Source organism: Halomonas sp. QHL1 (genome assembly GCF_001882345.1).
Classification (GTDB): domain Bacteria; phylum Pseudomonadota; class Gammaproteobacteria; order Pseudomonadales; family Halomonadaceae; genus Vreelandella.
The window spans coordinates 3,521,364-3,578,542 of record NZ_MINL01000001.1; the positions used below are offsets into that span (position 1 = coordinate 3,521,364).

49 protein-coding genes and 1 tRNA gene (1 of these 50 only partly in view) are annotated in these 57,179 nt (G+C 57.0%); 29 read left to right on the forward strand and 21 right to left on the reverse strand.

The window, feature by feature from the left end; genetic code table 11:
* The 4 genes from secD to queA all read right to left on the reverse strand — a co-directional run.
* On the reverse strand, window positions 1–871 hold the 5' portion of the coding sequence (secD, locus tag QHL1GM_RS16165) for a protein translocase subunit SecD (RefSeq protein ID WP_071696025.1). The gene continues 983 nt to the left of window position 1, outside the view; only the first 871 of its 1,854 coding nucleotides appear in the window; the start codon lies at window positions 869–871; the stop codon falls past the left edge of the window.
* 132 nt (window positions 872–1,003) lie between these two features.
* Window positions 1,004–1,330: a preprotein translocase subunit YajC gene (gene yajC / locus QHL1GM_RS16170; RefSeq protein ID WP_071695382.1), complete on the reverse strand. Its 327-nt coding sequence runs from the start codon at window positions 1,328–1,330 to the stop codon at window positions 1,004–1,006.
* Window positions 1,331–1,454: 124 nt separating this feature from the next.
* A complete protein-coding gene (gene tgt, locus QHL1GM_RS16175; protein WP_071695383.1) occupies window positions 1,455–2,591 on the reverse strand; it encodes a tRNA guanosine(34) transglycosylase Tgt in 1,137 nt (378 codons plus the stop codon).
* Window positions 2,592–2,647: 56 nt separating this feature from the next.
* A complete protein-coding gene (queA, locus tag QHL1GM_RS16180) occupies window positions 2,648–3,679 on the reverse strand; it encodes a tRNA preQ1(34) S-adenosylmethionine ribosyltransferase-isomerase QueA (protein WP_071695384.1) in 1,032 nt (343 codons plus the stop codon).
* A 114-nt stretch (window positions 3,680–3,793) separates the two neighbouring features.
* Between queA and QHL1GM_RS16185 the strand changes: the two genes are divergently transcribed.
* Window positions 3,794–3,880, forward strand: a tRNA-Leu gene (locus QHL1GM_RS16185).
* A 99-nt stretch (window positions 3,881–3,979) separates the two neighbouring features.
* On the opposite strand, the gene QHL1GM_RS16190 is transcribed toward QHL1GM_RS16185, so the two are convergent.
* Entirely contained in the window at window positions 3,980–5,350 is a 1,371-nt protein-coding gene (locus QHL1GM_RS16190) for a glycosyltransferase (RefSeq protein WP_083571047.1), read from the reverse strand.
* Window positions 5,351–5,537: 187 nt separating this feature from the next.
* Here QHL1GM_RS16190 and QHL1GM_RS16195 point away from each other — a divergent pair, with 187 nt between their 5' ends.
* The 9 genes from QHL1GM_RS16195 to QHL1GM_RS16235 all read left to right on the forward strand — a co-directional run bounded on the left by QHL1GM_RS16195 (window position 5,538) and on the right by QHL1GM_RS16235 (window position 14,019).
* Window positions 5,538–6,305, forward strand: coding sequence for an AraC family transcriptional regulator (locus tag QHL1GM_RS16195; protein ID WP_071695385.1), 768 nt, complete (start codon window positions 5,538–5,540; stop codon window positions 6,303–6,305).
* 184 nt (window positions 6,306–6,489) lie between these two features.
* Window positions 6,490–6,846 (forward strand): RidA family protein, encoded by a 357-nt coding sequence (locus tag QHL1GM_RS16200; RefSeq protein WP_008959745.1) that lies wholly within the window; start codon window positions 6,490–6,492, stop codon window positions 6,844–6,846.
* 1 nt (window position 6,847) lies between these two features.
* Window positions 6,848–7,789, forward strand: coding sequence for an ornithine cyclodeaminase family protein (locus tag QHL1GM_RS16205; protein ID WP_071695386.1), 942 nt, complete (start codon window positions 6,848–6,850; stop codon window positions 7,787–7,789).
* 114 nt (window positions 7,790–7,903) lie between these two features.
* Window positions 7,904–8,977 carry a TRAP transporter substrate-binding protein DctP gene (gene dctP, locus QHL1GM_RS16210; RefSeq protein WP_071695387.1) on the forward strand — a complete coding sequence of 358 codons (1,074 nt, stop codon included), beginning with the start codon at window positions 7,904–7,906 and terminating at the stop codon, window positions 8,975–8,977.
* A gap of 116 nt (window positions 8,978–9,093) precedes the next feature.
* Window positions 9,094–9,639 (forward strand): TRAP transporter small permease, encoded by a 546-nt coding sequence (locus QHL1GM_RS16215; protein WP_071695388.1) that lies wholly within the window; start codon window positions 9,094–9,096, stop codon window positions 9,637–9,639.
* Window positions 9,636–10,910 (forward strand): TRAP transporter large permease, encoded by a 1,275-nt coding sequence (locus tag QHL1GM_RS16220; RefSeq protein ID WP_071695389.1) that lies wholly within the window; start codon window positions 9,636–9,638, stop codon window positions 10,908–10,910. Before QHL1GM_RS16215 ends, QHL1GM_RS16220 begins: the two co-directional genes overlap by 4 nt.
* A gap of 21 nt (window positions 10,911–10,931) precedes the next feature.
* Complete coding sequence (locus QHL1GM_RS16225; protein WP_071695390.1) at window positions 10,932–11,963, forward strand: histone deacetylase family protein; 1,032 nt, start codon at window positions 10,932–10,934, stop codon at window positions 11,961–11,963.
* Window positions 11,960–13,066 (forward strand): class II histone deacetylase, encoded by a 1,107-nt coding sequence (locus tag QHL1GM_RS16230; protein WP_071695391.1) that lies wholly within the window; start codon window positions 11,960–11,962, stop codon window positions 13,064–13,066. The genes QHL1GM_RS16225 and QHL1GM_RS16230 overlap by 4 nt, the downstream gene beginning before the upstream one ends.
* Window positions 13,063–14,019, forward strand: a complete 957-nt coding sequence (locus QHL1GM_RS16235) for a branched-chain amino acid transaminase (RefSeq protein ID WP_071695392.1) — start codon at window positions 13,063–13,065, stop codon at window positions 14,017–14,019. Before QHL1GM_RS16230 ends, QHL1GM_RS16235 begins: the two co-directional genes overlap by 4 nt.
* Here QHL1GM_RS16235 and QHL1GM_RS16240 read toward each other — a convergent pair.
* The 6 genes from QHL1GM_RS16240 to QHL1GM_RS16265 form a co-directional block, all read right to left on the reverse strand.
* Window positions 14,016–15,134 (reverse strand): histidinol-phosphate transaminase, encoded by a 1,119-nt coding sequence (locus tag QHL1GM_RS16240; RefSeq protein WP_071695393.1) that lies wholly within the window; start codon window positions 15,132–15,134, stop codon window positions 14,016–14,018. The two genes, QHL1GM_RS16235 and QHL1GM_RS16240, sit on opposite strands and share 4 nt — an antisense overlap.
* A gap of 31 nt (window positions 15,135–15,165) precedes the next feature.
* On the reverse strand, window positions 15,166–16,557 hold the full coding sequence (locus tag QHL1GM_RS16245) for an FAD-binding oxidoreductase (RefSeq protein ID WP_071695394.1): 1,392 nt from the start codon (window positions 16,555–16,557) through the stop codon (window positions 15,166–15,168).
* A gap of 29 nt (window positions 16,558–16,586) precedes the next feature.
* On the reverse strand, window positions 16,587–18,227 hold the full coding sequence (locus tag QHL1GM_RS16250) for an ABC transporter ATP-binding protein (RefSeq protein ID WP_071695395.1): 1,641 nt from the start codon (window positions 18,225–18,227) through the stop codon (window positions 16,587–16,589).
* A 9-nt stretch (window positions 18,228–18,236) separates the two neighbouring features.
* Window positions 18,237–19,070: an ABC transporter permease gene (locus QHL1GM_RS16255; RefSeq protein WP_071695396.1), complete on the reverse strand. Its 834-nt coding sequence runs from the start codon at window positions 19,068–19,070 to the stop codon at window positions 18,237–18,239.
* Window positions 19,067–20,047 (reverse strand): ABC transporter permease, encoded by a 981-nt coding sequence (locus tag QHL1GM_RS16260; protein WP_071695397.1) that lies wholly within the window; start codon window positions 20,045–20,047, stop codon window positions 19,067–19,069. Before QHL1GM_RS16260 ends, QHL1GM_RS16255 begins: the two co-directional genes overlap by 4 nt.
* A 76-nt stretch (window positions 20,048–20,123) precedes the next feature.
* A complete protein-coding gene (locus QHL1GM_RS16265; protein ID WP_071695398.1) occupies window positions 20,124–21,680 on the reverse strand; it encodes an ABC transporter substrate-binding protein in 1,557 nt (518 codons plus the stop codon).
* Between the two features lie 254 nt (window positions 21,681–21,934).
* Here QHL1GM_RS16265 and QHL1GM_RS16270 point away from each other — a divergent pair, with 254 nt between their 5' ends.
* The 9 genes from QHL1GM_RS16270 (at window position 21,935) to QHL1GM_RS16310 (ending at window position 33,403) form a co-directional block, all read left to right on the forward strand.
* Window positions 21,935–22,660 carry a GntR family transcriptional regulator gene (locus QHL1GM_RS16270; RefSeq protein WP_071695399.1) on the forward strand — a complete coding sequence of 242 codons (726 nt, stop codon included), beginning with the start codon at window positions 21,935–21,937 and terminating at the stop codon, window positions 22,658–22,660.
* A complete protein-coding gene (locus QHL1GM_RS16275) occupies window positions 22,638–23,660 on the forward strand; it encodes a histone deacetylase family protein (protein WP_071695400.1) in 1,023 nt (340 codons plus the stop codon). The genes QHL1GM_RS16270 and QHL1GM_RS16275 overlap by 23 nt, the downstream gene beginning before the upstream one ends.
* Window positions 23,661–23,761: 101 nt before the next feature.
* Window positions 23,762–27,427 (forward strand): ATP-binding protein, encoded by a 3,666-nt coding sequence (locus tag QHL1GM_RS16280; protein WP_071695401.1) that lies wholly within the window; start codon window positions 23,762–23,764, stop codon window positions 27,425–27,427.
* Window positions 27,424–28,059: a hypothetical protein gene (locus tag QHL1GM_RS16285; protein WP_022520046.1), complete on the forward strand. Its 636-nt coding sequence runs from the start codon at window positions 27,424–27,426 to the stop codon at window positions 28,057–28,059. The genes QHL1GM_RS16280 and QHL1GM_RS16285 overlap by 4 nt, the downstream gene beginning before the upstream one ends.
* A complete protein-coding gene (locus QHL1GM_RS16290; protein ID WP_071695402.1) occupies window positions 28,056–29,300 on the forward strand; it encodes a hypothetical protein in 1,245 nt (414 codons plus the stop codon). The genes QHL1GM_RS16285 and QHL1GM_RS16290 overlap by 4 nt, the downstream gene beginning before the upstream one ends.
* Window positions 29,297–30,166: a hypothetical protein gene (locus QHL1GM_RS16295; protein ID WP_071695403.1), complete on the forward strand. Its 870-nt coding sequence runs from the start codon at window positions 29,297–29,299 to the stop codon at window positions 30,164–30,166. Before QHL1GM_RS16290 ends, QHL1GM_RS16295 begins: the two co-directional genes overlap by 4 nt.
* 316 nt (window positions 30,167–30,482) lie before the next feature.
* On the forward strand, window positions 30,483–31,250 hold the full coding sequence (locus QHL1GM_RS16300; protein WP_139245624.1) for a hypothetical protein: 768 nt from the start codon (window positions 30,483–30,485) through the stop codon (window positions 31,248–31,250).
* Between the two features lie 93 nt (window positions 31,251–31,343).
* Window positions 31,344–32,198 carry a hypothetical protein gene (locus tag QHL1GM_RS16305; protein WP_139245625.1) on the forward strand — a complete coding sequence of 285 codons (855 nt, stop codon included), beginning with the start codon at window positions 31,344–31,346 and terminating at the stop codon, window positions 32,196–32,198.
* Between the two features lie 242 nt (window positions 32,199–32,440).
* Entirely contained in the window at window positions 32,441–33,403 is a 963-nt protein-coding gene (locus QHL1GM_RS16310) for a ribonuclease Z (protein WP_071695406.1), read from the forward strand.
* Window positions 33,404–33,444: 41 nt separating this feature from the next.
* Here QHL1GM_RS16310 and QHL1GM_RS16315 read toward each other — a convergent pair whose 3' ends face one another.
* Window positions 33,445–33,738, reverse strand: coding sequence for a hypothetical protein (locus tag QHL1GM_RS16315; RefSeq protein ID WP_254795321.1), 294 nt, complete (start codon window positions 33,736–33,738; stop codon window positions 33,445–33,447).
* A gap of 407 nt (window positions 33,739–34,145) precedes the next feature.
* Here QHL1GM_RS16315 and QHL1GM_RS16320 point away from each other — a divergent pair, with 407 nt between their 5' ends.
* Together QHL1GM_RS16320 and QHL1GM_RS16325 are read left to right on the forward strand one after the other, a co-directional pair.
* The gene (locus QHL1GM_RS16320; RefSeq protein WP_071695408.1) at window positions 34,146–34,799 is read left to right on the forward strand and encodes a DsbA family oxidoreductase; all 654 of its coding nucleotides are present in this window, start codon (window positions 34,146–34,148) and stop codon (window positions 34,797–34,799) included.
* A 610-nt stretch (window positions 34,800–35,409) separates the two neighbouring features.
* On the forward strand, window positions 35,410–36,159 hold the full coding sequence (locus QHL1GM_RS16325) for a sulfite exporter TauE/SafE family protein (protein ID WP_071695409.1): 750 nt from the start codon (window positions 35,410–35,412) through the stop codon (window positions 36,157–36,159).
* A 91-nt stretch (window positions 36,160–36,250) separates the two neighbouring features.
* On the opposite strand, the gene QHL1GM_RS16330 is transcribed toward QHL1GM_RS16325, so the two are convergent.
* Together QHL1GM_RS16330 and QHL1GM_RS16335 are read right to left on the reverse strand one after the other, a co-directional pair.
* Window positions 36,251–37,444: a homoserine O-acetyltransferase gene (locus tag QHL1GM_RS16330; RefSeq protein ID WP_071695410.1), complete on the reverse strand. Its 1,194-nt coding sequence runs from the start codon at window positions 37,442–37,444 to the stop codon at window positions 36,251–36,253.
* Window positions 37,445–37,519: 75 nt separating this feature from the next.
* A complete protein-coding gene (locus QHL1GM_RS16335; RefSeq protein ID WP_071695411.1) occupies window positions 37,520–38,692 on the reverse strand; it encodes a UbiH/UbiF/VisC/COQ6 family ubiquinone biosynthesis hydroxylase in 1,173 nt (390 codons plus the stop codon).
* Between the two features lie 106 nt (window positions 38,693–38,798).
* Here QHL1GM_RS16335 and QHL1GM_RS16340 point away from each other — a divergent pair, with 106 nt between their 5' ends.
* The 5 genes from QHL1GM_RS16340 to QHL1GM_RS16360 all read left to right on the forward strand — a co-directional run bounded on the left by QHL1GM_RS16340 (window position 38,799) and on the right by QHL1GM_RS16360 (window position 43,652).
* Window positions 38,799–39,665, forward strand: coding sequence for an NAD-dependent protein deacetylase (locus QHL1GM_RS16340; protein ID WP_071695412.1), 867 nt, complete (start codon window positions 38,799–38,801; stop codon window positions 39,663–39,665).
* Window positions 39,666–39,712: 47 nt separating this feature from the next.
* On the forward strand, window positions 39,713–41,176 hold the full coding sequence (locus QHL1GM_RS16345) for a YdiU family protein (RefSeq protein ID WP_175540392.1): 1,464 nt from the start codon (window positions 39,713–39,715) through the stop codon (window positions 41,174–41,176).
* Window positions 41,177–41,378: 202 nt separating this feature from the next.
* Window positions 41,379–42,425: a DNA polymerase IV gene (dinB, locus tag QHL1GM_RS16350; protein WP_071695414.1), complete on the forward strand. Its 1,047-nt coding sequence runs from the start codon at window positions 41,379–41,381 to the stop codon at window positions 42,423–42,425.
* Between the two features lie 141 nt (window positions 42,426–42,566).
* Window positions 42,567–43,394, forward strand: a complete 828-nt coding sequence (locus tag QHL1GM_RS16355; protein ID WP_071695415.1) for an alpha/beta fold hydrolase — start codon at window positions 42,567–42,569, stop codon at window positions 43,392–43,394.
* Window positions 43,395–43,403: 9 nt separating this feature from the next.
* Window positions 43,404–43,652, forward strand: a complete 249-nt coding sequence (locus tag QHL1GM_RS16360) for a YkoF family thiamine/hydroxymethylpyrimidine-binding protein (RefSeq protein WP_071695416.1) — start codon at window positions 43,404–43,406, stop codon at window positions 43,650–43,652.
* 122 nt (window positions 43,653–43,774) lie between these two features.
* Here the strand turns inward: QHL1GM_RS16360 and gabT are convergent, their stop codons facing one another.
* The 6 genes from gabT to csiR all read right to left on the reverse strand — a co-directional run bounded on the left by gabT (window position 43,775) and on the right by csiR (window position 50,434).
* Window positions 43,775–45,052, reverse strand: a complete 1,278-nt coding sequence (gene gabT / locus QHL1GM_RS16365) for a 4-aminobutyrate--2-oxoglutarate transaminase (protein ID WP_071695417.1) — start codon at window positions 45,050–45,052, stop codon at window positions 43,775–43,777.
* 57 nt (window positions 45,053–45,109) lie between these two features.
* On the reverse strand, window positions 45,110–46,048 hold the full coding sequence (locus QHL1GM_RS16370; RefSeq protein ID WP_071695418.1) for a sensor domain-containing diguanylate cyclase: 939 nt from the start codon (window positions 46,046–46,048) through the stop codon (window positions 45,110–45,112).
* Window positions 46,049–46,843, reverse strand: a complete 795-nt coding sequence (locus tag QHL1GM_RS16375) for an EAL domain-containing protein (protein ID WP_071695419.1) — start codon at window positions 46,841–46,843, stop codon at window positions 46,049–46,051.
* A gap of 260 nt (window positions 46,844–47,103) precedes the next feature.
* Complete coding sequence (locus QHL1GM_RS16380; protein WP_071695420.1) at window positions 47,104–48,318, reverse strand: CaiB/BaiF CoA-transferase family protein; 1,215 nt, start codon at window positions 48,316–48,318, stop codon at window positions 47,104–47,106.
* Between the two features lie 42 nt (window positions 48,319–48,360).
* Complete coding sequence (locus QHL1GM_RS16385; protein WP_071695421.1) at window positions 48,361–49,539, reverse strand: acyl-CoA dehydrogenase; 1,179 nt, start codon at window positions 49,537–49,539, stop codon at window positions 48,361–48,363.
* Window positions 49,540–49,714: 175 nt separating this feature from the next.
* The gene (gene csiR / locus QHL1GM_RS16390; protein WP_071695422.1) at window positions 49,715–50,434 is read right to left on the reverse strand and encodes a DNA-binding transcriptional regulator CsiR; all 720 of its coding nucleotides are present in this window, start codon (window positions 50,432–50,434) and stop codon (window positions 49,715–49,717) included.
* A gap of 348 nt (window positions 50,435–50,782) precedes the next feature.
* Between csiR and QHL1GM_RS16395 the strand changes: the two genes are divergently transcribed.
* From QHL1GM_RS16395 to QHL1GM_RS16405, 3 genes are read left to right on the forward strand one after another with little or no spacing between them, the layout of a single operon-like run.
* A complete protein-coding gene (locus QHL1GM_RS16395) occupies window positions 50,783–51,742 on the forward strand; it encodes a TAXI family TRAP transporter solute-binding subunit (RefSeq protein ID WP_071695423.1) in 960 nt (319 codons plus the stop codon).
* A 46-nt stretch (window positions 51,743–51,788) separates the two neighbouring features.
* Entirely contained in the window at window positions 51,789–52,301 is a 513-nt protein-coding gene (locus tag QHL1GM_RS16400) for a DUF1850 domain-containing protein (protein WP_071695424.1), read from the forward strand.
* Window positions 52,302–52,333: 32 nt separating this feature from the next.
* Window positions 52,334–54,352, forward strand: a complete 2,019-nt coding sequence (locus QHL1GM_RS16405; RefSeq protein WP_071695425.1) for a TRAP transporter permease — start codon at window positions 52,334–52,336, stop codon at window positions 54,350–54,352.
* Window positions 54,353–54,484: 132 nt separating this feature from the next.
* Here QHL1GM_RS16405 and QHL1GM_RS16410 read toward each other — a convergent pair whose 3' ends face one another.
* A complete protein-coding gene (locus tag QHL1GM_RS16410; protein ID WP_071695426.1) occupies window positions 54,485–57,013 on the reverse strand; it encodes a penicillin-binding protein 1A in 2,529 nt (842 codons plus the stop codon).
* Window positions 57,014–57,179 lie beyond the last annotated feature (166 nt).

A 57,179-nucleotide genomic window follows, 5' to 3' on the forward strand; every position in this document is an offset into this window, starting at 1 on the left:
TGTCGTTGCGCGCTTCCAGGCGAAATTCCAGGTTAGCCGTTGCGCCAACAATGCGCTTAGCTGCCACGGTGTCCTGGATGCCGGGCAGTTCCACGACGATCTGGTTGGGGCCTTGGCGCTGCACCATAGGCTCAGCCACACCCAGTTCGTTGACCCGGTTGCGTAAGGTGGTCAAGTTCTGGTTGATCGCGTAATCCTGAATTTCGCTGACCGACTGGTCGCTAAGCGTCATTACTAGCGAGGAAGCACGGCCATCACCTTCGCTACTATATTCAAACTCAGGGAAGTCGCGGCTGATCAGGCTACGTGCCGTATCGCGATCTTCGGCGCTGGCGAAATCGATCGACAGCGTGCGCTCTTCGACTTCAGTGTTGCGGTAGCGGAGACGCTCACTGCGCAGCAGTTCACGCATAGCGCTGGCGTTGACTTCCAGACGCTGGGTTAGCGCAGCGTCCATATCCACTTCGAGCAGGAAGTGAACGCCACCGCGCAGATCAAGGCCCAGCGTCATGGGCGAGGCGGAAAACGCCTGCAGCCACTCGGGCGTTGCTTCGGCGAGGTTCAGCGCTACCGTTGCCTCATCGCCTAAAAGGTCGGTGGCAATGTCGCGTGCGGGGAGTTGATCGTCGTCATGGCGTAAACGAATGAGCCACTGCCCGTTCTCTTCTTCGAGCGCTTTGACCTCAATATCGTTTTCGCTGAGAGCGGTTTCGACGCGGTCTATTTGACGCTCATCCAACGAATCGCCTTGGGCGCTGCTGATTTGGATGGCGGGGTCTTCGGGGAATAGATTGGGAAGCGAGTAGATAAGGCCAACCACCAGGACGACCAGTATCAGTAGATACTTCCACAGGGGGTAACGGTTGAGCATGCAAGCCCTGCCTTCAATTACAAACGGAATGCTGTGCAAGGACATGCCGTGCACAGCAAAGTTCACCATCATTCATACCATGTCACCCCTGCCGGGGTGGCTGGCACTGGCTCGGCAGGGGGATTACAGGGTTTAGATGGACTTGATGGTGCCTTTAGGCAGTACGGCGGCAACGGCGTTCTTCTGCACGTTAACTTCGGTGCCTTCAGAGATCTCGATGGTCAGGAATTCGTCGCTCACCTTCGTGATACGACCCACCAAACCACCGCCAATGACGATCTCATCACCTTTGTCCAGGTTGCTGACCAGTTGCTTGTGCTGCTTAGCGCGCTTGGCCTGCGGGCGCCACAACAGGAAGTAGAAAATCAGCACGAAGCCGACCAGCATGACGATTTGCGCAATACCACCGCCAGCGGCGGCTTCTTGGGCATGGGCTGGTGAGATGAAGAAATCCAGCATTACAGAGAACTCCTGAGTTAGAAAACGTCTGGGTTAGAAAAGCTTAGGTTTAATAAAGCTTAAAAAGCATGGTTTTTAAAAGCATAGCCAAGCAGTTTAAACCACGCGCCAAGGCGCGTGGCGATTAATTCGCTAGGGGAGGCACTGGCAGGCCACGCCGTGCATAGAAGCCTTCCACAAAGGTCGTCAATGTACCCGCTTCAATTGCCGCGCGCAAATCAGCCATTACACGCTGGTAATAACGTAAGTTGTGGATGGTGTTGAGCATTGAGCCGAGCATTTCATTGCAACGGTCTAAGTGGTGCAGATAGCCCCGCGAAAAGCTCTTGCAGGTATGGCAATCGCACTCTTCATCAAGCGGGCGGGTGTCAAAACGGTGCTTGGCGTTACGAATTTTGACCGTGCCTTCCGAGGTGAATAGGTGGCCGTTACGCGCGTTGCGGGTGGGCATCACGCAATCGAACATATCCACCCCCCGGCGCACGCCTTCCACCAGGTCTTCGGGTTTGCCGACGCCCATTAAATAGCGCGGCTTGTCATCGGGCATCCAGGTGGGCAAGTAGTCGAGAACCTTGATCATTTCTTCCTTAGGTTCGCCCACCGAGAGACCGCCAATCGCCAAACCATCAAAACCAATCTCTAACAGCCCTTTGAGCGAGCGTTCGCGTAGCTCAGGATGCATGCCGCCCTGGATAATACCGAACAGCGCAGAAGGGGAGTCGCCGTGGGCTTCCCGCGAGCGCTTGGCCCAGCGCAGCGACAGCTCCATAGACTTCTCGGCTTCGTCAAAGGTAGCCGGGTAGGGCGTACACTCGTCAAAAATCATCACCACATCGGAGCCTAGCGAACGCTGAACCGCCATGGACTCTTCCGGGCCCATAAAGACTTTGCTGCCATCAACCGGCGAGCGGAAGTGCACTCCCTGCTCGGTGATCTTGCGCGTCTCGCCCAGGGAAAATACCTGGAAGCCACCGGAGTCGGTCAGAATCGGTTTATCCCACTGGGCGAAGTCGTGCAGGTCGCCGTGGGCTTCAATCACTTCGGTGCCAGGGCGCAGCCACAGGTGAAAGGTATTGCCCAGGATGATTTCGGCACCGATCTCTTTGACGGAATCCGGCGTCATGCCTTTCACCGTGCCGTAGGTGCCTACTGGCATAAATGCCGGGGTCTCCACCGTGCCACGGGGGAAGTGAAGGCGGCCACGGCGGGCACGACCATCGTCGGCCAAGCGCTCAAAGCGCATAAAGCATTCGTTTCGCATATGAAGTAACTCGTAATCTCGTTCGTTTGGCGCGACAGTACAGGGGTAAACAATACCTAGCGGGTCAACAGCATGGCGTCGCCGTAGCTAAAAAAAGCATAGCGCTCGGCCACTGCCCGTTGGTAGGCATGCATGATGGTGTCATAGCCCACAAAGGAGGACACCAGCATCAGCAGAGTTGATTCAGGCAAATGGAAGTTGGTAATTAAAGCATCCACGCAGCGCCACTGGTAACCGGGGTAGATGAAAATGTCGGTATCGCCACTATAAGGTGCGATCTTCCCGTCGCTACTTTTCATGCAGGCGCTTTCCAGGCAGCGCACGCTGGTAGTGCCCACGGCGACCACCCGCTTGCCGGCTGCCAGGGTCTCGCGCACCTGCTGGCAGGTGGCTTCCGTAACCTCAATCCACTCGCTGTGCATATGGTGTTCAAGGATGTTGTCGACGCGCACCGGCTGAAAGGTGCCCGCGCCTACGTGCAGGGTGACAAAAGCGCGGTTAATGCCTTTGTCGGCAAGGGCATCCAGCAGCGGCTGATCAAAATGAAGCCCGGCGGTAGGCGCCGCCACTGCGCCGTCACGCCGGGCATAGACGGTTTGGTAGCGCTCACGGTCACTGAGTTCGTCTTCGCGGGTAATATACGGCGGCAGCGGCATATGGCCGTGCTTTTCGAGCAGTGCAATCATCGGCGTATCGCCTAAAAAGCGCAGCTCAAACAGCGCATCACGGCGACCTTCTACAATGGCGTGAACATCGCCCTCGAAAATTAGCTCGGTGCCGGGCTTTGGCGATTTACTAGAGCGGATATGTGCCAAGCCACGGTGAGCATCCAACGGGCGCTCCAGCAGCATCTCCACCTTGCCGCCGCTGGCTTTGTGACCGTGCAGGCGCGCCGGAATCACACGGGTGTCGTTAAACACCAGCAGGTCGCCCGGTTCCAAAAGCTCAAGCAAGTCAGGAAAGCGGCGGTGCTCCAACGCGCCGCTCTGCCCATCCACGCACAGCAAACGGCAGTCGCTACGCTGCTCAGAAGGGTAGCGAGCAATTAACTCGTCGGGTAGTTCGTAATGAAAATCCGCGCGCTGCATGGCGTATAACTCTTAGCGTTGTTCAAACAGGCGGCATAGGATAGCGCTTTGGCTGGATAAAGTCAGTTAATGTGATTGACCTAACTAGAAATTTACGTATACTACGCACGCATTGCCGGTATGGCGGAATTGGTAGACGCAGCGGATTCAAAATCCGCCGCCTTTACGGGTGTGCCAGTTCGAGTCTGGCTACCGGCACCAAACATTAAAAATCAGGCGCTTAGGCGCCTTTTTTGTGCCTGCGATTTGTGTTTTCCCTTCCTAAATGTGTCCACAAAGTACCAGCGGAGATTTTGAGGCTTACTTCACTGTCTTCTCAAAACCCTTGGCCGTGAGGGTTCTAAAGAAACTAACCAGTTCTGCGCTCTTAGCATCTTCGTGCCAACTGGCGGCGTAGGTTTGGGCGCGCTCGGCGAGCTGTTGGCGCAGGGTGTTATCGCTTAGCAGGCGATTGACCTTGGTGGCAAAGTCGTCATGATTATCTTCGGCGATCAGGCAGCCTTCGCCCTCTTTTAACACATCAAGTGTGCCCATCGCGGCGGTGGAAACTACCGGCGTGCCGAGTGCCATTGCCTCCAGCAGTACCAGCCCTTGGGTTTCTGTACGTGATGCAAACACAAAAACGTCGGCGGCGCGGTAGGCCGCCTGCAGCGGGCCGCTGCGATCAAGGTAACCGAGAAAGAGCACCGACTCTGCCACGCCAACTTCCTGGGCGCGACGTACAAGCGAGTCATGAGCCGGGCCTTCGCCGGTAATAATGAGCCGGGTGGTGGGGTATTCGGCTAACACCTTGGGCAGCGTATCGATCAGAAAATCGATGTTCTTCTCAAAGGCGGCGCGACCTACATAGAGCAGCAGTCGCGCTTCTTGAGGCAGGTCGTAGTGGGATCGGAAGTCGCTATCATCCTGGGCTCCTTGAGGGTGGCAGAACGACTCAAGCGACAAGCCGGTGGGAATGACCGTGGTGGGCGTGGTCACGCCGTAGCGGATAAGTGCTTTCTGCATTGCTTGAGAGGGTGCCACCAAGGCGTCGAGTTGCTGGCACTGGTGCACTGAAACTCGGCGAGCGGCAAGTTGCAGCCAGCGTCGTGGAAGCCAGCGGATATAGTGATGAACATACTCCTCAAACAAGGTGTGATAGGTGGCCACCACTGGCAGTCCGAGCCGACGTCCCAGCGCCACGCCGGCATAGTGGGCGGTAAACGGCGTATGGACATGAATGAGATCGAAGTCCTGGTCGGCAAGCTGTGGTGCCAGGGCGATCAAGTCCCGGTAGCGCATCATGCGATCCTCCGGGTCGCCGGGTACCTGGCGCGAACGGATGCGCAGTACGCCCGGCTCGTCCACCTGACCGACTGGATAATCGGGGCAGATCAGCGTAACCGAGTGGCCCAGGCGTTCAAGGGCCCCTCGAAAACTGGCGATGGAGGTGGAAACGCCATTAACGCGTGGGAAGTAGACATCCGAAATCATCAGTATCTTCATACCGCTCAGCGGCGTCTTGGCCGTAGACGCCGTTGAGTGGAACAGCGTCAAAGCTGACGCCAGCCGCGCTTTGCGGTCAGCTTCACGTTGCTGGTGTAGGGCATTGCCGTTGGCTAAGTGAGTTAAGGCCGCGACTTCCTGGTCGCTGAGAGGAGAGCTAAGAGAGGGGCGTCGGCGCTGTGGCATTTTGTTTGGACTCTTTTGGCAGCTTATTGCCACGCTAACCCGAGTCCATGACTGACGGATGACAGCCAGCACCCAGCTTGCGCCCATCGAGCTGAGCGTTTGCGAACAGTTGGCGGTTCCCTCGCTTTTTATTGTCTAGCCGTTTTATAGTGCTTCAATAGCACTCGACGAAAGACGGTAATCCACCATGGCCCTTTTTGAGCTGCATAGCCGCAACTTAGCCCAAGAACAGGTGGCCCATACCCACGACTTCCATCAGCTTATTCTGGCCACTTGTGGTGTTACGGAGCTTTCGATGGAGGGGCAAGGGGAAAGGGTGACCGCACGCCGTGGCTGTCTGATTCCTTCCTCGCGCCATCACGAATACCAGGGCGATGGCAACAACCGTACCCTAGTGTTGGATATTCCCGTTGCCCAGTTGGCGTCGCTTGAGAAAGGCAGCGAGATTGAGCGCCTGTTCGATAAGCCGCGCTTTTTCAGCGTGCCTCCCGCGTTAAACCAGCTCACCCATGCCCTGGCGAATCAGCTTGAACAATGTCCCGCGCTGCAGAATGAAATCGCGATTCTACTGCTGCGCGCGCTGACCATGTATCTGCATGACGCCACTCCCACAGCGGTCGGGCAGTTGGGCCAGCACTGTATTAGCGAACGCCTCGACCTTGCTCGTTTGGATGTCTGGCTGGATCAGCACCTAGCTGATGAGATCCGCGTTGATCAGTTAGCTTCCCTATGTGCCTTGAGCCCAGGACACTTCCACAGCTGTTTTCGTGAGCTGACTGGCGTAACGCCGTTGGCCTATGTCCAGCGCAGGCGTTTAGAGCACGCGCGCACGCTAGTTCGCCATAGCACGCTTAGCCTGGGATATATCGCTATGCTGGTCGGCTTTTGCGATCAAGGGAGTTTTTCCCGCGCCTATAGGCGCTATTTTGAAGTCTCTCCTTCGTCCGATAGATAGACCCTCTCTTAGATAGCCACACCTCTCTAGATAGCCGCTTTCTGTAAATGGCTCCTTCCTGAAAACTGCCTGCATGACTTCCGGGCAAATCTACCGCAGTGTCGGGCAAGTAATTTGTCGGCGAGCGCACTAGTCTCTGATGATCCCTTTTAAATCAACACAACCTCTTTCAAGGAAAAACACCATGGGCGTTACCTATCAAGACAGCAATGCACGTATGAGCCAAGTGGCGATTCACAACGGCACCGTTTACCTCGCAGGCCAGGTTCCCCCTGATGCCACGGCGGATATGCGTGGCCAAACCGAGCAGGTGCTGGCGCGCATTGATCAACTGCTGGCCCAGGCGGGTACCTCGAAAGAGCACCTGATCTCGGCGCAAATTTGGGTCACCAGCATGGCGGAGTTCGACCAAATGAACGCTGCTTGGGATGCCTGGGTCGTGCCCGGTCGCCCGCCAGTGCGTGCGGCGCTGGAAGCCCAGCTCGCCAAGCCCGAGTGGAAAGTTGAGATTATGGTGGTAGCCGCGCTGCCAGAGGCCTGATATGCGGGTTGTTTCTGCCGAAGAGGTTTCTCGCCACCTGACGTGGGGTGGCTTGATCAAGCGGCTACACACGACGTTCGTGAACGGCGTGGAGTCGCCTCCCCGCCACCACCATGCGATGCACCGGCCAGATGGTGAAGCCACCATGCTGCTAATGCCCGCTTGGGAAGCGGCGGGCTATATCGGCGTCAAAATGGTCAACGTGTTTCCACAAAACGCCGACCACGGCATCCCAGCGATCTCTGGGCTTTACTTGCTCAGCGAGGGCAAACATGGCCAGCCGCTGGCCTGTATCGATGGCAGCGAGCTAACCCGACGTCGCACGGCGGCGGCTTCCTCGCTGGCCGCCCAAGCCTTGGCGATTGATAACGCAGAAACGCTACTGGTGGTGGGCACAGGCAAGTTGGCGCCCATGGTGATCGAGGCCCACGCCAGCGTCCGTCCCATCAAGCGGGTGCTGATCTGGGGCCGCAACCCCAGCAAATCGGCTGCGATTGCCGATGAGTACGCTGAGCGCTTTGAAACCCACGTGGTGGAAGAGCTGGCGGATGCCGCGGCAGAGGCGGACATTATTAGCTGCGTAACGCTCTCCAACCAGCCGCTGATTAAAGGTGAGTGGCTAACACCTGGCACCCACTTGGATTTGATCGGCGCGTTTCGACCGCAGATGCGCGAAACCGATGCGCTGTGTCTGCGTCGCTCAGAGGTATTTGTGGATACCTACGCCGGAGCCAAGGGCGAGGCAGGCGACATCCTGCAAGCCATTGAAGAGGGCGAGTTCCAGTTCGACCAGATTCAGGCCGAGCTTGCTGAAGTGCTGGCTGGGACTAAGTCGGGGCGCTCTGCACCGGAAGCCATCACGCTCTTCAAATCGGTAGGCGCTTCCCTGGAAGATTTAGCGGCTGCGATAGAAGTATGGGAGTCGCTACCCGAACAGCCATGATTTTTTCAACAGATATGGTTTTTATAATAACAATAGCAACAACGACATCGTCGCCGATCATGTGGCATCGCCAGTCATAACGAAGACCCACTAATAACCAAAACGAGGTATGTTATGAACGCTAAAAAATCAGTATTTTTCGCCGCCATGGCGGCACTGCCTTTGGCTATCGCCAGCGCCAATGCCCAGGCGCAATCCTATGAAATGGTGATCGCTACGCAGTTGCCCGAGGATATGAGTAATAACGAAATCTATCCGGCGCTGGTGCACTTTAAGAACCTGGTGGAGGCTCGAACCGACGGGGACCTTGAGGTCACTATCTTCGGCGGCGGTCAGCTGGGCTCCGAGGTAGAAAACGGCTCGGAAGTGCAGGGTGGGCGCACGCTGCAATCAACGATTATGTCAGCCGGGGCGATGTCATCGTTTTACCAGGATTATCAGGTCGTCACGGCGCCGTTCCTGTTTACCAATTGGCGTCAGGCGTGGAGTTTCTTTGATAGTGAATGGTTCGCCGACTTTATGTCCGGCACCGTCGAAGCCGCTGATATGCGTTATTTGGGCACCTTCGACGATGGCGGTGGCTTCGTCGCCTTCACTAACAACGTGCGCTTGATCGAGACCGTCGAAGATTTAGAAGGCCTCAATATCCGTACCGAAGAAAACCCCGCCCACGTGGCGATAATGCAATCGTTAGGCGCCTCTGCCACACCGCTGCCCTGGGGCGAGCTCATCACCGCGCTGGAAACCGGCCTTGCCGATGGCCAGTTCAATGCGCCGGTGCTCAACACCACCTTCAATTTTGATGCAGTGACCGACTACACCACGCTCACCGGGCATGTGTATAACAGCGCCCCCTGGGTGGTCAGCGAGTCGTGGTACCAATCGTTACCCGAAGAGCATCAGCAGGCGCTGGTAAGCTCCGCGCGGGAAGCGATTCAACTGAGCCACGGTATGTCGGGCGCTTTGGCTACCGCAAGTTGGGTGGAGTCCTGTGAACGCTTTGAAGAGTGCTACCTGATGCCCGACGCCGAGCGTGAGCGGATGGCGGAAATTGCCCGTCCCGCTTGGCAGGAGTGGATCGTCGATGACTTCGGCATGGACGAAGCCCGCGTACAGGGGCTGCTTGACGAAGTTGAACGTGTCGGCCAGCAGTTGGCAGAAGACGATTACCGCACTTATGGTCAATAAAAGCAGGGCCAATAAATGCAGGGCCAATAAAGCCAGGGTCAGTAAAACCGGGGCCAATAACGGTTAGCGAACGATAAACGCTGGGGCGATGTGAGGCCCCAGCGTGAGGAAAAACCATGGGCGTTTTAACTCCTTTGCGCCGCGTGAGCGACCTCGTCAATCAGGTGGCCATCGTGGTGTGTGTGGGCTGTATTCTGGCGATGCTGGGCATCTCGTTCACTGCGTTTCTCTACAAGCTGATCACCGGTAGCACGCTTAGCTGGACCTACTCACTGGCGCGGCTGTTTCTGCCTTGGATCGGCTTTCTCTCCATGACGATTTCGCTGCGCTATGGCGAACATGTCGCCATGACACTGTTGGTTCGCAGCTTGCCCCGCGTGATGGTGCAAGTCGCTGCCGGGCTCTGCCTGGCGGTGATTGGTCTGTTTGCACTGATGCTGACGTGGTACGGCTGGGATTACTTCGCCAGTGCCACCCAGGTCTACATGGTCTCCGATCAAATCCGCATTCCCAGCAAGGTGACCGCTATCGTTGTGCCTCTCAGTGGCGTCCTCATGCTGCTGCACCTGGTGCATGGCTTTGCCCTGCTGGAGCATTTCATCGCTGATCAGGACGTGATTGGCGAACTCATCGACACCAGTGACGGGGAGCACCGCTCATGACCCCTGCAATTATTGCGTTTGTCGTGCTGCTGTTTATCGGTGCACCGGTGGCGGTGGTGATGGCCATGTCCGGGTTGGCGGGTGGCTTTGCCATCGGCGGCGAGCGCATGCTCGGCATCATTGCCGATCGCATGTTCTCCGGCGTCTCCGGCTTTCTACTGATTGCCGTGCCCTACTTTATTTTCACCGCAGAGCTGATGAACCAGGGCGGGCTGACCCATAAATTGATCGCGTTCAACAATGCACTGTTCGGTCGGGTGCGCGGGTCACTCTCCCATGTGAATATCTCGGTCTCGGTGTTCTTTGCGGGTCTCACCGGCGCGGCGGTCACCGATACCGTCGCCATCGGCAAAATCATGATTCCCGAGATGAAAAAGCAGGGCTACGATGCCGAATACGCCGCTGCGGTTACCGCCTGTTCTTCCATTATCGGGCCGATTATTCCCCCAAGCGTGGTGATGGTGGTGTATGCCACGCTGCTGCGGGATATTTCGGTGATTGACCTGTTTGCCGGTGGCATTATTCCCGGCCTGTTGATGGCGCTGGCGCTACTGGGCGTCAGCTTCTTCCTGGCCTGGAAGCGCAACTACCCTAAACAGGCACCTACACCCTTTAAGGCGGCCATCATCGCACTGTTAGTCGCGCTGCCTGCGATGGTGGTGCCGCTGATTATCCTCGGGGGGATTCTCTCGGGGCTCACCACGATTACCGAAGCCTCGGGCTTTGCGGCGGTTTACGCCATTGTGATTGGTGTGGTCTTCTACCGTAATCTTACCTGGCGCAAAATCTGGGATTCACTGGTGACCACGGTGCGCTTCTCCGGGGTAGTATTTTTTCTGCTGGCGACATCGGCGGTACTGGGCTGGTTCGTCACTCGCTCGGGCATCGCCAGGGATGCGGCCAGTATGATCACCACCTTTAGCGATGTGGCCTTTGTGCAATTGATGCTGGTGTGTCTGCTACTCTTGGTGATTGGCACGGTGATGGACGTGCTGCCTGCACTGGTGGTCATTGCGCCGGTTCTGGTGCCAGCGATGATCCAGCTGGGCTTTGATCCGCTGCACTTCGCCATTTTGATGATCGTGGTGCTCAATATCTCCAACGTGACACCGCCAGTGGGTATGACGCTGATGACCGCCGCGCGAATAGCCGAGGTGCCCTACGAACGAGCGATCGTGGCCTCGCTGCCGTTTTACGTGTCGTTTTTAGTAGTGATTGTGCTCCTGGCTGCGTTCCCAGCACTCTCCACCTGGATTCCGTCACTGCTGTAATTTAGCTAAGGACTGCGACCCATGAAGTGTTTTTATCACCCTGACCAGACGTTGCATGCGCCGCCGACCTTCCTGCTGCGCGGCCAGCCTGTGCCTTCGCCAGAAGGTCCGGTACGCGCCGAGCTGCTTACCCAGGGGCTGGCAACGGCGGGGCTGACCCTGACCGCGCCTACTGAGGCGGATTCGCCAACGCTGCGCAAGCGCTTAGAGCAGATTCATACGCCGCGCTACCTAACGTTCCTGGACACCATTTACGCCCGCTGGCAGGCGCTGCCCAATGCGGCGGAATTTGTTGCACCCAATATTCACCCTTGCGGTGGTGGTTACCACTACCCGCGCCACCCGATTGGGCAAGCGGGCTGGCATTTGCACGATATGGCCTGCCCGCTAAGTGCTACCAGCTTTCAAGGCGCGCTGGCCTCAGCCGCTAGCGCTGAAGCGGCGGCAGAAGAGGTGCTTAATGGCGCGCCAACGGCCTACGCGCTGTGCCGCCCGCCGGGTCACCATGCCGGGCCGGAGCGTGCCGGGGGCTTTTGCCTGCTGAACAATTCCGCGCTGGCCGCCACGGTGCTGCGCGAACGCTTTGCTAAGGTGGCGATCATCGATGTGGATCTGCACCACGGCAACGGCACCCAGGATATTTTCTATCACCGCAGCGATGTCTGGACGGGCTCGCTGCACGCCGACCCTAGTGATTTCTATCCGTTTTTTTGGGGCGGCGCTGATGAAGAGGGCGACGAAGAGGGCGTAGGTGCTAACGTTAATCTGCCCTTGCCGGTAGGCAGCGACGGGGAGGTCTATCTGGACGCCCTGGCAGTGTTAATTGATCACCTGCAGCGCTACGAGCCCGATGCCGTGGTGGTGGCGCTAGGCTTAGACGCCCACAAAGATGACCCGCTCGCGGGGCTTACGGTGGAAACCGAGGCGTTTATCGAGGTGGGTAAACGCCTGGCGGCGCTTGCGCTACCTATGGTGATTGTTCAAGAGGGCGGCTACCCCACAGAGCACCTAAGCGCCAACCTGACCGCGTTTATGCACGGTTTTACGGCATGAGCAGAACCGGTTTTTACTGGCACGAGCGCTGCTTTTGGCATGATTTAGGCACGATTGGGGTATTTTCCGCGCCGGGTGAGTTTTTACAGCCCCAGGCCGCCTCGGAAAGCCCGGAGAGCAAGCGACGCCTGAAAAACATTCTTGAAGTCAGTGGGCTGGTTGACGAGCTGAACGTGGTGAAGCCACCTGCCGCGTCGCTAGATGACCTGCTGCGTTTTCACACCCCTCGTTACCTGGACGAACTGCAGGCAGGGGATAAAACGCGGGGCGGCAACGGTGGCGACTGCGCACCTTACATGCCTGGCAGTTGGGCGGCAGCCACGCAGTCCGCAGGGCTGGCCATTGCCGCCGTTGAAGCCGTGGCGCTGGGCGAGGTGAGCAATGCCTACGCCCTATGCCGCCCGCCGGGCCACCATGCTGAAACCGATCAAGGCCGTGGGTTCTGCCTGCTGGGCAATATCCCCGTGGCGGTGATGCGCGCCCGGGCCTTGGGGCAGGTGAACCGGGTGGCGATACTCGATTGGGATGTCCACCACGGCAACGGTCAGCAGGCGGCGTTTTATGACGAGCCCAATGTATTGACCGTCTCACTCCATCAGGCGGCTAACTACCCGCTGGAAACCGGCAGTTTTGACGAACAGGGCGAAGGCGTAGGGCTGGGTGCCAATCTCAACCTACCGCTGCCCCCTGGCTGTGGCCTTGGTGCCTACGCGTACGCCATGGAAAAACTGGTGCTGCCCGCGCTGGAGGCCTTTAACCCCGAGCTAATCGTGGTGGCCTGTGGTTACGACGCCTGCGCTAAGGATCCCTTAGGAAAAATGCTGCTCAATAGCCAAGCCTTCGCCACCATGACCGCCCAGCTTAAAGCACTGGCCGAGCGCTGCTGCGATGGCAAACTGGTGTTCATTCACGAAGGCGGCTATTCGGAAGGTTATGTGCCGTTATGCGGCCACGCGGTGATCCAAACCCTGGCGGGCAGTGCCATTGCCGTGCCCGACCCGCAAAACGATGAAATTGCCGCTTGGGGCTATCAGGCCCTGCAACCGCACCAGGAGCTGTTAATCGACGACTGGTGCCAACAGTGGGAGCAACGCAAACAATGACACCGCTTTATGACCGCGATGGCTGGATTTGGCACGACGGTGAATGGCTGGAGTGGCGCGAGGCCAAGGTGCATGTCTTCACCCATACGCTGCATTACGGCATGGGCTGTTTTGAGGGAGTGCGCGCCTACGCTGGCCCCAGCGGCACGCATCTGTTTCGTGCTGCTGAACATACCCGCCGCTTGGCAGAAAGCGCCCATTCGCTGGATATGCCGCTGCCGTTTAGTGAAGCGGAGTTGATCAATGCCCAGCGCGAGTGTCTGACCAAAAACGGCCTGAGCAATGCCTATCTGAAACCTACCGTGTTTTTTGGTGCAGAAGGCTTAGGGCTACGCGCCCAGGGGCTAACGACCCATGTGATGGTCGCCGCCTGGGATTTAGGCCCCTACATTTCACCCCAGGCCGCGACCCACGGCTTGCGCGCGCTGACGTCGTCTTGGGCGCGCCACCACGTTAATATCAGCCTGTGTCGGGCGAAAACTAACGGCCACTACGTCAACTCGATACTGGCGCTGAATACGGCGATCAAAGCCGGGTTCGATGAAACTATCATGCTCGACCCGGAAGGCTATGTAGCCGAGGCCTCGGCGGCCAACGTCTTTTTGCTCCGTGATGGCGTGCTGCACACCCCGGAAGTAACCTCGTGTTTGCAAGGCATCACCCGGGATAGCGTGATTCAGCTGGCGCAAAAAGTGCTGGGCATAGAAGTGCGCGAGCGGCGTATAACCCGCGACGAGTTATACACCGCCGATGAGGCTTTCTTAACCGGCACCGCCGCCGAAATACTCCCGCTTCGCGAGCTGGATGGTCGCCGCATTGGTGGGCGTGCTGGCGCACCTCCGGTCAACGAGGCGATCAAAGCTGATAGCGTCACGGCTCAACTGCAGAGACTATATCGTCAGGCGGCGCGGGGAGAGTTGGATGATTTTCACCACTGGTTAACCCCGGCTTAAGCGCTAATCGCCTTCTCTAACGCGGCCAATCTTCCCGGCTCCAGCGCTGCTTGCACAGCCGTAATACGGATCACATTGGCAAGCTCTGGGTGTGTCAGGCGAGTGACTAATACGCCTTCGGCGAGCAGTTGCTTGTGTACCTCGGCGGCGAGTTCCTCGCTGGGCAGGCGAATGCCGATAAAGTTAGTAGCGCTGGGAAGCACGTCGGCACCGAGTGAGCGAAAGTGCTCAGCCAACTGCTCACGGCGTGCTTTTACATCGGTGACGTGTTGATGAACCTCGTCAGGATGGTCGAGCACGACTTCTGCAGCGGCCAGGGTCAGTGACGACACCGCGTAGTGGATACGCACCTTCATCATTATCGCCAGCACTTCAGGGTCGGCGATGGCGTAGCCAATGCGCAGGCCCGCCAGGCCGTGAGCCTTGGAAAGCGTGCGCAGGCGAATTACCCCCGGTATTGCTTTGGCAGCGAACTCGCTACCCGCGTCATCGCGGAAGTCCCCATAGGCCTCATCCAGCAACAGCCAGCAGGTGTCGGGCAGCGCTTCGCGCAGCTCGAGAATCGCCCTGTCGCTATGTAAGTGGCCGCTGGGGTTGTCGGGGTTGGCCAGATATACCAGCCGTGCGTTTTCCTGATGCGCCGCTGCTACAAGAGCTTCCAGATCGGGGGCCAGCACGCCCGGTGCTTCAAGGTAACTGGGTTCAATCAGGCGGCAGCCTTGGCCTTTGGCAAAATAGCCCAAGGTGGGGTAGGTGCCTGCAGTGCTCACCACGGTTTCCCCCGGCTCGCAGGTGGTGCGTAGGGCCAGGGCAATCAAGCTGTCAGCACCGGCATCTACCAGCATGGTTTCCAGAGCAATACCTTGCTGAGCACTCAAGCGTTGACGCACACCCAGAGCCTCGGCATCGCCGTAGCAGTAAACGTGTTCGGCCAGGGCATTGCCAAAGTGCTCGCGCAGGGCGCGGTGGGGCATATCCAGGCCTTCGTTAGAGCCCAGCCGGTGGGGGATCTCCTTTCCAATGCGGCGCTCTAATACTTTGATACCTGGGAAGGGGTTATGCGGGCCTTCGCCAGTTAAGTGCTCGGGATAACGGGGCGTACTTTGGCTAGGCATGGTAAGTCCTAAAACAGTGTTAATGAGTAACTTAAAACGCTTCTTGAAGCACTTTACCGCGGTTCAATAGATTGAGTGGGTCTAGCGCTTGCTTGAGCGTATGCATCAGTTCGACTTCAGCGCTGGAGCGGCAGGTATAGAGCCAGGGCCGCTTCTCCAGGCCAATGCCGTGTTCGGCGGAAACCGAGCCGCCAAGTGCCGCCAGCGGCTGATAGACCATGGCTTCCACTTCACGGCGCACCTCGACATCGGCGCTCCCCGCGTTGACGGAAATATGCAGGTTGCCATCGCCCAGGTGACCAAAGACCACCAGGCGAGCCTCGGGCCAGCGCTGCTTCAGTTGTGCTTCCAGGGCATCGGTGTAGCGCTGCATATCGGCAATCGGCAGGCTGACATCAAAAGTGAACAGCGGTGCCAAGCCTTTGATTAACCCTTCGATATCTTCACGTATCGCCCACAGTCCATCGCGCTGGGTAGTCGACTGCGCAATCACCGCATCCACAATCAGCTCGCTCTCTAACGCGCTTTCTAACGCCTCGCTGAACTGAGTGGCATTGCGCTCGGCGTCGCTGCCCAGGGAGTCAATGATCACATAAAACGGATGCTCGGTGGCAATCGGCGGGGTGTGGCGGCCCAGGGCTTCAGTGAGCAACCGGTAGTGGTTTTGCCACATCACCTCAAAAGCACCCAGGCCTCCCCCGAGCGCTTTGCCCATATGACTGAGCAGCCCGGTTAACGCCTCAAACGAAGGGCAGGCCACCATCGCGGTTTGCTCGCTGGGGGTAGGTGGCTGCAGGCGCAGCACTGCGCGGGTCACAATCCCCAGGGTGCCTTCGCTGCCGATAAACAGCTGCTTTAAATCGAAACCGGCGTTGTTTTTCAACATGCGGTTCATGGAGCTGACTACCCGGCCATCGGCCATTACCGCTTCCAGGCCAAGCACCTGCTGGCGCATCATGCCGTAGCGGATGACTCGAACACCGCCGGCGTTGGTGGCGATATTGCCGCCAATGGTGCAACTGCCTCGCGCGCCCAGATCTAGCGGAAACTGCAGCCCAACCTCTTTAGCCGCCTCCTGAACCTGCTGCAGTGGTGTCCCGGCCTGCACGGAGAGTGTGCCGCCCACTTGATCAATCTCTTCGATCGCGCTCATGCGTTCCAGGGAAATCACCAACTCATCCGGGCTAGCTTCTGCACCGTGCACCAACCCGGTTAGCCCACCGTGGGTGACCACCGGCTGCTGCACCTGATGACAAGCCTGCATGACCGCAGCGACTTGCTCGGTATCCGCCGGGCGCACAATTGCCCCGGCTTGGCAGGGGGCGCCGGTCATCCAATCCACGCGTCGGCTGTGCACATCGTCGCCGGTCAATACATGGGCCGGGCCCACAATAGCGCGCAGCGCCTCCAGGGTTATCTGCATTGGGTATCCTTTTTTTACCATTAAATAATTTACGCAGTGGCCGCTACGGGCGCCTCGCGGCCCGGAATCGCCTTAAGCAGCGCTTGGGTGTACGCCTCTTTTGGGGCGAGGAAAATCTGCTCGGCGCTGCCTTGCTCGACGATGCGGCCATACTGCATCACCACGATGCGGTCGCAAATCTGCGCAGCGACGCGTAAGTCGTGGGTGATAAACAGCAGTGAAAGCGAGAGGCGCTGCTTTAACTCCTCGAGCAGTTCCAGTACCTGGGCTTGAATCGAAACATCCAGGGCCGACACGGCTTCGTCCGCCACGATAAGCTCGGGGTTAAGCGCTAGCGCTCGGGCAATGCCTATGCGCTGACGCTGGCCGCCGGAAAATTCGTGGGGGAAGCGCTCCACGGCGCTGGCGCCCAAGCCCACCATGTCTAATAGCTCCCCCGCCTGTTTAAGCGCCGCGGCTTTGGGTGTACCGTTGGCAATCGGCCCTTGAGCAATCGCCATGCCCACTTTGGTACGTGGGTTGAGCGATGCGTAGGGGTCTTGGAATATCATCTGCACTCGGTGGCGTTCACGGCGTAGCGCATCGCCTTTGAGCTGGGAAAGGTTGACGCCATCAAGCAGCAACTCGCCGCTATCGGGGTGCTCTAAACGCACCACACAGCGACCGAGGGTGGATTTGCCCGAACCGGACTCACCTACGATCCCCACCGTTTCACCCCGCGCCAAGGTGAGCGATACATCCTCTAGGGCACGCACTTCGCGGGAAGGTTTAAGGAACCCGCCCCGGGAGCGAAAGACTTTATTGAGCTGCTTGATTTCCAGCAGCGGGGCGACTTGGCTGGTCTCCCGGTGGGGCGGCACCGCATTGCTGGGAATTGCTGCAATCAACGCTTGGGTATAGGCGTCTTGAGGGTTCTCAAGCACCGGTTTGGCGTCTCCCAGCTCGACGATTTTGCCGTGTCGCATGACGCAAACGCGGTTGGCAATTTCGGCCACCACGCCAAAGTCGTGGGTGATAAACATCACCGACATGCCGCGCCGCTGCTGAAGGTCGCGAATCAGCTCAAGTATCTGCGCCTGGGTGGTCACATCCAGCGCGGTGGTGGGCTCATCGGCAATCAGCAAAATGGGCTCCAACGCCAGCGCCATAGCAATCATTACCCGCTGGCGCTGGCCGCCGGAAAGCTCGAACGGGTAGGCGCGAATGGCCTTCTCCGGCTGTGGAATTCCCACTTCGATCAGCAGTTCCAGCGCACGGGCCTGGCGCTCCTTGGGAGTGAGCTGGCCGTGGGCCTCGAACACTTCGGCAATTTGCGCGCCTACCCGCATCAGCGGATTCAGTGCAGTCATTGGCTCCTGAAATATCATGCCAATTTTTAGCCCACGCAGGGCGCGGTGCTGCTTTTCCGTCAGGCCGAGCAGGTCTTGCCCTTCAAAGAGTATCTCGCCATGGGTGGCGTTCACGCCCTTGGGCAGTAGCCCCATCACGGCGTTGGCGGCCATCGATTTACCGGAGCCTGACTCGCCCACCACGCACATGATTTCGCCGCGCTTCACCTCGTAGCTAACGTCCTCCACCGCCAAGGCGCGATCCGCCCCTTTAGGGAGCGCAATGTTGAGGTCGCGAATGCTGAGGACGGTGTCAGCCGATTGATTCTCTGTAATAGGCATATAAAGTCCTTAGCGCTCGCGTGATAGTTTGGGGTTCAAAGCGTCGTCTAAACCTTCACCTACCAGGTTTAACGCCAGTACGGTGAGCAGAATCGCCACCCCTGGGAAGAAACTCAGCCACCACGCCTGACGAATCACCGTGCGCGCTGCGCCGATCATATAGCCCCAGGACATCACATTAGGGTCGCCCAGGCCGAGAAACGACAGCGCCGACTCCAGCAAAATCGCGGTGGCCACCATTAGCGATGCCAGCACGATAATCGGCGACAGCGTATTGGGCAGAATCTGACGCAGAATGATCGTGCTGTTGGACTGACCAACCAAGCGCGCGGCTTCGACATACTCGCGGTTGCGCAGCGACATAAATTCAGCGCGCACTAAGCGGGCCACCGGCGGCCAGCTGACGATCGCAATCGCCAGCACAATCGAGGTGATGCTGGGCTGCATGATGGCCACCAGTACAATCGCCAGCGCGAAGTTGGGGATGGTCTGGAAGAACTCGGTAAAGCGCATCAATACATCGTCTATGATTCCGCCGTAGTAGCCAGCAATGGCCCCCAAGGGAACGCCGATCAGCAGCGCCACGCTGGTGGATACCAGCCCGATCAACAGCGATACCCAGGCGCCGTGCATTAAGCCTGAGGCCACATTGCGGCCCATGGTGTCGGTGCCCAGGGGAAAGCCATCCTGCGAGAGCGGCGGCAAAAAGGGTCGCTGCACCATGCGCCAGGGCGATTCAGGAAACAGCAGTGGAGCGAGTATCGCCATGGCGATAATCAGCAGCAGGATAATCAGCCCGACGAGGGCGCCACGGTTTTGCGCGAAGCGTGCGAAAAAGCTCATGAGGCCCCCTTCTTGATGCGTGGATCAGCCAGGCTGTAAACCAAATCGGTGATGATATTGAAGACGATGACCAAGGCCGCCGAGAAGAAGAAAATGCCCAGCAGCAGGTTGTAGTCGCGCTGCTGCAGCGCTTCGAACATCAGCCGCCCGATGCCGGGCCAGGCAAACACGGTTTCGGTCAGGATCGCGCCGCCGACCATTTGCCCTGCCTGCAGGCCGGCCAAAGTGATAATCGGCAGCAGGGCGTTACGCAACACATGCCGGCGCTGGATAATGCTGGGCTTCAAGCCTTTGGCGCGGGCGGTTTTGACGTAATCCTGCTGAGCGGCATCTAGCATTGAAGTGCGCGTCATGCGGGTATAAATCGCCATAAAGAACAGCGCTAAGGTGGTCGCCGGTAGCACTAAGTGTTTGGCAACGTCGAGCACCAGCGCAAACCCCGTATGGCCTGCCCCCACGGTGTAAAGCCCGTAGGCAGGCAGCCAGCCCAGGTAGACGGAAAACACCACCACCGACATCAGCGCGACCCAGAACAGCGGGGTAGCGTAGAACACCAGCGCCAGCGCCATGATGATCGAGCCGGAAGGCTTTTTAACCCGTGCTGCAGCCATGGAGCCTGCCACGATGCCCAGCACCAGTGAGAGCACAAAGGCGGTGCCGGTGAGCAGTAGGGTGGCGGGCAGGCGCGCCATAATCAGATCAAAGACTGGGACGCCCAAACGGTAGGAGTAGCCGAAATCGAGCATGGCGATACCCGTCACGTAGCGCCACAGCTGCACATACATCGGCTGGTCGAGCCCAAAGCGCTCGCGCAGTTGGTCGAGAAACTCCTGATCCGCGGCACCCGCTTCGCCAGCCAGAATCGCGGCCGGGTCACCGGGGGCCAGCTGAATCAGCAAGAAGTTAAAAATAACGATTAAAAACAGCACAATCACGGCCTTGAACAGCCGCATTAGGATTAGGCGCGCGTAAACCATAAGTAGTTTCCTGACTAATACCTTCAAGACATAGCTGGAAAACCCAGGTAGCTCGCGCTACCTGGGTGGCTTGGGTTTAGCGGTCTAGCCAAGCATCTTTAAAGCCATCGTTAACACCCACGCCGGAAGTAACCAGGTTCTGCACATCGCAGCGATACAGCGTCGGGAAGCCCAGCTCCATCAGCCAGCCAACGGGCACATCTTCGTGCAGGATTTCCTGTACTTCACGGTAAAGCGCTTCACGCTCTTCGTCGGGGAAAGCCGTGGCGGCTTCGTTAAACAGCTCGTCGACACGCTCGTTTTCGTAGCCTTCGACGTTATTCCAGGGCGAGCCTTTGGCGATGTTGTCGGAAAGGTAGGTACGTGAAATACCCAGCGCCGGGTCGCCGTACTGGTATAGGTAGGTAAAGGCAAGGTCGTAATCCCAATCGCCCAGGCGCTGGTTCCAGCCGCCCACGTCGGTGGCCTGGGTTTCAACGTTAATACCCACTTCGCGCAGGTTCTGCTGCACGGCTTCGGCCCAGCGCGTCCAGGTTTCGCCGTAGGGCAGCGGCAGAATGGTGATCTCTTCGCCGTCGTAGCCCATTTCATCGAGCAGCTCACGGGCGCGTTCGGGGTTGTGATCGTAGGGTTCCAGGTCGTCGTTCTGGAAACGCGCATTGGAGCCAAAGGCGGAGAGCGGCACATTGCCCAGGCCGTTCCACAGGACATCTTTGGCGAACTCGCGATCCATGGCGTACATCACCGCCTGACGGAAGCGCTTATCCGCCGTAGGGCCTTCACGGTTGTTCATCCACAGCATGGCAAAGGGGCTGAAGTACTCGTGGCCCTCTTCGGTCATGCAGACGTTATCCATCTCGGCTAAGCGGGGAATATCGAAGTTCTCGACGGTACCGCTGGGCAGAACGTCAATGGTTTCATTTTCGAACGCCACCGCACGGGAGGCGCCGTCAGGAATAATGTGCCAATTAACGCCATCCAGGTAGGGCAGGCCCTCTTCGTAATACTCTTCGTTCTTGACCAGCTCAATCACCGTGCCGCGCTCCCAGTTGGAGAACTTGAACGGGCCGGTACCGATGGGGTGGTCATTGTGCTCGTTATCGCGGAAATCAGTATCTGCGTAGAGGTGCTCGGGCACCATGGTGAAGGTGCCTGCTTCAAAGGAGATCAGGAATGGGCCGAAGGGTTGAGTCAGCGTAAACACGACGGTGTGGTCGTCGGTGGCTTCGATGCTCTCCACGTGCTGCAGGACAGCGCGGGCGCTGGGGTTCAGCTCGCGGTGGAAAACATCGGCGGAGAACACCACATCGTCAGCGGTAAATGCTTCGCCGTCGTGCCAGGTAACGCCTTCACGCAGATGGAAAGTATAGGTGCGGCCATCCTCGCTGACCTCCCAGGACTCCGCCAGTTGCGGCATGGGTTCAAGGTCGGTGGAGTAGCGCAGTAGGCCTTCGTAGATATTGCCCGATACGGTGCGTGTGGGGGCGTTTTGAATCATGCCCAGCACCAGTCCTGGCGGTTCGGGCTGGATAATGGTGTTAACGACACCCCCTTCTTTAGGGTCATCGGCCAGAGCGGCGGTGGTGAAAGCGAGTGCTGCAGCGGAAATAGCCAAAGCTAAAGGTTTTTTCATGTTTCCTGCTCCTCGGTTATTAGCACGTAATCGGTTTACGTAGTCGTTAGGCGAGCGAGGCGTGTCAGACCCTGTTGTGATGTTTGTTGGGGGTCTGTTTTAAAACTAGCATTTTCAAAAGCTGGCACTTTGAAACCAGTCTCTTTGAAAGTAGCAGCACGCGGTAAAACTGTCGACAGTCGGCAATCGTTCGTCGACAAGGAGGTATTTTTCGTCATACTGGGAAGAACATGTTATACCCACGAGTGAATGCGATGGCCTTACCAACGGCGGCTCCCAGGCCCTTTATTCAGCAGCAAAATCTCGTTGAACAAGTGGCCGACTACTTAACCCAAGCGATTATTCAGCAACACTTTTTACCCGGCGAGCGGCTTTCTGAAGTGCAGCTCTCACGCGACTTGGGCGTTAGCCGCGCGCCGGTGCGTGAGGCCGCTCGTTTACTGGAAAGCCGCGGTTTATTAATCTCAAAACCCCGTCGGGGCTTCTTTGTAAGAGCGTTGAATGCCGTTGAACTCGAGGACGTATTTGATCTAAGGCTGTGCCTCGAGCGCCATGCTATCCACCGCCTTGTCGAGCGCTATACCCCCGATGCCCAGCGCGCGCTCAAGCAGCAGGTAGAGGTGCTATGTGAGGCGGCAGCCAGTAACGATGGCACCCGCCGCATTGAAGAGGATTTGCAGTTTCACCGGTTAATGCTGCACTACGCGGGTAACGAGCGGCTGTTGCGTGCCTTTGACGACCTGACCCATGAGCTGCGCCTCTGCATCACCCTCATTACCAAAACCCATGAAGCCCCCGACACGATCGCCACCAGCCACTTTAAGCTGCTTGACGCGCTGGATAGCGGCAGCCCTGATGCCTGCCGTGAGGCGATTGACTACCACATAGGCGTTGCACGCGATTTCGTGGTGAAGGGTGTGGGCGAAACCGGAGATAGTTCTGATGAAGATAGTGCCGATGAAGACGTTCTTCCACGCTGACCAACTGCTTCATCAGCCGCAAACCTACTTCTCCCGGGGTAAAATGCGCACACCCCAGGAAGTGCCGGAGCGCGCGACTCAACTGCTGGCGGCGGCCAATCAGCTAGGGTTTGATACCCAAGCACCTGCGGATTATGGGGTAGCGCCGCTAAGAGCGGTGCATTCGCTGGCTTATCTGCGCTTTCTGGAAAGTGCCCATCGGCGCTGGCATGCCCTTGGGGAAGATTGGGGTGAAGAGGTTATCTCCAATATTTTCGTACGTTCGCCCAACGCCCTGCGCGGCATCTTGGCAGAAGCAGGGCGCTACCTGGCTGATGGTAGCGCGCCTGTGGGCCAGCACACATGGCAGGCCGCCTATTGGGCTGCGCAGAGTGCGGTCGCCGGAGCCGAGGCCTTATTAGCCGGTGATCGGTTCGCCTATGCACTATCGCGCCCGCCGGGCCACCACGCAGGTATCGATTCCGCTGGTGGCTTCTGCTTTCTGAATAATGCCGCCATTGCCGCGCAGCATCTCACTTCGCGCTATCCGCGTATCGTGGTGCTCGACCCCGATATGCATCACGGGCAGGGCATTCAGGAAATTTTCTACCAGCGCGACGATGTCATGTATATCTCGATCCATGGCGATACCACCAACTTCTACCCCGCAGTAACCGGCTTTGAAGACGAGCGCGGGCAGGGCGCTGGGCTGGGCTATAACCTCAACCTGCCGATGCCCCATGGATCAGAGGAGTCGGTGTTCTTTGACCGCCTGGAGCAAGCCTGCCAGACCATTCGCCTGTTCGAGCCTGACGCCATCGTGCTGGCGCTGGGGTTTGATATCTATGAGCGCGACCCCCAGGCCAAGGTGGCTGTTTCCACGACGGGGTTTGGTGAACTGGGCCGCCGGGTCGCGGGCCTGAACGTACCCACGCTGGTGGTGCAGGAAGGCGGCTACTACTTGGAAGGGTTGGAGGCCAACGCGGTGAGTTTCTTTGAGGGACTGCTGGGTAAGACGTAATCAGTAAGACAAGCCATCAATGTGTCTGGCAAACTAGCCACTTTCAGCGATCAGCAAGACGATTCGGATAGTCATTGAAATAGTCATTGAAAGGACACGGCATGGCCCACCTGCTACGCATCGTGATGATTCACGGCCACCTGGAAGGGGTGGTTGAACTGAGTGTGGACGGTCACACCAATATTTGCGGCACCAACGCCTCCGGTAAAACCACGCTACAGCGCCTGGTGCCGGTTTTTTACGGCGAATTACCCAACAAGGTCGTGCCCAAAACGCGCATGAAGTTCGATGCGTTCTACCTGCCCCACCGCAATAGCTACCTGGTGTACGAATACCGCCGCGAAGCGGGCAATATCTGCCAGGCGGTGCTCACGCGTAAACAAGAAGGCGGGGTGGAGTATCGCTTTGTCGGCGCGCCCTACCAGCCGGAAGACTATCTGGTGGAGAGCGATGCAGGCGTGGCGGCGCTGGACTACACCCAGTGGGCCAGCGGCCTGCGGCGCAACGGCACGCCGGTGTCACCCAAGCTGGGTGCTACCTCTGAATTTCGCTCGGTGATCCAGAACGATTTTACCCAGCTGCACGGCAACAGCCGCGACGGTCTCAAACTGCGCCAGATCGCGGCGCAGTTTAGCCTGGTCAAACCCGAGCGGCGCATCCGACATATCGAAAAGCTGGTCTCGGCGGTGCATGCCAAAGAGGGCAAGATGGACACCCTCAAAACCATGCTGGCGGCGATTTTCGAAGAGGATGGCGTTGAACTGCCGGTGACCCGGATTCGCAACACCAAGGCGCGGGAGTGGATTGCCCAGATGCGCCAATCCATGCGCCTGGAACCGCTGCAGGTCTCTCTCGCCCGGCTCGCTGGTATCGACCGTGAACTCGCCGACCTGGATGCCACGCTGTGGCAACTGAAGCCCCAGCTGGAAGACGACCGCCAGCGGGCCGAACGCCAAATGGCCGATCTGGATGCCGAGCTGGCCCGCCACCAGCGCGAGTTCCAACAGCGGGAGAGCGACTATAGTGAGGCGCGGGATAAACTTAACGACCGCCACAGCGAAGTGGTCAGCGATTTACAGCAGACCCAGCGCCGCCTCAACGACCTGCAAACCCAGTACGAGCATTACGCTGATGCGGATATGCCCGCCCTGGAGCGCGACATCAACGCGCTACCCCAGTGGCGGGAGCAGCGCGACCAGCTGCGCACCCACCTGAACGTAATGCAGGACGCGGTAAAAGAGAGCCAGGCGCGCCTGGACGGGCGGCTGCGCGAACTCTCCGAGGCGCTGGCCCGCCAGACCCGTGAATCCCAGGAACTGATCGACGCCCTGGTCGAAGAGAAAGCCCTGCGTCGTGAGCAGCAGTGGGAGTCCGAACAGCAGCTCAACGAACGCTACCAACAGGAGCGCCAACGCCTGGAGGGCGAGTATCAGGCGCAGCTGGAACTCGGCGTCGAGCAGCTAGCCGAACTAAAAGCGCAGCTCTCGCTCTCGACCCAGACCGCCGAAGAAGCTTCCGAGGCGGAGCTTGCCCAGGCGCGACTGGATCAGGCCCAGCAGGAGCGCAACGCATCGGCCGCCACCCTGGATGGCCTGCGCCGGGAGTTTGAAAGCCGCAAACGCGAGCGCGACAGTGCCGAACAGCAGCTGGTGCAACTTCGCCAACAGTTGGAGCGCGCCGAGCAGCGCTGCTTTGCGCTCTATCAGCAGCGCGACCCGGAGCAGAGCAGCCTGCGCCACTTCCTGCGCTACCATCGCCCCGGCTGGGAGCAGCAGCTAGGCAAGGTGATTGCGCCAGAGCTGCTAGAGCGGCGTGACCTCGCCCCGCAGTTGGCGGAAGGCGCGAGCGATGACTTGTTCGGGCTGGCGCTGGATCTTTCCGCCATTGCTTTGCCGGATTACGCCCAGGATGAAGCCAGCCTGCTGGCCGCCATCGAAGAAGCGGACACCGCCAAGCGCCGGGTGCAAACGGAGAGCCAGGCCGCCGAGAAATCGCTCAAGCAGCATAACGAGCGGGTGCAGCAGGCCGATGAAGCCCAGGATCAGGGCCGCATGGCCCACAAGCGCGCCGAGCAGGAAGTCGAGTTTGCGATAGAGGCCCGCCGCCAGCAGCAGGAGCGCCACACCAAGCGCCAGCAGGAGCGACGTGCGGCGCATCAAACCGCATTAGCCCGCCAGGAGCAAACGCAAAAGGAGCTGCGTGAAGAGAAGCAGCAGGCGCTCGCCGCCCTTAGCGAGACCCACCAAAGCCAGTTGCTGGAGCTAAAAGCCGACGGCCAGAGCCAGGTGGATAGCCTGGAGGCCCAACTGCGCCAGTATAAGCAGCAGTTGAGCGACGCCAATGCCGAACACCAGCGCCAGCGCGAGGAACTGGAAGAGGCCTTTAGCCAGGAACTGGCCGAGCAGGGCGTCGACCCCGCCAAGCTCAAAGATACCAAGGCGCGGCTGGCAAGCCAGGATGAACGCATCCGCATCACCGCCGCCCGCCAGGATGAACTCACCGAATACACCCGCTTTATGCGCGTGGAGTGGGGGCAGCACAAGCCGCAGCTGGTCGCTCAAGAAGCCGAGCTGGAACAGGCCGAACAAAAGCTGCAGCGTGATAAAGAGCATCTGAAAAACGATTTTCAGGCCGCGCGCAAAACCCACCAAAGCACGGTCAGCACGCTGAAAACCCAGCGGGAGAGCGAATACGCCTGCCTGGAAGCCTTGAAGCCGCTACTCACGCAGCTGGAAAGCTTGGCCATCGAGCCCGACGGCCAAGCGCCCGGCACGCCCCTGGGCGATGTGGACGAGCGTATCGAGCGTGCCCGCCAGGCACTGGGCAATCGCCACCAGCTCATCGAGCAGCTGCGCCGTGGCTGCCTGGAGGTCGAGAGCCAACTGATCAAGGACGCCAGCAGCGGCTTTGCCGAAGCGCTGGAGAGCGAGCGCAGCAAGCTGCAAAGCGACAACCCGCGCCTACAGCTGCCGCTACTGCGCGACATGCTCAAACTGCTTGAAGATCAACAGCAGCAGCTGATTCAGGAAGGCCGCAACCTAAGCGACGACCTGGATAAGTTCTTCACCGTATTTCGCGATTTGAACCGCCGCATCAGCGCCCAAAGCCGCCGGCTCTCTGAAGAGGTTGCTGATGACCTGCGTTTAGAAGGCATCACCAAGGCCGAAGTGCGCATTCAGTCCACCATTGATGAGCTGGGCTTCTGGGAGCCGCTGAAGCTGTTTGCCCAGCGCTATAAAGAGTGGCGGGAATCCGGCCAGACGCTACCCAGCGACGACTACCTCAACGCCCTGGCGGACGTGGTCGATTTACTGCGCAGCGACCAGCAGTACAGCTTCGAAAGCCTGCTGCGGCTGGAGCTGCACCTGAACGAAGGCGGCACCGATCTGGTGATCAAGAACGACCGCCAGCTTCTGGAGTCCTCCAGCCACGGCATGGCGTATTTGATTCTGTGCAAGTTCCTGCTCGCCTTTACCCGCCTGCTGCGCGGCGATGCGGAAATCGCCATCCACTGGCCCATTGATGAGATCGGCACCCTGGCGTACCACAACGTCGAAAAACTGTTCGACGCCTGCGACAGCAACCGCATTCATATCGTCGGCGCCTTCCCCAACCCCGAGTCCGATGTGCTGCTGCTGTTCGCCAACCGCTACTTGATCGATCGCGATGAGGCCAGCCCCAACAAGCGAGTGTTAAAACGCATCGAGCCACGGCTAAGCCGCCTGGCCGAACGGCTCCAGGAACGTCAGCAGGAGGTGACGGTATGATCGAACATGGCCCACTGCTTGAGCGCCTGCTGGCGGGTGAGTTTGTCTGCCCGATCAGCGATGAGAGCGGCTATCGTCATCTCACCAATGAAGAGACCCGGGAGGAGATCGATACCTACCTGCGGCCGCTTAACCGCCGCCTGGCAAGCAATGAGGATGGTAGCGTCTATTTTCTCGCCTGGCGCCAGCTCAATGACAACGCCCGGGATCAGCTCTCCCGCCAGCTCGGCGATACGCTCAACAGCCTGCTGCCGCTGCTGGAGTGGTTGCAGCTGGTTCAAGAGGCGCTGGGCCGCGACACCCTGGCCGCCCCCGGTGATGTGCTCAAACCCGCCGAGTTCAGCGCCAAGTGCGAAGACAACCAAAGCCTGCGCGAACGCTTGGAGCGCTTGGCCACCGACAGCTTCTTTGGCTCGCAAAGTGATCAGCTTGATGCCCAGGTAAAGCAGGTCTTCAAACGCCTGAAAGAGCACGGCTACCTGCTCCAGCCCCATTCAGAGCGGCAGGTATTCGTGGTCACCGGCAAGATCGACTACCTGGTGGATCTGGTGCGCTTTATTCGCGATGAGGAGAACCTGCCCATCGAAGAGGGCAGCGAAGAAGGCTCCGGCTCCCAGGAGGCCCTGTTGTGAGTTCTAGCGGAGAACACGCCTTGGAAAGCCGCCTGCTCAAAACCGGCAGTGAACGGCTGGCGCTGCTCGGCAAACACGCCGATGTACTGATGCAGGCCTACACCCGCGATGAAGTGCCGCTGGAATCGCTCAGCGATAGTGCGCTGCGCAAGCTGCTGGCGGCACGCATCCTATGGCGCCCGGATGAGCAGAGCGGCGTGAAGCTGGCGCCCAAGGTGCGTGAACTGATCGCCGAGATGCTTGCCGACGAGACCCGCCGCCATGTGAATGCCGATGTGGCGGAAACCCTGGAGCTGATTCGCGCCCTGGTACACAGCTACCGGGAGGCGCGCAGCCGCGGCGAACACTGGCGGCTGGAGCAGCAGTTGATGCGCCTGCGCCAGGAAGTCGATGACCTGAACGGGCGCTTCGCCGATGCCATCGACAGCTTATGGCAGCGGCTGAATAGCGATTTTGGTTTCGTTAGCCAGCTCAACGACAAAATCCGCGAAAACGATCGCGCCCAGAAGCAGATCGCGAGGCTGCTGGATGGCCTGGCGCTGATCGACTTCGACGAGTTGATCGAGCTGGTAGGCAGCGACGGCGGCCTGCGCAAGCTATTGATCAGCCAGCTACAGCAGCAGCTAAGCCACCACTACACCAGCCTGCGCGAAGTGCAGCGGCGCTTGATCGAACTGATGGCGCGCTTTCGCAAGCAGCAGGCGCGCAGCCGCCTGATCAGCGGCATGGCCGCCTTTATGCGCGAACACCCTGGTTTTGTGCCGGGCAACTACGCCCGGCGCAGCGAGGTACCAGGGCTGGTCAATCAGGCCGCTCCGCTAAGTGCCGCGGCCGCCCCTGCGCTGGATCGCAACCTGGATAGCCGGTTGCTCGCCGACCTGCTGCACCAGCTACCCCAGCCGCGCCACATCACGCAAACCGTTGAAGCAGCCGCTCCGGCCCAAGCCCAAGAAAGCAGCTTAGCCGCCGCCCGTCAGCAGGCGCTCAAGCAGGATGTGGAACACTTCTATTTAAGCGTGATCGACCAGCCCCAGGTGGAGCCGGTCAGCGCCCTTGAGTACCTGCACGCAAGCCCGCTGGAATGGCCGGATGAGATCTGGCTGTTCCAGGTGATTTCCGAATACCAGGGCCTGCCGCGCAGCGATCAGAAAGCGTTTCGGCTCAAGCAGCAGGAGAGCCAGGCCAGCCAGTTCAATCACCTGCGCCTGATCCACGATGTAGAACTGCAGCTGGCCGTATGAACCTACCCGGTCGCGCCCGCAATGGGCTAAACGGCGTCGCCCGTGAACTTCTCCGCCAGCCCGCGGTGGAGAAGCCGCGCCGCCAGTGGGTAGACGACGTAGTGGCTTGGTGCCATCAGCACGACATTGACCTAGCCACGCGAATCAACAGTAAAGCGCTGCGCTTTGACGCCGCCTTGCTGGCGCAGATTAATGACGTATTAGAAAGCGCCCGCATAGCACCGCTAGGCCGATCACTCAGCGGCCTTACCAGCAGCGCCCAGGCGAAAGAGGGTGTAGAAGAAGACAAAGCAACCCGCGAAAGCCCCCGTGCACGACGGGTACTCGTCAGCTTTCCGCCTCAACCAACAACCGGGGTTGCCAACGAACCACGCGCTATTCGCGATGTAGATGTACTGGGGCTAAAACTAAGCGCGTTTAGCGCTCTAATCCAGGTCGAAAACCTCGACAGCTTCTATGAGTTCTCGCCGGATATTTCAGCGCTAAGCGGCTATGTAAACCCGCTGGTCGTTTACCGCGGCGACAGCCACTACGGCGGCGGCTTTGCCTTACTGGCCGAGGCTTGGCACAAAACCCGCCGAACACACATCTATGCCGGTGACTTCGATGTAAAGGGCGTCACGCTAGCGCTGGATAGCAACGCCACTCACTTGCTTCTGCCCGACATCAAATGGCTCACCCAAAACGCCACGCCGCTGCATGTGCCTGCGGAGCAGTTTCCCTACCAGCGCAGGCTACGTAAGCATCTCGCCGCGCTACCATCTGCCCATTCATTGCGTGACTACCTTACGTTGTTGTTGGAAAAGCAGCGGGGGCTTAAGCAACAGTGGTTTGGTGGGGAGATGATGAGTGTGGCGCTTGGCTAACAGCAGTCTTGGTAGGGTTGCCACTCAAACCCGCTATTTCATGCTTTGCCATGGTTCGTCTTTAACGGACTCATAGGCGTTAAATGTTTGATTTCCCTAGCTGAGTATTGCTTTTTGGGTGGTGTGTTTAGACAACCCAAAGCGTGTAGGAGAGACTTTTGAATAGATTGCCAATATTTGCTTTGCCCCGGAGCGAAACAATGGGATAGAGTCAAATCAGGTGGGTACATAACCTCAGCGAATGCGTTGGCACGTTTAATGCTGTTATATAGCCTTCCTTATATCACTGTTATGGCTCAAGGGGTAAGTTAAAATAATGAGCGTTGATCAAGAAAGTGTATCAAAAATACTTAAAGAGCCGATCATGATTGAGTTTTCAGACACTGTTAGGAAAATGAAGACGAATGTTATTTTGGTTAGTTTTATTTCGTTATTTATGACTTTGGGGGGTGTTGAGATAGACCCAGAATCTACATTTTTTGGTCTGAAATTCACTGGCTTGAGTAGTGACCTTATATACAGTGGGTTAGTGGTGGTTCTCTTTTATTTAATGGCACATTTTGTTTGGTGTGCGTATGAGACTCTACAGGAGTGGGAAGTTCGGGTAACTGGGACAAAGGGAGCCTTTAAGCGAGCTGATCAAGAAGACATAGATGAAGCTATTCACCCGAGTTACCCATCAGACCCAAGAAACTCGACATTATACTATTCGTGGTCAACCCAGGCGCATAAGATATCTTGTGTAAGAAGTGATATTGAGTCTGCAAATAAAAAAATCCTTGAGCTGGAAGCGGTTGTTCATGGGTTACGTGAGCAAGGAACAAAATTATCACGTGACACTGTTAATATAAGCACCAGTGTTGATCCTCTAAAAGATGAGTGGCAATCAATTAAAAGATCTATACAAGCAATTGAGAAAACTATTTCGGCAGATCAAGTAATTGATTCAATGAGAGTGTTTGATCGAAGATATAAGTATTTTATGAAAACACAGAATATTCGTTGGTTTGTCATAGACTTCATTTTTCCAATCGTATTGTCATCAGTGGCAATTTATAAAATGATAGACGCTTTAAGTTTGTAAAAGCCATAACTAGTTTAGGCACAGAGACAAAATTTCCTCTGTGCTTCAATTTTTCCCGTGCTGCGGTTGGTATACTTAATTATGGAGATTTTTTTGAGCAAAGAGATAGATTCATTTACCTTCGTGCTAATGCCCTTTAGTTCAGGCTTTGATGATGTTTATAAGTTGGGCATTAAGGCCGCCGCTAAAGTACATGAGGTGCGAGCAGAAAGACTTGACGAGCAACTTTTTGGTGAAGGGATGCTGGATAGAATCTATCGTCAAATAGACGTTGCTGATTTTATCATTGCTGACTTATCAGATAGAAATGCAAACGTGTTTTACGAACTCGGCTATGCTCATGCAAAAGATAAGATCTGTATTCTTTTAACAAAAGATGCGTCGGATATACCCTTCGATTTGAAGCATAAAAGACATATTGTGTATGGTGACTCCATTACATATTTAAGAGATGAATTATCGAAAAATATCGCATGGGCAAAATCCGAAGCAAAAGCTCGAAAAGAACATAAAATATCAGTAACAACAAAGGCTCCCACTGGCGATCTAACTACATCAAAACATACGGCTGAAGCGATAATAACTTTTACATTTGATTTGCATAACAAGACGGATCGGGTTTCGCCTGAGATTTCTGCTATGTACCTCTACACAGGGAATGTGTGGAAAGTGATACATGATTCTAAAGAGTGTCCTCACTCCGGTGCAGATATAGAACCATTTAAGTATCGTTACTTTATCTTGCCGCCAGTGCCAAAGATCGGTCGCAATGGTTGGGCTCAAGTAAAGATTAAAGCGAGTCGGACTATAGCCAAAGCATGGGAAGGTGACGAAATTAAAGATGAATATAACATTGGTGGCAGGGGGGTACTTCGGCTTGAGACTGCTGATGGGAACTATGATCATGAGTTTGACTTCAATCTTGAACTCCAAGAAATTCCCTTCTGAAGGTTCAACTATCGGGTGTACGTCGCCCGATTTCCGCCGATTTGCGGTTACATACCGGCGAGAGATACGGGCGTTATGCGCTAATGCTTTAACCGCAAGTGGCGTCAGCCAAGCTGGATGGATGTAAGTAGGCTTCAATTGCACTAATGTACATCTAATCAATACCGTAAAAGCACTACTGCTTATATTGCGCTGACTAGCAGCCCAGCGTCTTGGTCTTAAAGCGAGCGCACGAAAAAAGTATGAATATACTGTTCTTTGGCACTTCCGCCGGTGTGCCCACCAAGCAAAGAAACGTCTCCGGAGTCGCTTTGCGAGAGAGCAAAGGGAAGGGCTGGTACCTGATCGATTGCGGTGAGGGCACCCAGCATCAGGTCTTGCATACCAAGCTGTCGTTCCATTCCTTGAAAGCCATCTTGATTACCCACGTGCACGGCGACCACTGCTATGGGCTGCCGGGCATACTGGCTAGTGCGGGAATGGGTGGCCGGAAAGCGCCGCTTACCATAGTGGCACCTGCAGGCATCAAGGCATGGTTGGAGGCCACCTGTGAAACCACGCAGCTATGCTTGCCCTTCGCTTTGGAGTTTATCGACTCGGACGAGCTGCCCAGCGTTGAGTTTGAAAGCATGGCGATTACCACTCACAGGCTTTCACACCGGGCGCCTTCCTATGCTTATGGGTTTACGGAGACAAAGGTCGACGCTGCCTTGGACGTGGATAAGCTAGCTCAAAAGGGAATTCCGAGAGGGCCGTTGTGGGGGCAGTTGAAGCAAGGGTTTGATGTAGAGTTTGAGGGTGAGCGGTTAAAAAGCCATGACTACCTGATCTTCAAGCACAAGCCGAGAAAAGTGGTGATTGCGGGGGACAATGACCAGCCTGATTTGTTGATGGATGCCTGCGAAGGGGCACAGGTGCTGGTGCATGAAGCCACCTACACCGAAGAGATGGCCCAGAAGGCCGGTGATGTGGGGCATAGCTACGCCAAGCTTGTCGCCGCGTTTGCCGAATCGGTACAGCTTCCCAACCTAGTGCTGACGCACTTCAGCCCCCGTTACCAGTTCAACCCCCATGCGTCGCCTTCCATTGAAGACATCCGAAAGGAGGCCCAGCGCGTCTATTCGGGTTCGCTTTACCTAGCGCAGGATTTTGGCGAATACACCCTGGATAAAGCGGGTTACTTTTCTGAACTGGCGGGCGAATAACCGATTTCATCCCGGCACTCTTTGAGTACTTGCCGCACAGGTCAGTCGCGGCAATAGCCTTCACCTGTTGCGACTACCAGGCAGTCTTCCTTTTCCAATAGCCACTTCATGCCGGTGGCCTCGCCGTCGCCCGCGCGAAGCAGCTGTGGGCCGCCCTCGCGGTTGAAGCTAATGCCTTCGGCGGTGGCCTGCCCTTCGAAGGTGTCGATTTGATCGGAATCCAGGCCGTAGCGCATGTGAAGGCGATAATGGCCCGGGCCTGCAGGCTCGTCCTTGCTGATTTCCAGGAATAACCCTTCAACGCCAACCCATCGGCCGACCCATTGGTCAGTCATCTGGTGGTGGGGCTCGCTTTGCTCGGTTGATGTACCTGAGCCCGGCGCGCCTGATGCGGCGGTATTGCTGTTTTGGGCGCACCCGCTGATAAGTAATAGGGTGCTTAATGCTAACGCTGTTTTGATCATCGGTAGTGATACCCGTTGGGGGTGAATGGCCGTCTTAACTCCAATCCTCTACTCGAAGCCCAGGTACGCGACCAATTAAGCGCGCGACCCAAGGCAATAACATCAACACGTGTAACGTTCTCAGGCAGCGCGAGGGATTTCGGCATGCGGTTACTTTTAAACACTGCGGCTTTTTCCATGGCTGTCTTCTTATCAGTACTGCCGTTACTCACTATATACACGTAACATACTTTTTTTAGTTTGATAGAATTTTGGGATATGTCGAAGGGGTAAACAAAATGCAAAAGGTAAGAATTGACCTAGTGTCCGATGTAGCCTGTCCGTGGTGCGCGATCGGCTACCGGCGATTGGAACAAGCGCTAGAAACCCTTGATGGCGAGATCGACGTTGAGCTCTTCTGGCAGCCCTTCGAGCTCAACCGGGATATGCCGCCTGAGGGCGAGCCGATCCTGGAACACTTGTGCCGCAAGTACGGTAAGGACGCGGCCAGCATGGAGCAGTCCCAGCGCGAGATTATGGCCGCCGCCGAAGAGCTTGGGCTGAATTTCCGTGGTGCCCTGGAGCGTCGGGCGAACAATACCTTCGCTGCCCACCGCGTGCTGGCGTGGGCCGGAACGCAAGACCAAGAGACAGCCCTACAGTTGGCACTATTCGAGGCCTACTTCGGTGAGGCGAAAAACCCCGCCGACCCAGAGGTGCTTCGCGAGAAGGCCATTGAGGTTGGGCTGGACGGCGACACTGCCGAAGCCATCGCCCGCTCCGATCAGTACGCGGACGAAGTGCGAGCGGCAGAACAGAGTTTCATGGAGGCAGGGGTAAACGCCGTACCAGCATTCATTCTAGATGGACGTTACCTGATCTCGGGTGCCCAGCCAGCTGAAGTGCTTGTCGATGCGCTTCGTCAGGTGGCCGAAGAAAACGCCAACCGCTAACGCCCTATAGGTGTCGACCTGAAATGAGGGCAGCACTAGCGGCTCATCACCCAACAATAAGTGCAAAATCTGCGTTTATCTGCGGTCACAGGTGATGGCGGGCACTAAACAATAAGACATAAGAGAAAAGCCTGCGAATGTTTATTAATCGCAGGCCTTGGTGTAAATCTTTAAAGAACATAGGTGTTAGCGACGTTCTAGCGCAAACCAAGAAAGGAAAGAATCGCTACAACGATAACGATTGCACCGACGATATAGATGATATTGTTCATTAGTAAATACTCCTTTTTATAAATTTGAAGTCGCTTGTGCGCCACCTTCCATGTGGCGCACAACATAACTTCCTATGGAGGCTACTCCTTTGCCTTACCTCAATTCAGAATAGGTTAACGGCTTCGTATGGTCTGTTCGCTAGGACACTGTGTTGCGAAAATAAAAAACAAGGAAATATGCCTAACCAATCGCTATTATCGGGCAATATTCGCAACGCCGAGCGCTACCGCCCCGCACCCAACAATCTGTTGCTACCGATGCAATTGAGCAAAGCAAATAAGCTTCTACGCTATGGGCCATCAGATATATTGCGAGTGGCAATGTATAGGAGGCCGATATGGTGGATTTCACATTCCTGTTGGTAGTGGCGGGTACGTTCTTGATCGCGGGCAGCGTCAAAGGCGTGATTGGCCTCGGCCTCCCGTCGGTTAGCCTGGCGCTGCTTAGCGTTGCGCTGGATCTGCCTACAGCCATGGCGCTGCTGCTAATTCCCTCATTCGTCACAAACATTTGGCAGTCGATGGTTGGCGGAAACGCAAGGGCAATCTTGGTTCGACTTTGGCCATTTCTCGCGATGGCCACCTTCACTGTCTGGATTGGTGCGGCAGCACTGACGCGCGTCAATCTCTCGCTACTGACGGCGCTCCTGGGTAGTTTGCTGATTATTTACGCTGTCGTGAACCTGACCGGTATCCGAATTGTTGTACCAAGCCACCATGAGTTTTGGGCAGGGCCGCTAATCGGTTCTGTGAATGGGGTGCTTACCGGAATGACGGGGTCATTTGCTGTGCCGGGCGTGATGTTCCTCCAGGCCATTGGCCTTCCGCGGAACATGCTGATTCAAGCGATGGGCATGCTGTTTACGGTCTCCACTGTGGCTCTCGCGGCGGCGTTGCAACAGGCCAATTTTTTGACACTCCAATATGGAGCAATTTCAGCAGCGGCGGTGGTTCCTGCGATCACTGGGATGGTTCTTGGGCAGCGAATTAGAGAACGCTTATCGGAGCAGGTGTTCCGAAACGTATTCTTTGTTTCACTTCTCATTCTGGGCACTTACATTATTGTTAATGCCCTTCAAAAGCTTTAAATCCCCTTAAAAAGCTATAGTCGGCTCACTACATGGTCAAGGCGGCGTCAGAATCGTACGCTGGCTTAACCTCAAGCCAGCGCTCAATCCCTTACTTCAAAAACTCACGCAACGTATCACTCGCCTGGTCAATGGATAGCACGCCATCCAAGTGGCCTCGATTACCTTCCAGGGTTTCAAGCGTCACGTCGGTGCCATCAGCTTCAATCAACTCGGCGGTACGGCGCACGCCCTGGGGCGCGAAGACAAGATCATTTTCGCTATACAGCATCAGTGTTGGTGCTTCGATAGCGGCAAGTCCTTCCTCTAGTGAATCGCCGTGGCCTGCCATAAAGGTTTGGTTGGCGCGCACCAAGTAGAGCAGATGATTGGCATCGGAGGTGGCAGCACGCGCGGCAGCAACGTCATCCAGCGTTTGCTCGATGGCGTAGCGGGCGTTGATATCCTCAGCCGGGTCGCGCGCTTCGTCGGCCCAATCGCGATTAAAAGTCTCGTTGGCCCACTGCCAGTGGTTGGCGTTGAGCGTGACAAGCTTCAGCGCTTCTTTTAGCCCCTCGGTGGGTGGTTCGCCGTCGTAGTAATTACCCTCGTTCCAGTTGGCATCCAGCCGAATCGGCGCTGCCCAAGCGCTGAGAGTTGCCAGCAGCCAGGGGTCGGCAACACCGCCGCCGATCACGGAGATAAGACGCTCGACTCGTTCAGGGTAGGCGCTGGCCCACTCAATCGCCTGAAGCGCGCCCATTGAAGCACCCATCACTGCATGCAGCGATTCAATGCCTTGGCTTTCCAGTAGCTCGCGCTGCACCTCGACAAAGTCGCGAATAGTCACCACAGGAAAGTCCATCCCCCAGGGTTCGTCGGTGTCTGGATTAATGGAAGCGGGCCCGGTGGTGGTGACGTTGGGGTCATTAGCACCGAGGTTCACCAGTGTGTCCGAAGAGATAATGTAGTACTCATCGGTATCCAGTGGCTTGCCGGGGCCAATGATCGCATTCCAGTAGCCGGTCGGCTCGCCGTCAGGATCATAGCGGCCTGCCGCATGGCTGGTGCCGGAGAAAAAGTGGGTAATCAGAATGACGTTATCGCGAGCGTCGTTGAGCTCGCCGTAGGCTTCCCAGCCAACCGTGACATTGGGAATCGTCTCGCCGCTCTGGGTGGTGAAACTGTCTATTTCAAAGGTCTGTTTCTCGACGACGCCATCCCAAGCCCAGAGAGGGGAAGCCAGAAGAAGACCGAGGCCGGAACATAGCGTTGCCGTGAACAGCGTTTGTCGTGTAGATGCCATAGGGACGCCTTAAGAGAGGGATTATTGTGATTGTTTTTGGCCGCTACCGCAGCCACCCTCTTAGCGTAGTAGACCCTAGCGCATTTTAAACGGATTCAACCCGTTGGCTTGCTGCATCATCATGCGCTTGGCGAACGGAAAGCGCTCGGCGAGCTGCAGGCTTAAGTCGCCTAGTTGGCGCAGCGGCTTGGCACCGGTAAACAGGTGATGAAAAGTGTCGGTGGCGGCGATCATCGCTTGGTTAGCCGCGCGGCGCTGGCACTCAAAGCGGAGTAGGTTGACATAGTCGCCCGGGTCGCGGCCTTGAATAATGATCTCGGCTAGGGTGTCGGCGTCGTGAAGGCCGATATTTAACCCCTGACCTGCCAGCGGGTGCACCACATGGGCGGCATCGCCAATCAGCGCTAAGCGCTTGCCGATATAGCGGTGGGCGTGTTGGCGTTTGATGGGGAAGCTAGCCCGGGCGACGATGCGGATGAGGTTGCCCAGGCGTTTAGGGAAAGCCATTTCGATGGCTGTTTTTAGCGCGTCATCGTCAAGCTGTTCGCGGGCTTGGGTGGTTTTATCTGTGTCGTACCATACCAAGGAAGCGCGATGGCCGGGTAACGGCAGCATGGCGATGGGGCCGGTGGGGGTGAAGACCTGCCAACTGACATCCTGCTGGGGCAGTTCGGTTTCCACGTTAATGATCATCGCCCGCTGGTGGTAGTCATAGCTGCTAACGCTGATCCCCGCTAGCTCGCGCAGGGTCGATTGCGCGCCGTCGGCACCGACGATCAATCGGGCGCTTAGGGTTTTGCCATTATCCAGCTCCAGCAGGCGGCCAGTGCTTGAAGTGATCGTACTTAACGGCGCGCACTGGGTGTAGCAGGTAACGCTGGGCAGCTGTTCCAGGCGCTGCCATAGGGCGTACTGCAGCGTGCGGTTTTCGATAAAAATGCCGAAGTCATCCATGCCGCTATCTGTGGCGGAAAACAGCGAGTGGCCGGTGCCGTCCTGGTTGGAGACATCGATATGCCGAAACGGGCAGCTACGCTCCTCAGGCAAAGTCGTGCCGCTGGCCTTAACGAACGCTAACGAGCGCGCATTCAGCGATGAAATACGCAGGTCATAGTCACCGCTAGGGGGGGTAGGGGCGTCGCCGTGTTCCACCAGCCCGACGGAGAAGCCCGCATGACCCACGCGAGCCGCCAGGGCGGCGCCCACCATGCCGCCACCGACAATAATAATGTCATGATCGTGCTGCATAAGAGTATCTCCTGGGTGCACAATAACCGTTAAAGGGCGCGTGACATGGCCCGCTGTCGCTATACAGTATCATTGAGTTTAAGCCACATTGCCTAGAGGTGAACTATTGACGCAGGCCGTGGAAATTGCAAAAAGCGTTGCCCAGGCGGGCGAGGAGCTGGCAGCCTTTATTCAGCAGCACCCCAAACTGTGGGTGATTACCGGTGCGGGCGTCAGTACCGATAGCGGTATTCCTGACTATCGTGATGCGGACGGCCAGTGGAAGCGGCCACCCCCGGTGCAGCATGGCGATTTCATGAGTTCCCATCACGTTCGCCAGCGCTACTGGGCGCGGGCGCTGATCGGCTTCAGCGCCATGCGCGAAGCCCAGGCCAGCGGCGCGCACCGTGCGTTAGCCACGCTTGAATCCCAGGGCTATATCCAGCAGTTGGTGACCCAAAACGTTGACCGCTTACATCAGCGCGCCGGTTCACGCCGGGTGATCGACCTGCATGGTCGTGCGGATATGGTCAAGTGCATGGTGTGCGACTATCAAATGATGCGCCACGCCATGCATGAAGAGATGGCCCAAATGAATCCCACCTTTGCTGGTTTGCAGGCAGGCCACGCCCCGGATGGCGACGCCGACCTGGAAACCGACTTCAGCTCCTTTCGTATTTTCGACTGCCCGCGCTGTAGCGGCACCCTAAAGCCTGACGTGGTGTTCTACGGCGATGTAGTGCCCGCCGAGCGAAGGTTGGCAGCGCAGGTAGCGCTGGCCGAGGCGGATGCGGTGTTGGCAGTGGGCACCTCCTTGATGGTGTTTTCCGGCTACCGTTTCTGCCGCTCCGCCCATGAGCGGGGCATGCCGCTGGCATCGCTCTCACTAGGCGTCACCCGCGCGGATGCGCTATTAACCCACCAGTGGCGAGCGCCATTAACGCCGGTGCTTGAAGAGGCGGTGAACTGTTTGCAGCGGCGTTTACTTGACTAAAGTGCTAGGGTATTAGGTAGATATCGCCATCAACAGCGGAGCCTATCGTGCTGTCATTTGAACATCTCTATTCCACTTTACCCGAACCCCTTTGGGTCGCCACCCAAGCAACGCCCGTGGCCCAGCCAGAGCTGATCGCGTTTAATGCCCCGCTGGCCCATGAGCTAGGCGCCAAAGAAATACCTGACTCAACAACGCTCGCCGAGTGGTTTAGCGGCAATCAGCCCATACCGGATGCCAAGCCGGGCGCATTGGGTTACGCAGGCCACCAGTTCGGCAATTTTGTTCCCCAGTTGGGCGATGGCCGCGCGCTGCTGCTGGGTGAAGTGATCGACCAGCAGGGCATACGCCGCGATGTGCAGCTAAAAGGCAGCGGCCGTACACCGTTTTCCCGCGGCGGCGATGGCCGTTCGCCGCTCGGCCCCGTGCTGCGTGAATATCTGGTCAGCGAATTTATGGCCGCGATGGGCATTCCCACCACCCGCGCCTTAGCGGCTGTGACCAGCGGCGAGCGGGTGGTGCGGCAGATGGCAGAGCCCGGCGCGGTGTTTACCCGCGTGGCCAGCAGCCATATTCGTGTGGGCACTTTTCAGTTTGCCGCTGCGCAACGGGATGAAACACTGCTCAAAGCACTGGCGGATCATGTTATTGAGCGCCACTACCCGGATGCCGCCAACGCGGAAGACCCGTATTTGGCACTGCTGGAGGCGGTGGTGGCCCGCCAAGCGGTGCTGATTGCTCGGTGGATGAGCGTCGGCTTTATCCACGGCGTGATGAATACCGATAACTGCAGCATCGCCGGGGAGACCATTGATTACGGCCCCTGCGCCTTTATGGAGCAGTTTGATCCGCAGAAGGTGTTTAGCTCCATCGATGAAGGCCGCCGCTATGCGTTTGCCAATCAACCGGCGATTGCCCAATGGAACCTAGCCCGATTTGCCGAAACGCTGCTGCCGCTGATGCGTGAAGAGGGCGACGCCTTGGTGGAGCAGGCCACCGAGATCATTCGCCGCTTTAAGCCGTTGTTTGATGCCGAGCAGCGCCGTTTGCACGCTGATAAGCTTGGCCTCTCGCCAGAAAGCGATCAGGCAGTCCCGCTTATGGAAGGTCTCGAAAGCCAGATGCACCAGGGCCGGATGGATATGACCGCTACCTTTGATGCACTCACCCAATACGCTGCCTCAATGAGTGATGAGCACCGCGAGGGGCTGCTGGCGCTAACGACCCAACCCAACGAGCTAGCGGCGTGGCTGGATACCTGGCAGGCCGCGCAGGTTGCCAGTCAAGATAGCCAACGCTTTGCCGCCATGCGAAGCGCCAACCCGGTGATTATTCCCCGCAACCACCGGGTTCAAGAAGTTATTGATGCCGCTTACGACGGTGACTTTGCGCCTTTTCATACGCTGCTAGCGGTCGTCACCCAGCCATTCGATGATTCCGTAGAAGCGCGCCGTTTAGCGGCACCCGCCACAGATAGCGAACAGGTATTAAGAACGTTCTGCGGAACATAACGAGCTAATGCCATTGCGCTGAGGACGGAATCAACCCGTAGCGGGGGTCTTTCGCCATGGATGGCGAAAGTAGCGCCCAGGGAGGGGTTCACAGCGCCCCCGCGTAGGGTTGTTCCGGCCGATTTAAAGTGTGATAGAGGTTATGATCCATCTCACATCCCCTGTGATAAACTGTGATTTTTTACAGGTAGAAGGGTAGCCGGTGCGCAAGATTATTCACTGCGACTGTGACTGTTTTTTTGCGGCGGTGGAGATGCGCGATAACCCCGCGCTGCGGGATATCCCGATTGCCATTGGTGGCAGTGTCGAGCAGCGCGGGGTGGTTGCTACCTGCAACTATCCCGCCCGCGAGTTTGGCATTCACTCGGCGATGCCCATGGGCCAGGCGCTCAAGCGCTGCCCGCATCTGACCGTGATTCGTGGCGATATGGCCAAATACAAAGTGGTCGCCCGGCAGGTGTTTGCGATTTATCGCGAGGTCACCGAGCTTATCGAGCCGCTTTCTTTAGATGAGGCTTTTTTGGACGTCTCGGAGGTCACGCTGCACCACGGTAGCGCCACGCTAATGGCGGAAGCGATCCGCGAACGGGTGAGTCGCGAAGTGGGGATCACCGTTTCAGCGGGCGTAGCGCCCAACAAGTTTCTGGCCAAAATCGCCAGCGACTGGAATAAGCCCGACGGCCTGTGCGTGATTACGCCGGATAAGGTCGATAGCTTCGTGCAGCAGCTGCCGGTGAAGAAAATTCACGGCGTTGGCCCCCGCACAGCAGAGAAGTTAGCGGGGCTGGATATCCATACCTGCGCCGATCTGCGTACCCGCACGCTGACAGAGCTGGTCGAACACTTTGGCCGTTTTGGGCGACGGCTGCATGAGCTGAGCTGGGGGCGGGACGAGCGCCCGGTGAAAACCCACCGGGAGCGCAAATCGGTCAGCACCGAACAGACCTACGCTCAGGATTTACCCAACCTCGACGCCTGCCGCCGTGAACTGCCCGCGCTGATCGAAGATTTAGAGCGCCGCTACGCACGACTTGATCCGCCACTGGCGGTGCGCGGGCTGATAGTCAAAGTGAAGTTTAGCGACTTTACCCAAACCACCGTCGAACACGCCGACCCAGCGCCCAACCTTGCCCAGTTCGAAACCCTACTTAACGTTGGCTGGGCCAGAGGAGAACGCCCCGTGCGCCTGCTGGGCGTGGGGTATCGCCTAGCGGACAACAGCCAGGAGCATCAGCTGTCGCTGTTTTAATTAGCCTGTTAATCCTTATGCTGATTGACGCTCATTCAGTAGCGCGTTAAAACAGACGTATGATAGATGGTTGGAACAATATCCATCTGACCGTTGCCACTGATCAATCCTAACTACGCTACTTCTCCAACGAGCCCCGCCATGCCTGCTAATGCTGCCCAACGCCCCCGTTTAGTGTTTGCCCATGCCAATGGTTTTCCAGGGTTAAGCTATCGCAGCCTGCTCAATCCGCTGGCAGAGACCTTTGATCTGCATCCTCTGGATCGCCTGGGCCATCATCCTGACTACCCCGTTAATCACAACTGGGGCAACTTGGTGGATGAGCTGCTGGGCTACCTGCCAGAGAGCGATACGCCACTGCTGGGCGTGGGGCATTCGCTGGGTGGCACCTTGATGGCCATGGCCGCCGATAAGCAGCCGGAGCGCTTCTGCGGGGTGATTATGCTCGACCCACCGCTGATGCTGGGGTCGGATGCCTGGGCAATGAAAGCCGCCAAGCGGTTTGGCTTTATTGATCGCATCACTCCCGCCGGTAAAACCTTGGGGCGGCGCACTGTGTGGCCGAGCCGTGAGGCAATGGCTAACTCGCTGGGTCGCCGGGGGCTGTTTCGCCGCTTTACCCCAGAGGCGCTCAACGACTACATTGAAGCAGGGACGCGCTTGTTAGACGACGGCAGTGCCGAACTGACCTTTGATCCGCGGATTGAGGTGGAAATTTTCCGCCATCTGCCGGATCACCTCTCGCGCCTGCCGCAACGGTTGGGCGTACCCATAGAGCTGGTGGCAGGCAAAGAGTCACACCTATTGACCGCTTCACGTATAAAACGCTTGAAGCGTAAAGGGTTAACGGTAAGCGAAGTCCCCGGTACGCATATGTTCCCGATGGAGCATCCGGACGAGACCCGTGCCGCTATTGTGGCTGCTTGGCAGCGACTATCCGCAGCCAACAGACCCTCAAACACAGCGTAAGGAGGCGTTATGTATCTTTCCGTACAGCTTAGCTACTACCCGCTAGCCGATGACTTTAAGCCGGTGGTCAAAGAGGTGGTGAAACACCTGGAAGCGACAGGATTGGAAGTGCACCCGAATCGCATGAGCACCCAGGTATTTGGCGAGTTCGATGAGGTAATGGCAGCGTTAAGCGAGGTGATGAAGTGGTCGTTTGAGACCCATGGCAAAGCGGTCTTTACGGCTAACTTTTTGGAAGGCGATCGTCGGCCTCGGTAATGGGACGGTCGAAACAGCCCTAGGCGGGGGCGCTGTAAACCCCTCCCTGGGCGCTACTTTTGCCATCCATGGCAAAAGACCCCCGCTACGGGCCGTGTCGACCTTTTAAGTTATCTGCCCGTTTAAACCAAGGAATCCAGGCAGGACTCAATAATATCCAGCCCTTCATTGAGCACGTCATCTTGAATGGTGACGGGCATCAAGAAGCGAATGGTGTTGCCGTACATGCCGCAGGAAAGCAGGATCAAGCCCTCTTCGCGAGCTTTCTTGCACAGCGCGGCAGCTAGTTCTGGATTAGGTGTGTGGTCGGCTTTGTTCGACACCAGCTCAAATGCAGCCATCGCGCCCATGTTGCGCACGTGGTCGATGCAATCAAACTTGTCTGCCCACACATTGAAGCGCTTGGCCAGTTTGTCGCCCAGGGCCTGGCTCTTCTCCAGAATGTTCTCTTCTTCAAACACTTCCATGACCGCCAGCGCTGCTGCACAGGCGGTGGGGCTGCCGGTGTAGGTGCCGCCCAACGAGTTAGGGCCTGAAGCGTCCATCACTTTATCGGTACCGACGATAGCGGAGATCGGCATGCCGTCGGCCATACTCTTGGCCATGGTCATAATGTCCGGCTCAACGCCGCTATGCTCGATGGCAAACATTTTGCCGGTACGGCCAAAGCCCGACTGCACTTCATCGACGATCATCAGCATGCCGTGCTCATCGCAGATTTCGCGAACTTTGGTCAGGAAGCTGGTAGAGGCCGGGTAGAAACCGCCTTCACCAAGCACCGGTTCGAGCACGATGGCCGCGGTATCTTTAGGGTTGGCATCGGTTTTCAGCGTCATCTTCAGGCCGCGAATGGCTTCGTCTTCGCTCACGCCGTGGTAAGGCACCGGGTAGGGCGCACGGAAGACGGTGCCCGGCATCGGGCCGAAGTCGCTCTGGTAAGGCGCCACCTTGCCGTTCATGGCCATGGTGAAGAAGGTACGGCCGTGGTAACCGCCATCGAAACAGATAACGTTTGAACGGCCAGTAGCGGCGCGGGCGATCTTGACCGCGTTTTCCAGCGCTTCCGCACCGGAGTTGGCCAGCATGACTTTGGCATGGCCACGAACCGGAACGATGTGGCTGAGCTTTTCCGCGACCTTAACGTAGCCTTCATAAGGCATGACCGTTTGGCAGGTATGCATCAGCTTGTCGAGCTGGGCTTTTACCGCCGCGACCACTTTGGGGTGACGGTGTCCTACGTTGAGTACGCCAATGCCGCCCGCGAAGTCGATAAAGCGGTTGCCGTCCGCGTCCCAGATTTCAGAGTTTTCCGCGTGATCGGCGAATGCCGTTGCAGGGCTTGCGGCGCCAGCAGCGACGTATTTATGTTTCAGCTCGTTCAGTTCGGCATTGCTGCTCATGGCTTACTTCCTAATTGATGAGGGAGGATCTTTCAGCATAGTGCTTAATAGCTTTGATTACATTGATGACGAGGCAATGACAACACGATTGCGCCCCGTTTGTTTAGCTTGGTACATAGCTTTATCGGCACGATCAAGCATACGCGTACTGGATGCCTCAACGTAACTAGCGATGCCCGCCGATAGCGTGATGGTGAGCTGGTGCTTGGAGTAGGGTACTTCGGCAACGCGCTGGCGGATACGATCCACTGCAATGTAGGCTGCCTCCGCCTCGATTTCAGGCATGAGAATCAGAAACTCCTCCCCTCCCAGGCGAATCTGTACGTCAGTCGAGCGTAGGTGCTGATTAACGGCCTCAGTGACTTCCTGAAGCACGTCATCGCCAATGCTGTGGCCGTATGTGTCGTTGATTGTTTTGAAATCATCTAAGTCAAACATCGCAATACTTAACGTACTGCCATATCGTTTGCAGCGTTCAAGCTCTTCTTCCAGGCGCGTAAGCCCTTGCCGACGATTTAAAATCCCTGTGAGTTCATCATGGTGAGCCATGTATTCCAAGCGTTCATTGACTTGTTTAAGGCGTTCTTCCAACCGTTTGCGCTGGGTGATATCAACGATATAAGTGACTTTATGCGGTATACCGTCATCGCCCTCAATGCGAGAAGCTTCGGCAATGATGGTACGTGCTTCACCGTTTTTACAGCGCACCTCCCACTCTTGACGAAGATCTTGATGCTCGTTTCTCACGATAAACTCGTCATGGAGTTTCGACAGGCGCTCCCGGTAAGCCTCGGGCACAACCAGTGTAAAGTGTTGGCCGATAAGCTCATCCTCGCGGTAGCCGTAAAACTCGCAGTAGGCCGGGTTGACCATTTCAAAAATGCCATTGGAATCGGTAATGCAGATCCCTATCGGGGCGGTCTTAATAACGTTTAATGTATTGCGCTTTGATCGGTTAAAAAGCTGATAGAGCTGATCGGGGCTAATCTCTTTCATTCACTGCTCCTGCTCCAAATAGACTTCACTTTTTAACCCTGCTAACAGAGCAGTTATGTCGTCACCGAGTGAGTTAATAGCCGGTTTTGCAAAGTAAAAGCCTTGCTGGCGCACGATGCCTGCACGGGCCAGCCATAGTGCTTCGGCGCGAGTTTCAACGCCTTCAGCAATCAACGTCATATCGAGTTCTTGGGCGAGTAAGATGATCGCGTTTAACAGCGCTTGGCGACGAGTATCACTATCGCAATTCATGACCAGCTCACGATCAATTTTGAGCTTGTCAGGCGTTAATTCGGTCAGTAAGTCCAAATTGGCGTACCCATTGCCAAAGTCGTCGAGCGCCGTTTTAAAACCCATAGAGCGGTAGGCATCAATGATATTGCATAGGTGCTGCCGGTCGCGGACGCGTTCGGTTTCGGTAATTTCGAAAATAAGCCGATTGGTGGGCCAGCCCACTCGCTTGGAAACTTCTAACGTCGCCTGGATACACGCTTCCGGTTCATAAACGGCGTTAGGTAAGAAGTTGATCGAAAGGTCGGTTTGCATATCCAGTGCGCTGGCCATCTCGATTGCTTTTACCCGGCAGGCCTGATCAAACCGGTAGAGCAGTTCGTCGGTGACTTGGGCAATCACACATCCGGCGGATTCGCCGCGCGAACCACGAACCAGTGCTTCATAGGTGACGATTTGGGCCAGCGATAGATCCACGATTGGTTGAAAGGCCATGGTGAATTCAAAGGGCAAATCGCCTTCACAGCGTTTGCAACTGCCATTAACGCGTGCGCACTGGCTCATAGCTGCTCCTGTGGGGTGAGTATCGGATAACGCTCTTAATGCCATCATTAGATAGCTTAATGCCCGCAGCCTACACTGAGGCATTCAACGCTATTTAGTCTAAATCTTAATATATTCTTTGTATAGGTATTGTACAGCTTGGCATTGCTAAGCACTAGTCGGCAGCTTCCCACCTCCTAGCTAGCAATGTCTGACGGTTCTGTTGGCCAAAAAAAAGCGCCGGGTAGGCGCTTAAGAAGAGAAATAACAAAACACAACGGCTAGATAATCCCTGCTTCGCGGAGTGCAGTTCGCTGTTCCAAGCTAATGCCGAGTTCATCCAGCACGCTTTCAGTATGCTGACCTAGGTGGGGCGGTGCCGTAGTGGCGCTCATTTGGGCGCCGTTAAAACGGATAGGGTTGGCCACTAGATCCACCTGGCCCGCTTGGTCATGGGGTAAGGTCTGCTTAAGCCCGCGGGCTTTTACATGGGGGTCGTCGAAAACCCGATCCAGCGTATTAATTGGCCCACAGGGCACGCCCACGGCTTCAAAGGCGGCAAGCCAATGATCAGTACTGCGCTGCGCCAATGCTGCTTCCAACTGCGGCACGAGTAGCGCACGGTTATTTACCCTAGCCCCATTGGTGGCAAAGCGTGGATCTTCCGCCAGAGCCGGTAGCGAAAGCACCGCGCAAAAACGCTTGAACTGCTCGTCGTTGCCGACGGCCATGATCATATGGCCATCTTGGGTGGCGAACGCTTGGTAAGGCACGATATTAGGGTGAGCGTTACCCAACCGTTGGGGAACATTGCCCGAGGTTAGGTAGTTGAGCGCCTGATTAGCGAGTACGCCGACCTGGACATCCATTAATGCCATATCGATATGGCAACCTTCGCCGCTGTCGCGGCGCTGATAAAGCGCCGCCAGCACTGCGTTGGCGGCATATAGCCCGGTGAAAATATCGGTAAACGCAACGCCACTTTTTACCGGACCACCACCGGGCTCACTGTCGGGCTTGCCGGTTAGGCTCATGATCCCGCCCATGGCTTGAATCATAAAGTCGTAACCGGCGCGGTGAGCGTAAGGGCTCTCCTGGCCAAAACCGGTAATCGAGCAGTAAATCAGCCTGGGGTTGAGCTCCTTTAGACTGGCGTAATCCAGGCCGTAGCGTTTTAGGCCCCCGACCTTGAAGTTCTCTATCAGTACGTCGGATTGAGCGACTAGCTGCTTAATCACCGCCTGGCCTTCGGGCTTGGCCATATCGACAGTCACCGAGCGTTTACCCCGGTTAGCGCACAGGTAGTACGCCGACTCTTCGCTGCCCGCCAGCCAAGGAGGGCCCCAGTGGCGAGTATCATCGCCGCTGCCGGGGCGCTCTACCTTAATCACATCTGCCCCCATATCCGCGAGCATCTGACCGCACCACGGCCCGGCCAATACCCGCGAAATATCGAGTACTTTAATACCGGCCAGTGGTTTGGTTAGCTCGCTCATAGAGGCTCCGTTAATAAGTGACAAGTGATCAAGATGTGGTGATTAGAAGAACGACTGAATGCCCGTCTGTGCGCGACCAAGAATCAACGCGTGCACATCATGAGTACCTTCGTAGGTATTCACCGACTCCAGATTGACCATATGGCGAATCACGCCGTACTCGTCAGAAACGCCGTTGCCACCATGCATGTCGCGGGACACGCGGGCGATATCCAGGGCTTTGCCGCAGTTGTTGCGTTTGATCAAGGAGACCATTTCCGGTGCCCAGTTGCCGCTATCCATCAGGCGACCCACCTGCAGAGCTGCCTGCAAGCCCAGGGTGATCTCGGTCTGCATATCGGCGAGCTTTTTCTGGATCAACTGATTGGCAGCCAGCGGGCGACCAAACTGCTTGCGGTCGAGGGTGTATTGACGCGCTGCGTGCCAGCAGAACTCGGCCGTGCCCATAACGCCCCAGGCGATGCCGTAACGCGCTTTGTTCAAGCAGCCAAACGGGCCTTTCAAGCCGCTGACGTTAGGCAGCAGGTTCTCTTCAGGAACGAAGGCGTTGTCCAGCACGATTTCACCGGTAATGGAGGCTCGCAGCGAGACCTTGCCTTCGATTTTCGGCGTGGTGAAGCCTTCGGTGCCGCGCTCAACAATAAAGCCTTTGATCTGGTTGTCGTGGGCAGCTGACTTGGCCCAAACCACCGCGATATCGGCAATCGGGCTGTTGGTGATCCACATTTTCGCGCCGGTTAGGCGGTAGCCGCCGTCGACTTTTTCCGCGCGGGTAATCATGTTGCCTGGATCAGAGCCATGATCAGGCTCGGTCAAACCAAAGCAGCCGACCATTTCACCGCTGGCAAGCTTGGGCAGGAATTTTTGCTTTTGCTCTTCAGAACCGTAGGTCTCGATGGGGTACATCACCAGCGAGGACTGTACGCTCATGGCTGAACGGTAGCCGGAGTCTACGCGCTCTACCTCGCGGGCAATCAATCCGTATGCCACGTGGTTAACGCCTGCGCCGCCGTACTCGGGGGAAACGGTGGCGCCCAGCAGACCAAGTTCGCCCATTTCGGTCATGATCTCGCGGTCGAAACGCTCTTCACGGAAGGCGGTCAGTACGCGGGGCTGGAGGTTTTCCTGGCAGTAATCGTAGGCCGCATCGCGAATCTGGCGCTCTTCATCGGTGAGCTGTTGTTCCAGAAGTAGCGGGTCGTCCCAGTTGAAATGCGTCATGGCGTGGTTTCCTCGGTTCGTTCGTTAGGCGTTATAAAAGCCTAGCGCGCTGGATTGTTTGCAAAGTAGCTTGCAGTCAATGTATCGCCGTTTTTTTAAAATATCTACATTTTTTTAAAACGTAGAACTTTGGTCTTGAGGCGAAGCGCTAAAACTAACAGCTGAAACGAAGCGCTTAACCCATGCCGCGCTCCTGAAGGACGCGGGTAATAATCGGCACCGGGGTCATCAGATGGTCGCGCATTAGGCTGTCGGCTTCGGCGGTATCGCGAGCCAGAATGACATCGACCAGTGCGGCGTGCTCCTGACGCTTAAGCTCCAGCGCCTGGGACGACATCACGATTTCCTGCAGCCACAGGTGGCGGTAGCGTTCTACCTGATCAAACAGAGTATTGCGCATTTGCAGCAGGTGAGGGGAGTTGCAGCCGCTGGCAATGGCGGTATGGAAGGCTTTGTGGCGCTGATCCCAGATATCCAGCAGGTCGTCGGGGGTGTTGATGTCGGTGACCTTGGCCAGCCGATGCGCGGTGGCCAGTACGGTGGCTTCCCAGTCGTCGTCGCCGCGCTCAATAGCCAATCGCAGAATCAGCCCTTCAAGCTGCGCCCGTGCGTCGTAAATATCGTTGAGTTCGGCCAGTGACATGGGGGCTACCCGGTAGCCGCGCTGGCTGATCGCGACTACTAGGCGGTCAGAGACTAATTGCGATAGGGCTTCCCGTAGCGGCCCGGTGCTGGCGCCGTACTGCTCTTTGAGGCGGCTCATCAGCAGCTTCTGCTCAGGCGCATAGTGACCACGAATAATGTCTTGCTTGAGTTGACGGTAAGCACTAATGGCCAGGTTTTGCCGCGGCGTGTCTTTTTCCCGACTATCTTCTTCTTTAAAACCGGGCTCCATAGCAGTGTGGCTCCTATCCTGAATCAATCATAAAGGTGAGATGGGGAAAATGACGGCCATTATCGCTAAATATTAACAATTTGGTACAGGGTAAGACATTTGCGCAGGATTTCGTTATTTTAAATGAGCTAGGAAGCTAGCTTGGCCTTACCTGTTAAGTAGCCATTGTTGAACACGGAAAGCGGCTACTGCGCTGATAACGCCCTATTAGCATCTAACGCATTAGCCGTGCTAACTTCTCTTTCACCGCTTCTGGTTGCCTGTTGATGGCAAGCTGAAGTTGGGAATTCAACACTTCCTTTATCGTCAACCATACCTATAAGTCCAAGCAGGACGGAGGAAACGCTCATGCGAACTCTAAAATATGCCGCTGCCGCATCAATGCTCGCGGTCGCACTTCCAGCAAGCGCCCAGCAACTCTCAATCGCAACCGGTGGTACGGGCGGCGTTTACTACCCTATCGGCGGTGGTTTTGCCGAAATGATCAACAACCATATTGAAGGCGCCCAGGCGACCGCTGAAGTTACCGGTGCCTCGGTTGAAAATATGGGCCTGATCATGCGTGGCGACGCGGATCTTGCCCTGGCACTGGCCGATACGGTTTATCAGGCGTATACCGGCACGGATGATTTTGAAGGCCGTCAGGTTGAAAACATCCGCGCGCTAGCCTCGGTTTATCCCAACGCAGTACAGCTGGTAACGCTGGCCGAGTCGGATATCGAATCGATCGCTGATCTCGAAGGCAAGCGTGTTTCCGTTGGTGCACCGGGTAGCGGTACCGAGTTGAATGCTCGTGCCTTGCTCGAAGCCAATGGCATTAGCTATGACGACTTCACTCCACAACGTCTTAACTTCAACGAAACCGCTGACGCGATTCGTGATGGTGATATCGACGCCGGTTTCTGGAGCGTTGGCCCGCCGACTAGCTCTATTCTTAACCTTGCCGCAACACGCGATATTCGCCTGATTGGCCTGTCCGATGAAGAAGTGGCCAATGCTCGGGAGGAAGAAGAAGTCTTCGCACCTTACAAGCTTGCCGCCGGTATGTATGACGGTATGGACGAAGACGTGCAGACCCTGGGTATTCCCAACGTCCTCGTCGTTAACTCTGATATGGACGAAGAGCTGGCTTACCAGTTGACCCAGCTACTGTTCGAAAACACCGACGAGCTGATTGCCGTTCACCCGGCGGCTAACGACACCACCGTTGAGTTCACTATGGAGTCGACTCCTGTGCCGCTGCACCCCGGTGCGCTGCGCTATTTCGAAGAAGTCGGTGCTGAGATCCCGGATCGTCTGCGTCCTTAATCGTTCGGTGACACTGTCATAACAAGGTTGTAATGAGGACATTGCCATGCAGTGGCAGCAACGACTGGTGGCGCTACTCATTGCATGTTGTCCGCTCGCCGGAGTGGGGGCTTCCCCCGCTTCGGCGTCGGCGTTTATGCACTTAGCCGTAGTGACCGAACAAGGCAACATCTTAGTGGACGAGGCAGTGCCTGATGGCGGTCGCTGGTGTATTCAGTGGGAGCACTCCGTTGAGCACTTCACGGTGTTGGACTGCTATCTTAATGCAGAGAGTGTCATGCAATTGGAGCGTAGCCATCAACCCGATTTCGCCGCAGGGCTTGGGCATATCTTTGGGCGCGGCGAGCAGGTATCAGACGGTGAAGGCGGTTACTGGATTAATGCCATTAACGAGCCTGTAGCAAATAACCGTTATGTGTTGAGGGTAGGTTCACCGGCTGTTAATCATCGCGTGGTGTGGCCAGGCGGTGAGCATGAGCCAGTGAGCCTAAGTGCTCATGCCGCTGGACAACGCGTGACCATTCAGTTGATAGATCCTCACGCACCCCCGCGTGAATAAAAACGACATTAGTTAACGCTTCCGAGGACTTCATGAGCGAATCCAATCAACCGTCGAGCGTGGTACCGGGCGGTAATGTGATTCAACCCCGCATGGTGCTGTGGTCGATCACCATTGTGGCGGTGGGTCTTTCCCTGTTTCAGCTCTATTCTGCCGGTATTCAGCCCTTAGGGCTTTTCTATCAGCGCAGTATTCACCTGGCACTGATTATGGTGCTGGCATTTTTAATGTTTCCAGCCTTCGGCCCCACCCGCAAGCGTGGTGTATTGGGCTGGGGGCTTGATCTACTGTTTTTTGCCGGGGCTATCCTCACCGGTGGTTACTTAGTACTCAACCTGGATGAGATTTTTAGCCGTGCGGGTTTTTGGAACAGTACCGATATTCTGGTCGCCTGTATTGCCACGGTGACGGTGCTGGAAGCCAGCCGCCGCGCGGTAGGTTTTGGTATGACCGTGATTGGCCTATTGGCGATTGTCTACGCCTTCGCCGGGCCGCGGGGCGAGCTGCCTTGGCTGGGCGAGTGGATGCCGGGGATTCTGGAACACCGTGGGTACACCATTGACCGAGTCGCAGGCCAACTCTACCTGGGGCAAGAGGGTATCTTCGGTCTGCCGCTAGGCGTCGCGGCGACCTATATCTTTATTTTTGTTCTGTTTGGCGCCTTTTTGGAGTGCACCGGGGCAGGCAAATTCTTTATTGATATGGCCTATGCGGCCACCGGTCGCCAGCGTGGCGGGCCAGCCAAGGCGGCGGTATTAGCGTCGGCGGGCATGGGCTCGATTTCTGGCAGTGCGATTGCCAACGTAGTCACCACCGGTGCTTTTACCATTCCGCTGATGAAGCGGCTGGGCTACAAGGCCAAGCAGGCGGGCGGTATCGAAGCGGCGGCCTCAACCGGGGGGCAGATCATGCCGCCGCTGATGGGTGCTGGGGCATTCTTGATCGCTGAGTACACCAATACGCCGTACCTGGAAATTGTCAAAATCAGTATTCTACCGGCGATTATGTATTTCGCCACGGTCTATCTGTTTGTGCATATCATTGCCCTTAAGCAAGGCATGCAGGGGCTGCCCAAGGAAGAGCTGCCGCAGATGCGTCAGGTCATGAAGGATGGCTGGCACTTCCTGTTGCCGCTGGCCGTACTGGTCTGGCTGCTGGCGATGAGCATGTCGCCCATGCGAGTAGGCTACTACGCGGTAGTCACCATCCTGGCGGTGGCAGTATTACGCTATACGCTGTGGTTCTTGTTTGTGGCGCCCAGGCAGGGGCAGCCGGTAACTGCGACGGCCATTAAAGACGTGGTCAGCGCTGGCTTTGCCAAGCTGATCGAGGGTTTGGAGCTAGGTGCTCGCAATGCGGTAGCGGTTTCCATGGCCTGTGCGGTCGCCGGGATTATCGTTGGGGTAGTGGGTTTAACCGGCTTGGGGCTGAAATTCTCCTCCATGATGCTGGCATTCTCCGGCGGCAACCTGGTGTTGGCGCTGGTGATGGTGCTGTTGGCCAGCTTGGTATTGGGGATGGGGCTGCCCGTTACCGCCAGCTATATCGTGCTCATCGTGCTCGTCGGGCCTGCATTGACCGCCGAGTTTGGTGTGCCGCTACTGGTCGCTCACTTGGTTGTGTTCTGGTACTCCCAGGACTCTAACGTGACGCCTCCCATCGCCTTGGCAGGCTTTGCCGGGGCGGCGATAGCAGGCAGTAAGCCGATGGAAACCAGCTTCCAGGCGTGGAAGTTTGCCAAAGGGCTCTACTTGATACCGCTGTTTATGGTCTTCAATCCCGAGATCATTATTGGCGGCCCGGTGCCGGTGGTCATCTGGAACGGGGTGATTGCTATTCTGGCATTAGGTGCCTTTGCCGCGGCGTTGGAGGGCTATCTGTTTACCAAAATGTCGTGGCTACCGCGCATCGCGATTACCGCCGCAATTTTCGGGGTGTTCTATCCCAATCTGATGACCGAGATTGCCGGTGTGGTGGTCATGATCGTCGCTATCGGTGCTAACTGGCTGGCCAGCAAGCGTGAAGCGCGTGCGACACCCATTAGCGGATAGGCGTTAGGCAACCGACAGCCAGAATGAAAAGCCAGCACTAACAAAAAGGCCCGGAGATATAATCTCCGGGCCTTTTGCTTGGTGGGACTTTCGTTTGGTGTGCTACGGGATTGGCTGGTGTAGAAGATCGAGTTAGAAGATCGACTCAGCGGTGCCTGAACCCTCAGAGCCACTGGCTTCTTCCAGCTCACGACTGATACGGCGCTGCTGGTAATCCGGCAGGTGATCCTGATGGAACAACTCGGTAAGGCCGCCAGATTGGCCGTCTGCTAAGCGTTGACCTGAGTCTGGGTCCACTTGGGCAGTGACAATCGTCGCAGGGCGTTCGGGCACGGCGTTCGGCGTGCCTTCCAGCGCATCGCCCATAAACTCGATCCAAATGGGTAGCGCAGCGTTAGCGCCATACTCGGCAATGGTCTCGTTGCTGTCCTTACCGACCCATACCGTAGTGACCAGATCGCTGTTAAAGCCCGCAAACCAAGCGTCCCGCTGGCTATTCGTGGTGCCGGTCTTGCCGACAATGTCTTCACGGTTAAGGCTTAGCGCGCCGCGGCCAGTGCCTGAGGTGATTACGTCACGCAGCATATCGCGCAGGATATAGACAGCCGCCGGGTCGGCCACCCGTTTGGCGATTGGATATTCGTGACCATCGATTTCCACCGTCTCCTGGTCTTCTGCACAGCTAGGGCAGGCAACCTGTGGCGTGGCTTCATCGATCAGCTCGTTGTCGTCGTCACGGGTTACCCGCTCAATAAACCAAGGTGACACCTGAAAGCCGCCATTGGCGATGACCGCGTAGGCATTGGTCATCTCCATGGGCGTTAAGCTTGCGCTACCCAGCGCGAGTGCCAGACCGTGCGGTAAGCGACCAGGAGCAAAGCCGAAGCCTTCCAGGTAATCGATGGTGTGATCCAGCCCCATGGTCTGCAGTACGCGGATCGTCACCAGGTTGCGCGAGCGGGCGAGGGCCGGGCGTAAGCGCATAGGGCCTTGGAAATCGCGGCTAGAGTTGACCGGCCGCCACAAGGCGTTGCTGCCATCGTCGAGTACCACGGGGGAGTCGTTAACCACGCTGGCGGCGTTCATCTCTCCATCTTCAAGGGCCGCTAAGTAAATAAACGGTTTGAAGATAGAGCCTGACTGACGCTGTGCCTGAACTGCGCGGTTGAACTTGCTGGCGTTAAAGTCGAAACCGCCCTGGAGTGCCAGGATAGCGCCGGTTTGCGGGTCTTGGGCGACCAGCGAACCTTCGGCGTCCGGGCGCTGGGAGAGGCGCAGCGAGCCATCTTCATTCTCCACCACGCGAATCATATCGCCACGTACGGCAATCTCTTCTGCTGAACTGGGCTCGGCTCCGCGGCTACGCGGGCTTAGATAAGGGCGCGCCCAGCTCAAGCCTTCCCAGGCGATAGTCTGTAGGCCACCGCTACGGGTGAGCACCTGCATTTCGCGGCCACTGCTCTCTACCACAATGGCGGGCTGGAGCAGACCATAGTTGGGTGTACGCTCAAGCACCTGTATCCAGTTGCTGACGTCGCCATCAATCCCTTCAACTTCTGTCTGGCTGCGCTGGGCGGCTTGGCGCGCGGTCTCACGAATCTCGGGAGATTCGGCAAGCTCCTCTTCGAGGCCTTGGGTTGCCGTTTGCTCCTGTGCTTCGACAAGGCTCGCGGCAATCTCACGCTGCTCTGGCCCGCGCCAGCCATGGCGAAGGTCGTAGGCAGTCAGTCCATTGGCCAGCGCTTGGCGAGCAAAGGGCTGCAGCTCGCTATCGATGGTGGTGTAAATCCGATAGCCGCCGGTGTAAGCCTCATCGCCAAAGCGCTCTATCGCATACTGGCGCGCCATCTCGGAGACGTAGGCGGCATCGACTTCAGCTTGGATATAGTGACGACGGGCCGTGACAGGGGACTGAACCGCTGATTGATAGGTGTCATCGTCGATATAGCCCAGTTCGCGCATGCGGAACAGAATCCAGTTGCGTCGAATCAGCGAACGCTCGGAGTTAGCTAGCGGATTAAAGGCTGAAGGTGCCTTGGGCAGCCCCGCAATCATGGCTGTTTGTGCCAGATTAAGCTCAGCGAGCGGCTTGTCGTAATAGGTTTCAGCAGCAGCAGCGATGCCGTAGGCGCGATTACCCAGGAAAATCTTATTCACGTAAAGCTCGAAGATCTCCTCTTTATTGAGCACCTGCTCCATTTGCAGCGCTAGCAGGATCTCGCGAATTTTACGCGTAAAGGTTTGGTCTAGCGTCAACATATAGTTACGCGCGACCTGCATGGTGATCGTCGAACCACCGGATTGGATAGTGCCGCCACTCTGTACAAGCTCCACCGCGGCCCGGGCTAAGCCACGCGGGTCGACACCTGCGTGGTCGAAATAGCTGGCATCCTCGGCGGCGATCAAGGCGTTGATCATATCCTGCGGTATTTCATCAAAATTGATCGCCATACGGCGCTCTTCGCCGAATTCGCCAATCAATTTACCGTCTTGGGTAAAAATACGCAGCGGCGTGTGCAGCTCAAAGTCCTGTAGCTGGCGAACGTCGGGCAGCCCCGGTGCGAAGTAAATGGCAGCCCCCACTACGGCTAAGGCGGTGGCACCAACCAACGACACGATGAGGAAAAACAGCGACACAATAAGGGTTCGAAGAAACGTCATGTACGGAGAGCACCCTGGGAAGAATGAAAAGATCGGCATCTATATGGCCGTATCATGCAATTGGCAGCCATTATAGGAACCTGAAGCGGCGGCCACCAGTGTTGATATGCTGTAAGTGGGTTCGCGTGTGACAGAACTAAAAATCATGTAACCTCAAACCACGCGA

What these genes read in the sequence shown, in the direction of transcription:
- gabT (WP_071695417.1), bottom strand. Translation starts at nt 45,052, where the DNA reads ATGAGCAGCAATGCCGAACTGAACGAGCTGAAACATAAATACGTCGCT.
- QHL1GM_RS16270 (WP_071695399.1), top strand. Translation starts at nt 21,935, where the DNA reads ATGGCCTTACCAACGGCGGCTCCCAGGCCCTTTATTCAGCAGCAAAAT.
- QHL1GM_RS16215 (WP_071695388.1), top strand. Translation starts at nt 9,094, where the DNA reads ATGGGCGTTTTAACTCCTTTGCGCCGCGTGAGCGACCTCGTCAATCAG.
- QHL1GM_RS16265 (WP_071695398.1), bottom strand. Translation starts at nt 21,680, where the DNA reads ATGAAAAAACCTTTAGCTTTGGCTATTTCCGCTGCAGCACTCGCTTTC.
- QHL1GM_RS16315 (WP_254795321.1), bottom strand. Translation starts at nt 33,738, where the DNA reads ATGACTGACCAATGGGTCGGCCGATGGGTTGGCGTTGAAGGGTTATTC.
- QHL1GM_RS16280 (WP_071695401.1), top strand. Translation starts at nt 23,762, where the DNA reads ATGGCCCACCTGCTACGCATCGTGATGATTCACGGCCACCTGGAAGGG.
- yajC (WP_071695382.1), bottom strand. Translation starts at nt 1,330, where the DNA reads ATGCTGGATTTCTTCATCTCACCAGCCCATGCCCAAGAAGCCGCCGCT.
- QHL1GM_RS16405 (WP_071695425.1), top strand. Translation starts at nt 52,334, where the DNA reads ATGAGCGAATCCAATCAACCGTCGAGCGTGGTACCGGGCGGTAATGTG.
- QHL1GM_RS16225 (WP_071695390.1), top strand. Translation starts at nt 10,932, where the DNA reads ATGAAGTGTTTTTATCACCCTGACCAGACGTTGCATGCGCCGCCGACC.
- QHL1GM_RS16285 (WP_022520046.1), top strand. Translation starts at nt 27,424, where the DNA reads ATGATCGAACATGGCCCACTGCTTGAGCGCCTGCTGGCGGGTGAGTTT.
- QHL1GM_RS16230 (WP_071695391.1), top strand. Translation starts at nt 11,960, where the DNA reads ATGAGCAGAACCGGTTTTTACTGGCACGAGCGCTGCTTTTGGCATGAT.
- QHL1GM_RS16370 (WP_071695418.1), bottom strand. Translation starts at nt 46,048, where the DNA reads ATGAAAGAGATTAGCCCCGATCAGCTCTATCAGCTTTTTAACCGATCA.
- QHL1GM_RS16220 (WP_071695389.1), top strand. Translation starts at nt 9,636, where the DNA reads ATGACCCCTGCAATTATTGCGTTTGTCGTGCTGCTGTTTATCGGTGCA.
- QHL1GM_RS16410 (WP_071695426.1), bottom strand. Translation starts at nt 57,013, where the DNA reads ATGACGTTTCTTCGAACCCTTATTGTGTCGCTGTTTTTCCTCATCGTG.
- QHL1GM_RS16400 (WP_071695424.1), top strand. Translation starts at nt 51,789, where the DNA reads ATGCAGTGGCAGCAACGACTGGTGGCGCTACTCATTGCATGTTGTCCG.
- QHL1GM_RS16205 (WP_071695386.1), top strand. Translation starts at nt 6,848, where the DNA reads ATGCGGGTTGTTTCTGCCGAAGAGGTTTCTCGCCACCTGACGTGGGGT.
- QHL1GM_RS16395 (WP_071695423.1), top strand. Translation starts at nt 50,783, where the DNA reads ATGCGAACTCTAAAATATGCCGCTGCCGCATCAATGCTCGCGGTCGCA.
- QHL1GM_RS16235 (WP_071695392.1), top strand. Translation starts at nt 13,063, where the DNA reads ATGACACCGCTTTATGACCGCGATGGCTGGATTTGGCACGACGGTGAA.
- QHL1GM_RS16320 (WP_071695408.1), top strand. Translation starts at nt 34,146, where the DNA reads ATGCAAAAGGTAAGAATTGACCTAGTGTCCGATGTAGCCTGTCCGTGG.
- QHL1GM_RS16190 (WP_083571047.1), bottom strand. Translation starts at nt 5,350, where the DNA reads ATGCCACAGCGCCGACGCCCCTCTCTTAGCTCTCCTCTCAGCGACCAG.
- QHL1GM_RS16355 (WP_071695415.1), top strand. Translation starts at nt 42,567, where the DNA reads ATGCCTGCTAATGCTGCCCAACGCCCCCGTTTAGTGTTTGCCCATGCC.
- QHL1GM_RS16295 (WP_071695403.1), top strand. Translation starts at nt 29,297, where the DNA reads ATGAACCTACCCGGTCGCGCCCGCAATGGGCTAAACGGCGTCGCCCGT.
- QHL1GM_RS16310 (WP_071695406.1), top strand. Translation starts at nt 32,441, where the DNA reads ATGAATATACTGTTCTTTGGCACTTCCGCCGGTGTGCCCACCAAGCAA.
- QHL1GM_RS16385 (WP_071695421.1), bottom strand. Translation starts at nt 49,539, where the DNA reads ATGACGCATTTCAACTGGGACGACCCGCTACTTCTGGAACAACAGCTC.
- tgt (WP_071695383.1), bottom strand. Translation starts at nt 2,591, where the DNA reads ATGCGAAACGAATGCTTTATGCGCTTTGAGCGCTTGGCCGACGATGGT.
- QHL1GM_RS16200 (WP_008959745.1), top strand. Translation starts at nt 6,490, where the DNA reads ATGGGCGTTACCTATCAAGACAGCAATGCACGTATGAGCCAAGTGGCG.
- dctP (WP_071695387.1), top strand. Translation starts at nt 7,904, where the DNA reads ATGAACGCTAAAAAATCAGTATTTTTCGCCGCCATGGCGGCACTGCCT.
- QHL1GM_RS16325 (WP_071695409.1), top strand. Translation starts at nt 35,410, where the DNA reads ATGGTGGATTTCACATTCCTGTTGGTAGTGGCGGGTACGTTCTTGATC.
- QHL1GM_RS16255 (WP_071695396.1), bottom strand. Translation starts at nt 19,070, where the DNA reads ATGAGCTTTTTCGCACGCTTCGCGCAAAACCGTGGCGCCCTCGTCGGG.
- QHL1GM_RS16275 (WP_071695400.1), top strand. Translation starts at nt 22,638, where the DNA reads ATGAAGACGTTCTTCCACGCTGACCAACTGCTTCATCAGCCGCAAACC.
- QHL1GM_RS16250 (WP_071695395.1), bottom strand. Translation starts at nt 18,227, where the DNA reads ATGCCTATTACAGAGAATCAATCGGCTGACACCGTCCTCAGCATTCGC.
- QHL1GM_RS16300 (WP_139245624.1), top strand. Translation starts at nt 30,483, where the DNA reads ATGAGCGTTGATCAAGAAAGTGTATCAAAAATACTTAAAGAGCCGATC.
- QHL1GM_RS16380 (WP_071695420.1), bottom strand. Translation starts at nt 48,318, where the DNA reads ATGAGCGAGCTAACCAAACCACTGGCCGGTATTAAAGTACTCGATATT.
- queA (WP_071695384.1), bottom strand. Translation starts at nt 3,679, where the DNA reads ATGCAGCGCGCGGATTTTCATTACGAACTACCCGACGAGTTAATTGCT.
- QHL1GM_RS16360 (WP_071695416.1), top strand. Translation starts at nt 43,404, where the DNA reads ATGTATCTTTCCGTACAGCTTAGCTACTACCCGCTAGCCGATGACTTT.
- QHL1GM_RS16335 (WP_071695411.1), bottom strand. Translation starts at nt 38,692, where the DNA reads ATGCAGCACGATCATGACATTATTATTGTCGGTGGCGGCATGGTGGGC.
- QHL1GM_RS16240 (WP_071695393.1), bottom strand. Translation starts at nt 15,134, where the DNA reads ATGCCTAGCCAAAGTACGCCCCGTTATCCCGAGCACTTAACTGGCGAA.
- QHL1GM_RS16330 (WP_071695410.1), bottom strand. Translation starts at nt 37,444, where the DNA reads ATGGCATCTACACGACAAACGCTGTTCACGGCAACGCTATGTTCCGGC.
- QHL1GM_RS16375 (WP_071695419.1), bottom strand. Translation starts at nt 46,843, where the DNA reads ATGAGCCAGTGCGCACGCGTTAATGGCAGTTGCAAACGCTGTGAAGGC.
- QHL1GM_RS16260 (WP_071695397.1), bottom strand. Translation starts at nt 20,047, where the DNA reads ATGGTTTACGCGCGCCTAATCCTAATGCGGCTGTTCAAGGCCGTGATT.
- QHL1GM_RS16245 (WP_071695394.1), bottom strand. Translation starts at nt 16,557, where the DNA reads ATGCAGATAACCCTGGAGGCGCTGCGCGCTATTGTGGGCCCGGCCCAT.
- QHL1GM_RS16195 (WP_071695385.1), top strand. Translation starts at nt 5,538, where the DNA reads ATGGCCCTTTTTGAGCTGCATAGCCGCAACTTAGCCCAAGAACAGGTG.
- csiR (WP_071695422.1), bottom strand. Translation starts at nt 50,434, where the DNA reads ATGGAGCCCGGTTTTAAAGAAGAAGATAGTCGGGAAAAAGACACGCCG.